Origin of the sequence: Flavobacterium esculini (assembly GCF_048284325.1) — a bacterium.
Lineage (GTDB): Bacteria > Bacteroidota > Bacteroidia > Flavobacteriales > Flavobacteriaceae > Flavobacterium.
In genome coordinates, this window is the sequence record NZ_JBLVPI010000020.1 from 1 (window position 1) to 57,671 (window position 57,671).

The 57,671-nt window shown below is 33.1% G+C and carries 53 protein-coding genes and 1 tRNA gene (1 of these 54 running past the window's edge); 19 read left to right on the top strand and 35 right to left on the bottom strand.

Going from position 1 to position 57,671, the window contains the following annotated elements:
* Window positions 1–143: 143 nt before the first annotated feature.
* Window positions 144–2,552: an alpha/beta hydrolase family protein gene (locus ACNQGG_RS15435; protein ID WP_417965443.1), complete on the bottom strand. Its 2,409-nt coding sequence runs from the start codon at window positions 2,550–2,552 to the stop codon at window positions 144–146.
* A 293-nt stretch (window positions 2,553–2,845) separates the two neighbouring features.
* On the opposite strand from ACNQGG_RS15435, the gene ACNQGG_RS15440 reads away from it, so the two are divergent.
* A complete protein-coding gene (locus ACNQGG_RS15440; RefSeq protein ID WP_417965445.1) occupies window positions 2,846–3,853 on the top strand; it encodes a 3-oxoacyl-ACP synthase III family protein in 1,008 nt (335 codons plus the stop codon).
* Between the two features lie 92 nt (window positions 3,854–3,945).
* Here the strand turns inward: ACNQGG_RS15440 and ACNQGG_RS15445 are convergent, their stop codons facing one another.
* The gene (locus ACNQGG_RS15445) at window positions 3,946–4,440 is read right to left on the bottom strand and encodes an outer membrane beta-barrel protein (protein ID WP_417965546.1); all 495 of its coding nucleotides are present in this window, start codon (window positions 4,438–4,440) and stop codon (window positions 3,946–3,948) included.
* 132 nt (window positions 4,441–4,572) lie between these two features.
* Here ACNQGG_RS15445 and argS point away from each other — a divergent pair, with 132 nt between their 5' ends.
* From argS to ACNQGG_RS15465, 4 genes are all read left to right on the top strand, one after another.
* A complete protein-coding gene (argS, locus tag ACNQGG_RS15450) occupies window positions 4,573–6,351 on the top strand; it encodes an arginine--tRNA ligase (RefSeq protein ID WP_417965447.1) in 1,779 nt (592 codons plus the stop codon).
* Window positions 6,352–6,499: 148 nt separating this feature from the next.
* Window positions 6,500–7,849, top strand: coding sequence for a signal recognition particle protein (gene ffh / locus ACNQGG_RS15455; protein WP_417965449.1), 1,350 nt, complete (start codon window positions 6,500–6,502; stop codon window positions 7,847–7,849).
* A 114-nt stretch (window positions 7,850–7,963) separates the two neighbouring features.
* On the top strand, window positions 7,964–8,851 hold the full coding sequence (locus tag ACNQGG_RS15460; protein ID WP_417965451.1) for a bifunctional 5,10-methylenetetrahydrofolate dehydrogenase/5,10-methenyltetrahydrofolate cyclohydrolase: 888 nt from the start codon (window positions 7,964–7,966) through the stop codon (window positions 8,849–8,851).
* Between the two features lie 36 nt (window positions 8,852–8,887).
* The gene (locus ACNQGG_RS15465; RefSeq protein WP_417965453.1) at window positions 8,888–9,295 is read left to right on the top strand and encodes a DUF1801 domain-containing protein; all 408 of its coding nucleotides are present in this window, start codon (window positions 8,888–8,890) and stop codon (window positions 9,293–9,295) included.
* An 8-nt stretch (window positions 9,296–9,303) separates the two neighbouring features.
* Here ACNQGG_RS15465 and ACNQGG_RS15470 read toward each other — a convergent pair whose 3' ends face one another.
* The 3 genes from ACNQGG_RS15470 to ACNQGG_RS15480 are packed head-to-tail and all read right to left on the bottom strand — an operon-like array spanning window position 9,304 to window position 12,981.
* On the bottom strand, window positions 9,304–10,050 hold the full coding sequence (locus ACNQGG_RS15470; RefSeq protein ID WP_417965455.1) for a sterol desaturase family protein: 747 nt from the start codon (window positions 10,048–10,050) through the stop codon (window positions 9,304–9,306).
* 2 nt (window positions 10,051–10,052) lie between these two features.
* Window positions 10,053–11,297, bottom strand: coding sequence for a radical SAM/SPASM domain-containing protein (locus tag ACNQGG_RS15475; protein ID WP_417965457.1), 1,245 nt, complete (start codon window positions 11,295–11,297; stop codon window positions 10,053–10,055).
* Entirely contained in the window at window positions 11,290–12,981 is a 1,692-nt protein-coding gene (locus ACNQGG_RS15480; protein WP_417965459.1) for a hypothetical protein, read from the bottom strand. Before ACNQGG_RS15480 ends, ACNQGG_RS15475 begins: the two co-directional genes overlap by 8 nt.
* Window positions 12,982–13,277: 296 nt before the next feature.
* On the opposite strand from ACNQGG_RS15480, the gene ACNQGG_RS15485 reads away from it, so the two are divergent.
* Genes ACNQGG_RS15485 through ACNQGG_RS15495 form a run of 3 tightly spaced genes read left to right on the top strand, consistent with a single transcriptional unit; the run spans window position 13,278 to window position 15,627 of the window.
* Entirely contained in the window at window positions 13,278–13,892 is a 615-nt protein-coding gene (locus ACNQGG_RS15485; RefSeq protein ID WP_417965461.1) for a hypothetical protein, read from the top strand.
* A gap of 2 nt (window positions 13,893–13,894) precedes the next feature.
* Entirely contained in the window at window positions 13,895–14,188 is a 294-nt protein-coding gene (locus ACNQGG_RS15490; RefSeq protein ID WP_417965463.1) for a winged helix-turn-helix domain-containing protein, read from the top strand.
* 53 nt (window positions 14,189–14,241) lie between these two features.
* A complete protein-coding gene (locus ACNQGG_RS15495; protein WP_417965465.1) occupies window positions 14,242–15,627 on the top strand; it encodes a DUF4153 domain-containing protein in 1,386 nt (461 codons plus the stop codon).
* 219 nt (window positions 15,628–15,846) lie between these two features.
* Here ACNQGG_RS15495 and ACNQGG_RS15500 read toward each other — a convergent pair whose 3' ends face one another.
* The 5 genes from ACNQGG_RS15500 to ACNQGG_RS15520 all read right to left on the bottom strand — a co-directional run bounded on the left by ACNQGG_RS15500 (window position 15,847) and on the right by ACNQGG_RS15520 (window position 21,974).
* Window positions 15,847–18,096, bottom strand: a complete 2,250-nt coding sequence (locus ACNQGG_RS15500) for a response regulator (protein ID WP_417965467.1) — start codon at window positions 18,094–18,096, stop codon at window positions 15,847–15,849.
* Window positions 18,097–18,297: 201 nt separating this feature from the next.
* Window positions 18,298–19,110, bottom strand: a complete 813-nt coding sequence (rluF, locus tag ACNQGG_RS15505) for a 23S rRNA pseudouridine(2604) synthase RluF (protein ID WP_417965469.1) — start codon at window positions 19,108–19,110, stop codon at window positions 18,298–18,300.
* 101 nt (window positions 19,111–19,211) lie between these two features.
* Window positions 19,212–20,060 carry an alpha/beta fold hydrolase gene (locus ACNQGG_RS15510; RefSeq protein ID WP_417965471.1) on the bottom strand — a complete coding sequence of 283 codons (849 nt, stop codon included), beginning with the start codon at window positions 20,058–20,060 and terminating at the stop codon, window positions 19,212–19,214.
* A 36-nt stretch (window positions 20,061–20,096) separates the two neighbouring features.
* The gene (locus ACNQGG_RS15515) at window positions 20,097–20,876 is read right to left on the bottom strand and encodes a zinc ribbon domain-containing protein (RefSeq protein ID WP_143385849.1); all 780 of its coding nucleotides are present in this window, start codon (window positions 20,874–20,876) and stop codon (window positions 20,097–20,099) included.
* Between the two features lie 3 nt (window positions 20,877–20,879).
* Window positions 20,880–21,974 carry a Nif3-like dinuclear metal center hexameric protein gene (locus tag ACNQGG_RS15520; RefSeq protein ID WP_417965473.1) on the bottom strand — a complete coding sequence of 365 codons (1,095 nt, stop codon included), beginning with the start codon at window positions 21,972–21,974 and terminating at the stop codon, window positions 20,880–20,882.
* Between the two features lie 117 nt (window positions 21,975–22,091).
* Between ACNQGG_RS15520 and lpxK the strand changes: the two genes are divergently transcribed.
* Entirely contained in the window at window positions 22,092–23,117 is a 1,026-nt protein-coding gene (gene lpxK / locus ACNQGG_RS15525; protein ID WP_417965475.1) for a tetraacyldisaccharide 4'-kinase, read from the top strand.
* Window positions 23,089–23,901: a purine-nucleoside phosphorylase gene (locus tag ACNQGG_RS15530; protein ID WP_417965477.1), complete on the top strand. Its 813-nt coding sequence runs from the start codon at window positions 23,089–23,091 to the stop codon at window positions 23,899–23,901. The genes lpxK and ACNQGG_RS15530 overlap by 29 nt, the downstream gene beginning before the upstream one ends.
* A gap of 6 nt (window positions 23,902–23,907) precedes the next feature.
* Here ACNQGG_RS15530 and ACNQGG_RS15535 read toward each other — a convergent pair whose 3' ends face one another.
* The 13 genes from ACNQGG_RS15535 to recF all read right to left on the bottom strand — a co-directional run bounded on the left by ACNQGG_RS15535 (window position 23,908) and on the right by recF (window position 38,340).
* Window positions 23,908–26,064 carry a tetratricopeptide repeat-containing hybrid sensor histidine kinase/response regulator gene (locus ACNQGG_RS15535; protein ID WP_417965479.1) on the bottom strand — a complete coding sequence of 719 codons (2,157 nt, stop codon included), beginning with the start codon at window positions 26,062–26,064 and terminating at the stop codon, window positions 23,908–23,910.
* A 20-nt stretch (window positions 26,065–26,084) separates the two neighbouring features.
* A complete protein-coding gene (gene gap / locus ACNQGG_RS15540) occupies window positions 26,085–27,089 on the bottom strand; it encodes a type I glyceraldehyde-3-phosphate dehydrogenase (RefSeq protein WP_417965481.1) in 1,005 nt (334 codons plus the stop codon).
* A gap of 58 nt (window positions 27,090–27,147) precedes the next feature.
* Window positions 27,148–28,017, bottom strand: coding sequence for a lipoyl synthase (gene lipA / locus ACNQGG_RS15545; protein WP_039110082.1), 870 nt, complete (start codon window positions 28,015–28,017; stop codon window positions 27,148–27,150).
* A 281-nt stretch (window positions 28,018–28,298) separates the two neighbouring features.
* Window positions 28,299–29,114 carry an energy transducer TonB gene (locus tag ACNQGG_RS15550; protein WP_417965483.1) on the bottom strand — a complete coding sequence of 272 codons (816 nt, stop codon included), beginning with the start codon at window positions 29,112–29,114 and terminating at the stop codon, window positions 28,299–28,301.
* A gap of 200 nt (window positions 29,115–29,314) precedes the next feature.
* On the bottom strand, window positions 29,315–29,866 hold the full coding sequence (locus ACNQGG_RS15555; RefSeq protein ID WP_073210103.1) for an RNA polymerase sigma factor: 552 nt from the start codon (window positions 29,864–29,866) through the stop codon (window positions 29,315–29,317).
* Window positions 29,857–30,963 (bottom strand): glycosyltransferase, encoded by a 1,107-nt coding sequence (locus ACNQGG_RS15560; protein WP_417965485.1) that lies wholly within the window; start codon window positions 30,961–30,963, stop codon window positions 29,857–29,859. The genes ACNQGG_RS15555 and ACNQGG_RS15560 overlap by 10 nt, the downstream gene beginning before the upstream one ends.
* Window positions 30,964–31,084: 121 nt before the next feature.
* Window positions 31,085–31,699: an FMN-binding negative transcriptional regulator gene (locus ACNQGG_RS15565; protein ID WP_417965487.1), complete on the bottom strand. Its 615-nt coding sequence runs from the start codon at window positions 31,697–31,699 to the stop codon at window positions 31,085–31,087.
* Between the two features lie 110 nt (window positions 31,700–31,809).
* Window positions 31,810–32,844 carry a UDP-N-acetylmuramate dehydrogenase gene (murB, locus tag ACNQGG_RS15570; protein WP_417965548.1) on the bottom strand — a complete coding sequence of 345 codons (1,035 nt, stop codon included), beginning with the start codon at window positions 32,842–32,844 and terminating at the stop codon, window positions 31,810–31,812.
* A 27-nt stretch (window positions 32,845–32,871) separates the two neighbouring features.
* The gene (gene asnB / locus ACNQGG_RS15575) at window positions 32,872–34,719 is read right to left on the bottom strand and encodes an asparagine synthase (glutamine-hydrolyzing) (protein ID WP_417965489.1); all 1,848 of its coding nucleotides are present in this window, start codon (window positions 34,717–34,719) and stop codon (window positions 32,872–32,874) included.
* Between the two features lie 2 nt (window positions 34,720–34,721).
* Window positions 34,722–35,789 carry a glycosyltransferase gene (locus ACNQGG_RS15580; protein WP_417965491.1) on the bottom strand — a complete coding sequence of 356 codons (1,068 nt, stop codon included), beginning with the start codon at window positions 35,787–35,789 and terminating at the stop codon, window positions 34,722–34,724.
* A gap of 15 nt (window positions 35,790–35,804) precedes the next feature.
* Complete coding sequence (locus tag ACNQGG_RS15585; protein WP_417965493.1) at window positions 35,805–36,476, bottom strand: DUF2461 domain-containing protein; 672 nt, start codon at window positions 36,474–36,476, stop codon at window positions 35,805–35,807.
* Between the two features lie 7 nt (window positions 36,477–36,483).
* A complete protein-coding gene (locus ACNQGG_RS15590) occupies window positions 36,484–37,182 on the bottom strand; it encodes a thioredoxin domain-containing protein (RefSeq protein WP_417965495.1) in 699 nt (232 codons plus the stop codon).
* Between the two features lie 78 nt (window positions 37,183–37,260).
* Window positions 37,261–38,340, bottom strand: coding sequence for a DNA replication/repair protein RecF (recF, locus tag ACNQGG_RS15595; RefSeq protein ID WP_417965497.1), 1,080 nt, complete (start codon window positions 38,338–38,340; stop codon window positions 37,261–37,263).
* Between the two features lie 232 nt (window positions 38,341–38,572).
* Between recF and ACNQGG_RS15600 the strand changes: the two genes are divergently transcribed.
* The 6 genes from ACNQGG_RS15600 to ACNQGG_RS15625 all read left to right on the top strand — a co-directional run bounded on the left by ACNQGG_RS15600 (window position 38,573) and on the right by ACNQGG_RS15625 (window position 44,775).
* Window positions 38,573–39,346 (top strand): tetratricopeptide repeat protein, encoded by a 774-nt coding sequence (locus tag ACNQGG_RS15600; protein WP_417965498.1) that lies wholly within the window; start codon window positions 38,573–38,575, stop codon window positions 39,344–39,346.
* A gap of 106 nt (window positions 39,347–39,452) precedes the next feature.
* The gene (ribH, locus tag ACNQGG_RS15605) at window positions 39,453–40,028 is read left to right on the top strand and encodes a 6,7-dimethyl-8-ribityllumazine synthase (protein ID WP_417965500.1); all 576 of its coding nucleotides are present in this window, start codon (window positions 39,453–39,455) and stop codon (window positions 40,026–40,028) included.
* A gap of 164 nt (window positions 40,029–40,192) precedes the next feature.
* Complete coding sequence (gene mutL / locus ACNQGG_RS15610; RefSeq protein ID WP_417965502.1) at window positions 40,193–42,034, top strand: DNA mismatch repair endonuclease MutL; 1,842 nt, start codon at window positions 40,193–40,195, stop codon at window positions 42,032–42,034.
* A complete protein-coding gene (locus ACNQGG_RS15615) occupies window positions 42,031–42,777 on the top strand; it encodes a rhomboid family intramembrane serine protease (RefSeq protein WP_417965504.1) in 747 nt (248 codons plus the stop codon). The genes mutL and ACNQGG_RS15615 overlap by 4 nt, the downstream gene beginning before the upstream one ends.
* Before the next feature lie 34 nt (window positions 42,778–42,811).
* The gene (locus ACNQGG_RS15620) at window positions 42,812–43,690 is read left to right on the top strand and encodes a rhomboid family intramembrane serine protease (protein ID WP_417965506.1); all 879 of its coding nucleotides are present in this window, start codon (window positions 42,812–42,814) and stop codon (window positions 43,688–43,690) included.
* 32 nt (window positions 43,691–43,722) lie between these two features.
* Complete coding sequence (locus ACNQGG_RS15625) at window positions 43,723–44,775, top strand: endonuclease/exonuclease/phosphatase family protein (RefSeq protein ID WP_417965508.1); 1,053 nt, start codon at window positions 43,723–43,725, stop codon at window positions 44,773–44,775.
* Between the two features lie 14 nt (window positions 44,776–44,789).
* Here ACNQGG_RS15625 and ACNQGG_RS15630 read toward each other — a convergent pair whose 3' ends face one another.
* The 6 genes from ACNQGG_RS15630 to ACNQGG_RS15655 form a co-directional block, all read right to left on the bottom strand.
* Window positions 44,790–45,410, bottom strand: a complete 621-nt coding sequence (locus ACNQGG_RS15630) for a WbqC family protein (RefSeq protein WP_417965510.1) — start codon at window positions 45,408–45,410, stop codon at window positions 44,790–44,792.
* An 87-nt stretch (window positions 45,411–45,497) separates the two neighbouring features.
* Complete coding sequence (gene lepB, locus ACNQGG_RS15635) at window positions 45,498–47,048, bottom strand: signal peptidase I (RefSeq protein ID WP_417965512.1); 1,551 nt, start codon at window positions 47,046–47,048, stop codon at window positions 45,498–45,500.
* A gap of 59 nt (window positions 47,049–47,107) precedes the next feature.
* Window positions 47,108–47,809: a 4-hydroxy-tetrahydrodipicolinate reductase gene (gene dapB / locus ACNQGG_RS15640; RefSeq protein ID WP_417965514.1), complete on the bottom strand. Its 702-nt coding sequence runs from the start codon at window positions 47,807–47,809 to the stop codon at window positions 47,108–47,110.
* A 59-nt stretch (window positions 47,810–47,868) separates the two neighbouring features.
* Window positions 47,869–48,432 (bottom strand): DUF5683 domain-containing protein, encoded by a 564-nt coding sequence (locus tag ACNQGG_RS15645; RefSeq protein WP_417965516.1) that lies wholly within the window; start codon window positions 48,430–48,432, stop codon window positions 47,869–47,871.
* Window positions 48,432–49,331 (bottom strand): ParB/RepB/Spo0J family partition protein, encoded by a 900-nt coding sequence (locus ACNQGG_RS15650; RefSeq protein ID WP_417965518.1) that lies wholly within the window; start codon window positions 49,329–49,331, stop codon window positions 48,432–48,434. Before ACNQGG_RS15650 ends, ACNQGG_RS15645 begins: the two co-directional genes overlap by 1 nt.
* A 4-nt stretch (window positions 49,332–49,335) precedes the next feature.
* Window positions 49,336–50,103 (bottom strand): ParA family protein, encoded by a 768-nt coding sequence (locus ACNQGG_RS15655; protein WP_416837053.1) that lies wholly within the window; start codon window positions 50,101–50,103, stop codon window positions 49,336–49,338.
* 593 nt (window positions 50,104–50,696) lie between these two features.
* On the opposite strand from ACNQGG_RS15655, the gene ACNQGG_RS15660 reads away from it, so the two are divergent.
* Complete coding sequence (locus ACNQGG_RS15660) at window positions 50,697–51,446, top strand: 4-hydroxy-tetrahydrodipicolinate reductase (RefSeq protein WP_417965520.1); 750 nt, start codon at window positions 50,697–50,699, stop codon at window positions 51,444–51,446.
* Between the two features lie 100 nt (window positions 51,447–51,546).
* Here ACNQGG_RS15660 and ACNQGG_RS15665 read toward each other — a convergent pair.
* Window positions 51,547–51,621: transfer RNA gene (locus ACNQGG_RS15665), tRNA-Pro, on the bottom strand.
* Window positions 51,622–51,779: 158 nt separating this feature from the next.
* On the opposite strand from ACNQGG_RS15665, the gene trxB reads away from it, so the two are divergent.
* Window positions 51,780–52,727, top strand: a complete 948-nt coding sequence (gene trxB / locus ACNQGG_RS15670) for a thioredoxin-disulfide reductase (protein ID WP_417965522.1) — start codon at window positions 51,780–51,782, stop codon at window positions 52,725–52,727.
* Between the two features lie 212 nt (window positions 52,728–52,939).
* On the opposite strand, the gene ACNQGG_RS15675 is transcribed toward trxB, so the two are convergent.
* The 5 genes from ACNQGG_RS15675 to ACNQGG_RS15695 form a co-directional block, all read right to left on the bottom strand.
* Entirely contained in the window at window positions 52,940–53,773 is an 834-nt protein-coding gene (locus ACNQGG_RS15675; protein ID WP_417965524.1) for a GIN domain-containing protein, read from the bottom strand.
* Window positions 53,774–53,863: 90 nt separating this feature from the next.
* The gene (locus tag ACNQGG_RS15680; protein ID WP_417965526.1) at window positions 53,864–54,604 is read right to left on the bottom strand and encodes a head GIN domain-containing protein; all 741 of its coding nucleotides are present in this window, start codon (window positions 54,602–54,604) and stop codon (window positions 53,864–53,866) included.
* 2 nt (window positions 54,605–54,606) lie between these two features.
* Window positions 54,607–56,343: a PspC domain-containing protein gene (locus ACNQGG_RS15685; RefSeq protein WP_417965528.1), complete on the bottom strand. Its 1,737-nt coding sequence runs from the start codon at window positions 56,341–56,343 to the stop codon at window positions 54,607–54,609.
* A 2-nt stretch (window positions 56,344–56,345) separates the two neighbouring features.
* Window positions 56,346–56,678: a PadR family transcriptional regulator gene (locus ACNQGG_RS15690; RefSeq protein ID WP_314897111.1), complete on the bottom strand. Its 333-nt coding sequence runs from the start codon at window positions 56,676–56,678 to the stop codon at window positions 56,346–56,348.
* A 239-nt stretch (window positions 56,679–56,917) separates the two neighbouring features.
* Window positions 56,918–57,373, bottom strand: coding sequence for a DUF4870 domain-containing protein (locus tag ACNQGG_RS15695; RefSeq protein WP_417965530.1), 456 nt, complete (start codon window positions 57,371–57,373; stop codon window positions 56,918–56,920).
* 234 nt (window positions 57,374–57,607) lie between these two features.
* Between ACNQGG_RS15695 and ACNQGG_RS15700 the strand changes: the two genes are divergently transcribed.
* Window positions 57,608–57,671, top strand: partial view of a DUF4442 domain-containing protein gene (locus ACNQGG_RS15700; protein WP_417965532.1) — the 5' end (the start) only. 389 nt of this gene lie beyond the right edge of the window; 64 of the gene's 453 nt are visible here — the first part of the coding sequence; its start codon is at window positions 57,608–57,610; its stop codon lies beyond the right edge, outside the window.

The following is a 57,671-nucleotide window of genomic DNA, read 5'->3' on the forward strand; positions in this document are numbered from 1 at the left end:
AAAGCATAATTAACATGAGAACCTATAAAGCAAAAAACAGTAGCAAAAACATTTTTGCTACTGTTTAATATTTAATTTTATCTAATAATCTGTATCGTTTTTTCAGGACGGGACACTGCAAAGCCATTTGAAAATTATCCGAGCTAATTTTTTAAATACTTTTCCAAGAATCGATCTTGTTCCCAAAGCAAATGCAAAATATTTTCTTTTGCCACATAACTGTGGGCTTCTTTTGGTAAAATTACCATTCTTGCTGGTGCTCCTAATCCTTTTAGAGCCTGAAAATAACGTTCAGTTTGCAATGTGAAAGTTCCAGGATTGTTATCTGCTTCACCATGAATTAAAAGCATTGGTGTTTTCATTTTTTCGGCATTCATAAAAGGTGACATTGTATTGTACACTTCTGGAATTTCCCAATAATTGCGTTGCTCACTTTGAAAACCAAATGGAGTTAGGGTTCTGTTGTATGCACCACTTCGGGCAATTCCACAGGCAAAAACATTGGAATGAGTCAGTAAATTAGCTACCATAAAAGCGCCATACGAATGTCCACCAACAGCTACTTTTTTCTTGTTGATATAACCTAAAGCATCTACTGCGTTGATTGCTGCTTCGGCATCATCGACTAATTGCGTAATGAAATTGTCATTAGGCTCTGTGGTTCCTTCTCCAATGATAGGAAACGAAGCATCGTCAAGGACAACATATCCTTTGGTTACCCAATATACAAAAGAACCATAATAAGGAAATGTAAATTCATTTGGATTCTGATTGCTTTGTCCTGCACTGCTTTTATCTTTGAATTCAGCTGGATATGCCCAAATCAATAAAGGTAGTTTCTCTTTTTTGACTTTATCATATCCTGTAGGTAAGTATAAAGTACCGGATAATTCCACACCATCTTTTCGTTTGTATTTGATAACTTCTTTATTAACGTTTTTAATGCTTTCAAATGGATTTTTGAAAGCGGTAATTGGAGTTAGGCCATTTTTTTGTTTAATGTTTCTAAAGTAATAATTTGGATACTCACTTTTAGACTGAATCTGAACTAAAACCTTTCCTTTTTTGAAATCTTCAATCTCCAGTAAATCTTCTTTTTTATCTTTGTAAAGTGAAGTATACAATCTTTTTGATTGTAATGTTTTTAGATTGAATTCATCAATAAATGGAAACTGTCCATCTTTAGTATAACCATCACCTATACGGAAAGCGTTATCATTTTCAATGGCTAAAACATATTTATTATATTGATTTTTTTTGGTTTCGAAAGTTCCGGGATCAGCATAAATATCTTGTGAGTTTCTATCCGTGATTATTTTTGGTTTTTGTGTTAAATCAGATGGATTTATTAAGTAGGTTTTTGTGTTTCGAGTATCATACCATTCATCGGAAACGATTGCAACGGCATCATTTCCCCAAATTATATGACTGTATCTTTGTGGTGTTTTTAGTAACGAAATTGCGTCTGCGCTAAAAGGGGCTTCCCAAAGAAATACTTCATCTCTAAACTGCACTTTGTTTGCTTGATCTCCTTCGTCCAGTGCTACAACATAAGATATTGTTGCGGGCTTGTCATTTCTCCAAGCCATTTCTCTTTTTCCTTTGCGAACCGCCATGAACCCTTTTGGCATGATTTCATTCAAAGGCACTTCATTTACTATTTTTATTGCAACACCATTTTTGTCATAAACGACTGTTTTTAATGGAAAACGACTTAACGGAACGATATATGAAAATGGTTTTTGAATAGTGGTTAACATCAGATAATTACCATCTGGGGAAAAACTTTCTCCTGCATACATGTCGGCATTTTTGAATAAAGTTGTTGCCCCGTTAATGTTTACTTTATACAATTCAGAAGTAATTATGTTTTCGAAATTGATTTCATCATTTTTATTTTTTAACATATCCGGATAGGTTCTGTTTTGTGATTTTGAACCATCAGCATTGGAGATAATTGGACCCGTTGGCATATCTTTTTTAGCATCCAATAGTGCTGTTCTGTTTTTTGGTAACATTTTCACCAAAATAGTTTCGTTGTCATTGAGCCAGTTAAATGGATTGCCAAGATTAGCATTTACGGTGGCTTCGGTCAATTTTTTTGCTTTTGCCGATACTACATCCAAAACCCAAAGTTCAACACCTATATTGATTGTATTAGAAAATAAAATCTTAGAATCATTAGGTGACCAGAGAATATTGCTGATGTGAGGATTTGTTGGTAAACCAGTAACTTGTATCTCATTTTGACTTTGTATTTTTCGTAATTTCAGATTAGTAATATAGGTTACCGTACTCGAAATATTGGTTATTGGATTGATTCTTAAACCGCCTAAACGCAATTCTTCCTGATTTAATTCCTCTAATGTTTTATAGGTATTTCTATAGGACAAAAGCATGTATTCTTTTTTTGTATCCATAGATACAGAAGGTGCTCTTTGATAATTAGCTAAATCCAAAATTGATTTGGAAGGTCTTTGATAGGTTAGGTTTTCTTGTGCGAAACCGAATAGGCTTAGACCTAGAAATAATAAGGTTACTTTTAACTTCATGTATATAAATAGTTTAAATTGATGAAAGATATAATTGTTATGATTTGTCTAAATTAGTTTTATATTGTTACATTTTTGAAAATAAATGTTTATTTTTAATCTGAATCCCTAGCCCTGATGGGAGCGGCATCCTTTTATTCTCGTTTTTTTTACGAGAATAAAAGATACAGTGTACAGCAGGATATAGCTCCTGAAAATTATAATTGCATATTACTAAAAAAGTAGTAATTTGGAACCTGAGATTTAGCATATTGTTAAATATGTATCGTTGATTTTAATGAAATAATAAAACTATGTATCATTCAAAAATAGCAGGATTGGGGTTTTACGTTCCTTCCAATATAGTTACTAATGACGATTTGTCGAAAATTATTGACACAAATGATGAGTGGATTCAGGAGCGTACGGGTATTCAAGAAAGAAGACATATTATTCGCGGGGAAGATACTACAACTACGATGGGAGTAAAAGCGGCTGAAATAGCGATTGAGCGTTCCGGTGTTGCAAAAGGAGACATTGATTTTATTGTTTTTGCTACTTTGAGTCCGGATTACTATTTTCCTGGCCCGGGAGTTTTGGTGCAACGCGATTTAGGTCTTAGAACTATTGGGGCTTTGGATGTAAGGAATCAATGTTCCGGGTTTATTTATGCGTTGTCCGTTGCGGATCAATACATAAAAACGGGAATGTATAAAAATGTTTTGGTAATTGGTTCTGAGGTGCACTCGGCAGGATTGGATATGACGACGCGAGGCAGAGGTGTTTCGGTAATTTTTGGTGATGGAGCAGGAGCAGCAATTTTGAGCAGAGAAGAAGATTTGACCAAAGGAATTTTGTCCACACATTTACATTCTGAAGGACAACATGCCGAAGAATTAATTGTAAAAGCACCAGGAATGGGAGGGCGATGGGTTACTGATATTTTAGCCGATAATGATCCAGATGATGAAAGTTATTTCCCTTATATGAATGGGCAATTTGTCTTTAAAAATGCTGTAGTTCGTTTTAGCGAAGTAATAAATGAAGCGCTGCAGGCTAATAATTTGCAGGTTTCGGATATTGATATGTTGATTCCACATCAGGCAAATTTGAGAATTTCTCAATTTATCCAAAAGAAATTTGGATTGACGGACGACCAAGTATATAACAATATTCAAAAATACGGTAATACAACTGCCGCTTCTATTCCTATTGCTTTGACTGAAGCATGGGAACAAGGGAAAATAAAATCAGGAGATACAGTAGTTTTGGCTGCTTTTGGTAGTGGTTTTACTTGGGGAAGTGCTATTATAAAATGGTGAAAAATCTTTTTTAGTTGTAACGATTTATATCAGAAAACCCGGAGTTGGCATACTCCGGGTTTTCTTTTTGCAACAAACTATTAAAACTTATTTTATAAAAGTCCACCACCACCTTGGGTTTCGTTTTTATCACGTGCTTTTCTTTCAATCGCTTTGTTTTTTCCTGCCTCAAAACGGTAATTGAATCCAATATATGCCGATTGACTTTCCCAGTTGAATTGTCCTTCCAGTTTTTTTGTTTTGGTTCCTTCAAAAGCGAAGCGCATCGTATTGAAAACATCGCTCAATCTTGCTGTAGTGGTTCCGCTTCCTTTTAGAACTGTATAACTGGTTCCTAAATCCATTTTCCATATTGGTTGTCTCAGCATTGTATTCCTAAAATCGCGACCTCTATACATACTTGATAATTGAAAGCGTAAGTTTTTAGAAGCCTTAAATGTATTACTGATACGCGCATTAACGGCTGTTACATTTACTTCAACAAACTCGTCAGCTACCACACCTCTTGTTTTTTTATTGTATGCATCAAATACGAAAAGCCAAAAGTTACCTAATAGACTCTTTAATGGATGAATTGTTACAACTATTTAAAAAAAAATGACACAACTGTAATTAGTAAATATTCAAACAAGATACTTTGACTCGGAAATTATATTGTTTTCCAATTTTCAAATCGATGCATTATAACTATATTTGCAACCTTTAAATAAATACATAAAATGACATTATCACAAATTCTTACACCTTCTATTGAAAAAGCTGTTCAGGCTTTATTTGACATTGCTATTGACAAAGTTGAATTTCAAACCACTCGGAAGGAATTTGAAGGAGATATTACGATGGTTATTTTTCCATTATTGAAAGTTATTAAAAGTAATCCTGTAGAATTGGGAAACAAAATAGGGAACTATTTAGTGGAAAACCTAACAGAAGTGTGTCGTTTTAATGTAGTTTCAGGGTTTTTAAACATTGTTATTTCTGACGAATATTATTTAGATTTCTTCAAAGGAATCAAAGATGATGCAAGGTTTGGTTTCGTTACGCCAAATGCTGAAGATAAAGCTGTCATGGTAGAATACTCTTCTCCTAACACGAATAAACCGTTGCATTTAGGTCACGTTCGTAACAATCTTTTAGGATATTCTGTTGCCGAAATTATCAAAGCTTCGGGTAAAAAAGTATATAAAACGCAGATCATAAACGATAGAGGAATTCATATTTGTAAATCGATGTTGGCTTGGCAAAAATTCGGAAACGGACAAACACCAGAATCAACGGGTTTAAAAGGAGATAAATTAGTTGGAAATTTTTATGTTGCTTTTGATAAAGCGTATAAAGTAGAAATTGCCCAATTAATGAGTGCCGGAAAAACCGAAGAGGAGGCGAAAAAACAAGCGCCTATCATTCTTGAAGCACAAGAAATGTTGCTGAAATGGGAAGCTGGAGACGCTGAGGTAATAAATCTTTGGAAAGCCATGAACCAATGGGTTTATGACGGTTTTGCAGTCACCTATAAAAATTTAGGAGTCGATTTTGATTGTTATTACTATGAAAGTAATACCTATTTACTAGGAAAAGACGTTGTTCAAATTGGTTTGGAGAAAGGTGTTTTCGAAAAAGATCCTGACGGTTCGGTTTGGATTGATTTAACAGATGAAGGTTTAGACCGAAAAATTGTACTTCGTTCAGACGGAACGGCCGTTTATATGACGCAAGATATTGGAACTGCTATTCAACGTGTAAAAGATTACCCAGATGTAGGCGGGATGGTTTATACCGTAGGAAACGAACAGGATTATCATTTCAAAGTATTGTTTCTTATCTTGAAAAAATTAGGTTTTGACTGGTCCGAAAATCTTTTCCATTTATCGTACGGAATGGTAGATTTACCTTCCGGAAAAATGAAAAGCCGTGAAGGAACTGTTGTTGATGCAGATGATTTGATGCAGGAAATGACAGATACAGCACAGAAAATTGCTGAGGATTTGGGAAAACTAGATACCTATTCAGCTGAAGAAAAAACAAAATTATACAATACTATCGGTTTGGGCGCTTTGAAATATTACATTTTGAAAGTAGATCCAAAAAAACGAATCCTTTTCAATCCCGAAGAATCAGTAGATTTTGCAGGAAACACAGGACCATTTATTCAATACACTTATGCCCGAATTCAATCGATTATTCGCAAAGCCAATTTTGACTTTTCCAATACATCCGAAATGGTAACATTGCACGAAAAAGAGAAAGAATTATTAAAACAGTTGGAATTATTTCCTGAGGTAATTCAAAATGCCGCACACAATCATAGTCCGGCTTTACTGGCAAATTTTACGTATGATTTGGTACGTGAATACAATTCATTCTATCAGGCTGTCCCTATTCTTGGTGAAGAAGATTTAGAAAAGAAAATTTTCAGGGTTCAATTGTCTAAAAAAGTGGCTGATACCATTGCGGCTTCTTTTAGTTTGTTAGGAATTAATGTTCCCGAAAGAATGTAATAAAATAAATTATTCAAATACAAAACGACTTCAAATAGAGGTCGTTTTTTTGTTAAAATAAATTGAAATTCGTTTGTCAATTATCCAATTATCTGATTGCCTAATTATCTAATTAGTTTATCTTTGCACTTCAATAAAATAAAAAATCATGTTCGATAATTTAAGCGATAAATTAGATAAAGCCTTTCATATACTAAAAGGGCACGGAAAAATCACCGAAGTAAACGTAGCTGATACATTAAAGGAAGTTCGAAGAGCTTTACTGGATGCCGATGTTAACTTTAAAATCGCAAAAGATTTTACTACCAAAGTAAAAGAAAAAGCAATTGGTCAAGACGTTTTGACGACACTTCAACCAGGACAATTATTGGTTAAGTTAGTTAAAGACGAACTTACTGAATTAATGGGTGGTGATGTTGCCGGAATTAATTTATCAGGAAATCCTACAGTGATTTTGATGTCAGGTTTACAAGGATCAGGGAAAACTACTTTTTCAGGAAAATTGGCAAATTATTTACTTACAAAAAAGAATAAAAAACCACTTTTGGTTGCCTGTGATATTTATCGTCCAGCGGCTATTCAACAATTATATGTCGTAGGGGATTCGATTGGAGTTGAGGTTTACTCTGAACCAGAAAATAAAAATCCAGTTGAAATTGCACAGAATGCAATCAAACACGCAAAAGCTAATGGGTTTAATGTAGTGATTGTGGATACTGCAGGTCGTTTAGCTGTTGATGAAGTAATGATGGATGAAATCGCGCGTGTTCATAAAGCGATTCAACCACAAGAAACTTTATTTGTTGTTGATGCAATGACAGGTCAGGATGCAGTAAATACGGCTAAAGCATTTAATGATATTTTAAATTTTGATGGGGTTATCTTAACAAAATTAGATGGTGATACTCGTGGTGGTGCAGCTTTATCAATTAAAACTATTGTAAACAAACCAATTAAATTTGTAGGTACAGGAGAAAAGATGGATGCAATTGATGTATTCTATCCTATTCGTATGGCCGAACGTATCCTTGGAATGGGTGATGTTGTGTCTTTGGTAGAAAGAGCACAAGAGCAATTTGACGAAGAAGAAGCAAGAAAAATCCAAAAGAAAATTGCTAAAAATGAATTTGGTTTTGATGATTTCTTGTCCCAAATACAGCAAGTTAAGAAAATGGGTAATATGAAAGATTTGGTTGGAATGATACCAGGTGCTTCAAAAGCCATGAAGGATGTAGAAATCGAAGATGATGCTTTCAAGCATATAGAAGCAATTATTCACTCGATGACTCCAATAGAAAGAAGCAAGCCAGCTCTAATTGATGTAAAGAGAAAAGCTAGAATTGCAAAAGGTTCCGGTACAAAAATAGAGCAAGTTAATCAGTTGATGAAACAGTTTGAGCAAATGAGCAAGATGATGAAAATGATGCAAGGACCTGGAGGAAAAAATCTAATGAAAATGATGGGTGGCATGCAAGGTGGTATGCCAGGAATGCGATAAAAAAATCGTGTTCGGTATTCAGTTTTGAAACACATTATATTAATATTTAAGCGTTTTCGTTTTAAGTTTCCAAAACTTTAAACATTAAGCTTTAAACTTTTTAAAAAAGAAGAAATGCAACTACTAGACGGAAAAAAAACATCGGAAGATATTAAACAGGAAATTGCTGCCGAAGTTCAACTGATGAAAAACAATGGGGAAAAAGTGCCTCATTTAGCAGCTGTAATCGTTGGTACTAATGGAGCCAGCTTAACATATGTTGGCAGTAAAGTACGTTCTTGTGAGCAAATTGGTTTCGAATCCACTTTAGTAAGTTTACCAGAAACTATTACTGAAACTGAATTGCTTTCAAAAATCAAAGAACTAAATGAAGATGATAATCTAGATGGTTATATCGTTCAATTGCCTTTGCCAAAACACATTGATGAGCAAAAAATATTAATGGCTATTGATCCTGATAAAGATGTAGATGGTTTTCATCCTGCTAATTTCGGAAAAATGGCTTTAGAAATGGAAACATTTTTACCGGCAACTCCATTTGGAATTATGCAATTGTTAGAACGCTACAAAGTAGAAACAGCAGGAAAACATACCGTTGTTATTGGACGTAGCCATATTGTAGGAAGACCTATGAGTATTTTAATGAGCCGCAAAGGATATCCAGGTGATTCAACAGTAACACTGACTCACAGTAGAACTAAAAACATTGAGGAGTTTACAAAAAATGCTGATATTATCATTACAGCATTAGGAGTTCCTAATTACCTTAAAGCCCATATGGTGAAAGACGGAGTGGTTGTAATTGACGTAGGTATTACCAGAGTAGAAGATGCTTCACACCCAAAAGGATATGTAATCACAGGAGATGTTGATTTTGACGAAGTGAGTAAAAAGTCCTCTTTCATAACTCCCGTTCCGGGTGGAGTAGGACCAATGACGATTGCAATGTTGTTAAAAAACACACTTCTGGCCAGAAAACTGAGAAGTGCTAAAAATAATTAGAACAAGGCCTATTCACAAGAGTAGGCTTTTTTTATTATGGGAAATCTACAAGGAATGCAATTTAAGACAATAGATGAGTTTCTAGATTATCTGCCGGAAGAGGAACTAGAAATCGTTCTTTTTTTGCGTAAAATTATCTTAGAATGTATTCCAAATTGCAAAGAGAAATTGGCTTATAATGTCCCTTTTTATTATTGTCATTCTCGAATTTGCTTTATTTGGCCCGCTTCCATCCCTTGGGGGAAAGTAGAGCAAGGAGTAGCGATTGGTTTTTGTAAAGGCACTTCATTTTTAGATGAGACTTTTGAAACAACAAAGTTTACTTCCAAAATAACGTTTACTTCTGTCGCAGCAATTGATGTTGCTTTTTTGAGAAAGCAAATCTATGAAGCCGTTTTGATTGATGAACAAATTGTAAAAGCGAAGCGGAGAAAAATCCAATAATCTCTTTTTTACTTAAATCTTGAGTCTTTATTTTCTTTGTAAGTTCCCATGATTCGGTCCCAAATGGAGAAATATAATCCATAATTAAAACCTCCTCCAATTTCGTGATGTAAATCATGATTTGTAGTTGTGTTTTTCCATTTCCCTATTAGATGAAAAATCTTTTTTTTAGAAAAAATTTCATAACCTAAATGTATTAAAACATTGTAGATAGTCATGAAAGTTAGGAATAATACAAGTGCTAGCGGATGTATTGGCATAATAAAAATAATCAAAGGAATTATTCCCAAAGAAATTAATGCTTCAGCCGGGTGGAAGGCAAAGGCGGTCCAAGGTGTGGGGTTATGTGATAGATGATGAATTTTATGAAACTTATAGAGCCATTTATAACTGTGCATTAATTTATGTGTCCAATAAAAATAGGTGTCATGAATAAGAATCATTAAGAATATACTGCCTATTAAATAAAATATTCCATAATCAGCTATATCAAGGTATATTTTTGTAATCCCTTTTTGATACCAATACAATACGATTCCACTTGTCCCGCTATAGATAAGTAAGGTGAGGAAAGAAAAAAAAATCTCATTTTTTAGTTGATTTGAAGTAGGGAATTTATCTTGGATTTTTAAATGGGAAAGTTTGTTTTTCTTCCAAATGTAAAAAACAAAATAGGCGATTCCCGCTATAAGGAAATACCTGAAAATTAATATAATGGCTCCTGCCATCCAGCTATATTCGTTGAAGAAAAACATAGTTAATTTTTTAAATTATCTTTTCGAATAAATTGCTGGCATCCAAAACTTTGTAATTCCATTATTGATTGATCGAAATTGGCGTCTAAAACATTTCCTGTTTTTGTTTGGCAAAACGGACAAGCATTAATGTCTCCGTCTGTGTCAACATAAAAACTGCGATTCCCGGCTGCATAACATCCCTGTCGTCTTTGATAATAGCCATGATAACTGATAAGAGGATAATTATTATATTTTGGATTGTAATTCATTTCTAAATAAAAATCTTCCAAAAGACTAATTTGTTCGGTTGATAAAGAAACTTCTTTTCCATGATAATGGCCCACAGCTTTAGGTTCTAATATTTGAATAAAAGAAACACCTAGTTTTTTAGCAAGACTGGCGTACTCCATCAGATTGTCGAGAGTTGTGAAATCTTTCGATGCACAAAGTGATAAAGCGACAACTAATCGATTAGCTATTGCATTTTGCACTCCTTTTTCAACCCAATAATAAGCTTCTTTAAAACCTCTGAAATGATTGTGTTTTTCTGGGTCAAAATGGTCTAAGCTAATTATAACGCCATTTAATCCTGCCGTTTTCAATTTTTTTGCATTCTCTGGAGTTAATTTGTATCCTGAAGTCAGCACCCAAAAATCAGTTTCTTTTTTTGAACTGTTTAAAAGGTCTACTAGTAAATCAACTTTTAAAAGTGGTTCTCCTCCGGAAAAATGAATTTGGCTGACTCCTCGTTCCTGAATTTTTGCAACAATACTTTTTAGCTGATCAGGGGAAAGGGTTTCTTTCTTATTTAGGTTTTCCCATTCATAACAATGTTCGCACTGTAGGGAACACTTCTTTGTTATGGCGACATAGGCATTTATAAAACGGTTTGTTTTTTGTTTTACAGGAATAACATGGTTCATTTCAGCGGCAATAAATCTTTTGAACGGAATTCCGTTCCATCCGGGAGTATAAAGTCCCCAATAGTACCTGTTATCAACATAAGCCAATTTGTTTAAAAAATGTTGACCAAGATTTTTTCTTCTAAGTTTGATTAAAGTTAAAGGTACATAGATCCAGTTCCATGGATTATTATAGCTTTTGATGGCAATACCAATAATTGTCAAACGAAATGATAGCACCGTAAGTTTCTTTCTCCAACCTGAAACTAGCGATTGCCTATTTTGGGTTTGAGAAACTTTAGTCGTATCTTCTTTAATAAAAGAAACCGAAACACTTTGACTGATGTAATTATCGTTATTCATGATTAAATACTATTTCAGTCAGATTAGGAGTTGTTATAAATCGAGCATATTCTTCTTTAGAATATTTTGACAGTGCCCCTTTTTCTCGAAAAGTTTTCAATTTTGCAAAATTTGGGATTCCTTTATAATCTCTTATGTATTCATAATAGCCTCTGTTTTTTAGGAATACACTTTGTTTTTCCCCGCTTTTTGGAGATTTGACATGATACTTGATAACAACTTGATTTCCTATAGTAGGCTGGATTAAATAATTTTTGTCTTCTTTGTCAAGTAATTGAGTTACGTTTTTACCATTTTCATCGATAGCAAAAAAAGGATTGATATAGTGCACTTCAATAGGATTATCTTTGCTGAAATCAATAGCTGCATGATCTACTTCCCAAAACATAAAGCCACACTCGAGTTTTATTTCAATTTTTTTAGTGTTTATTTTCTCTAAGTCAATAGGAATAATTAAATCTCTAAATGCCATTGGTCCAACAGGATTTATTTTTTCAACTAAAATCCATTCATTATTTGATTTAATATAAACGGATAGTGGAATACCTTGTTCATTTCTCCATTGAATATTTTTTTCTGCTGGGACTTTGTGCTGTTGTTTTTGAAATTGGTTAAAATAAGAACCAAACTGTTCATTAAATTTTCCATAAACAAGGTCAAACCAAAGGGAGTTTTTAGCTGATAAAACTAGTTTTGCCTGATTGGATTGATTCGAATTAGAAAAGGTTAAAACAATATTATTCCATTTATTATCTGTAAATGTTTTATCATCAAAAAGATAGGAGAAGCTATCTTTTTCTAAAGCTGGTTTTGTTGCTATGGAATGTTCATCAATACGAACTTGTTCTGGATTTTCTTTTTTAGAAATAGTATGAGGTTTTCCGTTTTGGTCCAACAGCACTTCATTAGATTGGGAATGGTTTAAAACGACAAGTTGCGCCAAATCAGTATACTGAATCTCCAGTAATTCATTGGTGATTTTAAGTTCGTATTCTTCATTTTGTACAATGAAATTAGGTAACGGAAGGTAGTCCGTTCGTTCTAGTGATGGGAGTATCGCTCCGGGATATAATTCTCCTGTAAAAGCATATGAATTACCCTCTTTTATGTAAATGAAAGGACAGGAACTTTTAGTTGCTGCAATGATAACTGCAATTATGGCTAATGTTGCAACGGTAAAACCTGCAATACTGAGCACTTTTTTCGCAGTATCGGGTTCATAAACTTCAATCCTGTTGATATTTGAAAACGGAATAACGACTTGTGAAGAACCAGCTGTATTTATAATTTCATTAGTATAAAAATGAATTTCTAATGTTTTGCTGGATTTTGATTTTTTGTATTGTCGCGATTTTTTATGCTCTTTTAAAGGATACAAGGCATGGTTTTCATTAACCGGTAGAAGAGAAGCAGTCATTTCTTTTTTGTCCTCATTTAAAAATAAATTGTTTAAATGCCATGTTTCATGGCCGGAATGAATGATTACATAACGGTCTCTTTTATTTATGGATTTGTACTGACTGGCAAAGTTGTCTGAATTTGTTTGTATAGGTTTGGATTTGTAATAAGAACAGCCAATACATAGGTTTAAAAAAGCAAAAGTCATTATTATGGAAATAATTTTGCTTTTTTTTCTAATGGATTGTAATAAGGGAAAATTGAACATTCTTTGTTTTTTTTTCATGTTACAAAATTTAAGTTGAATGTAGAATGTTTTTAAAATCAAACATTAGAGAATAGTAAAGTTACATAATTAATTGATTTAGTAATTCTCATGATAAATAATTCTATTGTAAATACAAAACAAGAAGTAAGTATTATCGAAATAAAAAGTTTTTTAAAATTAAGTAAGACCATCTTAGAGCTGAAGATTTAATTTTAAAGAGATGATAACAAAAGCTATTTTTTTTGAATTATAATCAGTTTATATTTTGTTATTCGAAAATATAATATAACTTTGTACTTCAAAGTACTTTAAATATGAATCAAAAACATCAAGAAGATTTATCTCATATTCGTTCCATGATGGAGCGCTCTTCAAGATTTATTTCGCTAAGTGGCCTTTCAGGAGTATTTGCAGGAATAGTTGCATTAGTTGGGGCAATGTATGTATATCTGCTTTTTAAACAGCATGGTATTGAATATTTTGATGGTAAACAAAAGATATATAGTTATAATTTGATAATAGAATTAACTTTCGTCGCTTTGTTAATTTTGATTTTAGCAATGGTATTTGGCATATTTTTCACTCTAAGAAAAAGTAAAAGTGCTAATTTACCTGTGTGGACCAATACTACTAAAAAAATGTTGCTCCATTTAGCGATTCCTTTATTTGTTGGAGGTGTATTTTGTGTGGCGCTTTTATACCATCAATTATTTGCCCTGATTGCACCAACAACTTTATTGTTTTATGGCTTAGCACTTATTAATGCTGAAAAGTATACTTTTTCGGATATTAAATATTTGGGTATTTGTGAAATTTTTTTAGGATGTATTTCCCTTTTTTATCTTGGATATGGACTTGTTTTTTGGGCTATAGGATTTGGAATTTTACATATTCTGTACGGTTTAATTATGTTCAAAAAATATAAATAGAAATGGGAATCATTGATAAATTAAATAAGGATTTCGAAAGTCGAGTCAGACTAGGCATCATGTCTGTTTTGATGGTAAATGACTGGATTGATTTTACCGAAATGAAATCCTTATTAGAGATTACTGATGGTAATTTAGCGAGTCATTCTTCTGCTTTGGAAAAATCGGGCTACATCGAAGTAAAAAAAGAGTTTGTCGGTAAAAAGCCAAAAACGTCGTATCGAGTTACCAATATTGGAAGAACTGCTTTTGTTTCCCACTTAAATAGCCTTGAAAAATTAATTAAATCTAAATAACCCTTTTTTTAACTAAATACTTTGAAATTCAAAGTACTTTTAAATTTTTTATTATGAAAAAACACCATTTAATTTTAGCTTGTAGCATGGTTTTTACATTGCTTTTTTACAAGGAAGCAGTAGGAGTAAATCTGGCGATTTTCGGTTTAGTATTAACTGGAATGATTTGCTATTTCTTTCAGGATCGATTTACAAGTCGTTTGCATTTAGAATTAGTGATCACCTCTATTTTGTCGTGTTTTGCCTTTGCTTGGTATGGCGATTTTGTTTCTTTTTTGGCTTTATTTATGTCTGTTCTTTTTTTACAATTTAAAACTCATGAAGTAAAGCTTAAAATAGTACAGATTTTCCCAATTGTATTTATCAATGGATTTGCTTCACTAGGTCGTATATTGATGTTTAGTCAATGGCTTCCAAAAAAAGAAATCAAAAATGATTTTGCTAAAAAACTCATAGCTTACTTTATTATTCCAGCTCTATTTATAACCGTTTTTTTTACAGTATATGCTTTCGGTAGCAACCATTTTTCAGCTTTATTTACGAATTATACTTTAGATTTGGATGTTTTGGAAATCTTTCTAATTGCTTTGTTGGGTTTCTATATTTCGTTCAGTTTCTGGAATTATTGGGTTCCTGATGTTTGTTATGATTTTAATTCAAAATTAGATAATGATTTTAGTAGTGAGACTAGAATGGAGCATCAACCAACTTTTTCATTTCTTGATTTGGATTTCGAAAGAAAGAGCGGTGAAATTACTTTAGTGCTTTTAAATTGTATGATTTTAATTTTTATTGGTACCTATAATTATGAACAGTTTTTTGAGGAACAAGTAGTGGTGTCTTTGAGTGCCGCAACACATGAAAGAGTAAATGCAGTTATCTTTTCAATAATAATGGCGGTAGGAGTGATGCTATTCTTTTTCAAAAATGGATTTAATTTTGACAAGAAAGCGAGTAATCTCAAATTACTATCCAAAATTTGGATAGCATTGAACATAGTATTAATTATCAGTACGATTATAAAAAATGTTGAGTATGTTGCTGCATTTGGCTTAACCTATAAAAGACTTGGAGTTTTCGCTTTCTTGTTATTAGCAATTGTAGGTTTGTTAATTACTTTTTTGAAGATTTATAAACAAAAAACAAACGCTTATCTTTTCAATAAAATGATTTGGTATTTCTATGGAACAATACTTTTATGCAGTTTTATTAATTGGGGGAATATAATCACGAATTACAATATTTCTGTAAATAAAGGGGTAGAGCCTATATTTTTATCTGGCTTAAATTTTAATGATGAACCTCGTCGAGACTATTTTTTACTAAAGCAATTGGATGAACAATACATTGAACTTACAAGAGAGAAAGAGATTAGTCGAAGACAATCGGATAACTTTTTATCAAAAGCTTTGTATTACGAATTTCTAACTAAGAAATAAAAGTAAAAACCCATTCTAGATGCGAATGGGTTTTTCTATTCTTAATAAATTCTCTTTTCTTACATCTAAGATTGTCTCTTTTGATGAATTTGCCTCATCTTTTTGGTGCTTCTTTTTGGTTAAATTTGCTTCTTTGTTTTATTCCTAAATATACTGGCACAGTTGTAATTTTTGGCATGAGCGAGTTATTGGAACGGCCTATTAAACTTTGTAATCAGTTCAGCAATTTTTATATTGAAAACATTTCAAATGCATTTGTTTGGCTATTATTTCTTCCAGGTTCTTTAAAACAACGGGTTTCGTTATGAAATCATCCATTCCGTTAGAAATGGCTTTTACCTTGTCTTCATCAAATGCGCTTGCAGTTACAGCGATAATAGGTATTGCGTTGATTTGGTATTTTGCAGAGGAATGTATTTTTTCTGTTGCTTCAAACCCGTCCATTTCAGGCATGTGTAAATCCATAAAAATGATGTCATAATCATTTTCATTATACAAAGAAACCGCCTCTTTTCCGTTAATTGCTATATCTGAAGGGATATTAAGCTTATTCAAGAGTTTTTGTAGTACTTTTTGATTGATTAAATTATCTTCAACAATTAATGCTTTAGTAATAATTACATCTTTTAGATTATTGAACTGGGATTCATTGTTGCCTTCAATTGAAAATGCACTGGTATTAATTTCGAAAGGAATGTCAAAACTAAAACTCGATCCGCCAGCTTCTAAAGCTATAATATTTAATTTAGTACCTCCCATTAGTTGCACTAATTGGTTCGAAATTGTCAAACCCAATCCTGTGCCACCATATTTTCGAGTTGTTGTTAAATCGGCTTGTTCAAACGCTAAAAGCATTTGTTCTGTTTTATCAGGGTCAATACCTATACCAGAATCCGTGATTTTAAAATTCAAATACTGTAAATCACCACTTCGATTTAATAAATTAACCTCAAGTTTAACATCTCCATGAGAGGTAAACTTAATGGCGTTGTCAATAAGGTTAATCAGGACTTGTTGTAATCTTAAATTATCGCCAAGTATGCTATTTGAGATGCTTTCATCATAAATAAAATGCAGTTTTATGTTTTCATCATTTATTCGGTATTCAAATAATCGCATCAGTTTTGTGAGCTCTTTTTTAAGATGTATTGGATATTGTTCTATCTTCATTTTACCAGCTTCCATTTTTGAATGATCTAAAATCATATTTACAATACCCAAAAGATGGTCAGCACTGTGTTCCGCTATTTCTATGTATTCGGTTTGTTCGTTATTCAATGCACTTGTTTTGAGCATGTTTAGCATTCCAATAACTCCATTAAGGGGAGAGCGAATTTCGTGACTCATATTGGCAAGAAATTGTGTTTTGAATGCGGCTGTTTTGTTTGCTTGCTCCGTTTTCTTTTCTAAAAAAATAATGTTTTCAGATAGCTTTTCTTTTAATATTCCGTAACTTTTTAATAAAAAATCAACTTCTCTAATGGATGATTTATGATTTAAATTGGATGTCGTTTCTTGGAAATTGGACTTAATATAATTGGAAATATCTAGCGTAAGCAGTTGAATATCTTTCGTGAAATATTTAGAGATATAGATGCATAATAGTAGGGCAATGAGTGCCATGAGCAGTGTTTGGCATAATTGAAAATAGAATAATATTTTTTTTAATTCATCTACTCTTTTTTCATTGCGATGGATAATCTGAACAAATGAATTTTCAATAAACCCATTGATTTGATTTATTTGTCCATATAAACCTTCATTTTGAGAAATTCCTAATTTTGAACTTAATTGCACCAAAGCATCAAAATTGATTTTATATTCAAGAAGAACTTGCTTGGTTGCTGAATCAATATTTTTATCACTTAGCGTAGCAGTATACAAATCCTCAAATTTTTTAATGGAAGTATTGTCAGAACGCAACAAATAGTCTTTTTCATGTCTGCGAAATTGAAGTAAAGTAATTTTGTTTAACGAAGAATATTTTTCTAAAAAATGTGCTTTGTTCCTCATCTCACCTTCAACTCCATAGTCTTTAAACCCTCGAATTAATGCTGTTTTTTTAAATTGATTTACAATATCATAAAGATGATTCATTTCTTTTGAAAGAGTAATCATGGATTGATTGGTTCCAATGTTCAACTCTTTCGATTCTTTGAAAATTAGATCAATTTCCTTTCTTTGGCTTTTTAAGTTGTCTATGTATAGTTTAAGGTCTTTTTGATTATGATTTATGTAAAAGTCTTTTTCCTTATATCCAAACAACAAAAATGTTTGAAAATTTCTTATGTTACCAGTAAACTCTTGTGAAACCCGGTACGATTTGTAAGTGAAGTTATTCAGATGATCCACTTTATGGTCGATATATAGATAAGACATAAACCAAACAACAATCAAAAAGACCATTGAGGAAAAGGATAAAAATAGTTGTGTTCTGAAGTAGCGAAAGTTGTTGAAGGAAAATTTCAAGACTATTTTTTTTTAATACGTACAAATTTAGGGCGTCCATCAAAAAAACAGATTAAAATACTTCAAACAAAAGGTTAAGTAATTGTATCCTAAATTCAAATAATCAGCGTGTATTGCTTGTTGAGGCCTTATTTAGATTTGTGATTTGTATCCAAAAAAAGAATAAAAATAAAGCTATCGTTTTTAATAGTTGATTATGGTTTAATAATCACCTCTTTTCTTAAATCTCGGATCGTCTTTTTTGATGAATTCGGTTCTTCTTTTTGGCGCTTCCGTTTTGGGGAAACTGGCTTCTTCTGTTTTGCTCGAAGGCTCAATCAATTCGTTTAATTCTTTGATTTCAGCATCGGTTAAATCACGGTAGCGACCAACAGGAATATCAAGCGAAATGTTGATTATTCGGATGCGTTTTAGAGCCGTAACATCATACCCTAGATATTCTGTCATTCTACGGATCTGACGGTTTAAACCCTGCGTCAAGATGATTTTGAAGGTGAATTTACTGATTTGTTCCACTTTACATTTTCGGGTAACCGTGTCCAAAATTGGTACTCCATTTCCCATTCTTTCGATGAAACGATCTGTAATAGGTTTGTTTACCGTTACCGTATATTCTTTTTCGTGATTGTTTCTGGCACGCAATATTTTATTTACGATGTCACCATCGTTAGTCATGAAAATCAATCCCTCACTCGCTTTGTCCAATCTTCCGATAGGGAAAATACGTTTAGGATAATTGATGTAATCTACAATGTTATTGCGAACATCTAGGTTTGTGGTACATTCAATTCCTACCGGTTTATAGAAAGCAAGATAAACGGGTTTCTCATTTTTCTCACGGATTAGTTTACCGTCAATACGCACTTCATCATCGGGGGAAACTTTTGTCCCTAATTCCGGAACGACTCCATTGATGGTTACACGACCTTCTTCAATGATTTTATCGGCTTCTCGGCGAGAGCAATACCCAGTTTCTCCTATGAATTTATTGAGGCGTTTTAGATTTTCTTCCATGATGCAAAAGTAGTACTAAATTGTTTAATCGTTTATGCGGTTATTTATTTATTTGATGAATGGAGAAGTCAGTAAAAGATTTTACGTATTTCTTATTTTAGTTATTTTGTTTCAAATAAGAAATGAGCCACCTTTTTGTATAATTCATCGTCGTGCATGCTGTGCCCCAAACCTTTAGTTTCGATAAAAACTGAGTTTTTCCATGCACCTGCAATTTTTTTACCTTCTTCAAATAAAACTACCGTGTCATCAATATCATGAGCAATAAATCCTTTTATGTTTAATTTAGAAGCAAACATTTTACCTGAAAATTGTTCTAAACTGAGTTTGAAATGATTTAAATAATGATCTTCTAATGCTTTTGATATTTTAGAGTTCAGGCTTAATAATGCAATGTAATTATTCAGGATAATATTGAAATCACTTGGTGCCCCCAGAATTACCATTTTTTTGAGTGAATCATTTTGATATACCGATTGATAATACAAACAGGTTTTTCCGCCCATAGAATGACCTATCAGGTATTGTGGTTTGAATTTTTCGACAGCAATATGAATAAATTCGGCATACTGAGGAATACTAAATTGTTTCCCGCTGGATAGGCCATGTGCCGGGGCATCGATGGCAATAATGGTACTTCCTGATTTTTTTAAATAAGGTAAAATGTTCTCCCATCGAGAAGCGTTGCTTTCCCATCCGTGAACCAAAAGAATAATGGTGTCATTTCCTTTCCAGGTATACGTTTGAAAAGAATGTTCTTCTTGATGAAATGTTTCTGATTGTGCTTCTTGTAGGATTTCAGGAAGATTAGTTTTGGATAACTTTCCTTCTCTGGGTTCACTAAAAAAGGCATACGCCAGTTGCGACGCTTTCTTTGGAAATACAAAACTCAAAATGTTAATGTACAATCCAATGGATTTAGTGAAAATAAAAAACAACGATTTCTTCATAATAAAAAAGCCTCCGATTAGGAGGCTTAAATGTAATTAGAATTTAGAAAACAATTGTTCCATTTTCTCTTTTTCTTCGTCGGCTAATGTGCTGTCGACTAATATTCTTCCTGAATGCTCATCAGTGATGATTTTCTTTCTTGAAGCAATTTCTACTTGTGTCTGAGGTGGAATCGTAAAGAATGATCCTGCAGATGCTCCTCTTTCAATAGAAACAACAGCTAATCCATTACGAACACTTGTTCTGATTCTAGTGTAAGCTTTCAATAATCGTTCTTCAATTAAAGCTTGGTATTCAGCTGATTTCTCAGATAAAAAAGCTTCTTCCTTAGCAGTTTCAGACATAATAGCGTCTAATTCTGATTTTTTATGTTTCAAATGATTAGATTTTGCTTCCAATCTTTCTTTTGAATTTGAGATTACTTCTTTCTTATGCTCGATAGAAGCTTTCATTTCTTTAATTTGTTTTTCAGACAATTGAATTTCTAATTCTTGAAATTCAACCTCTTTAGTCAACGAATTAAATTCTCTGTTGTTACGAACAGTTTCTTGTTGTTTCGTATATTTTTTGATAGCCTCTTTGTGCTCATCAATTGCATTCTTTTTTACCTTGATAAGATCTTCGATAACTTCAAGTTCACTTTTCAATTTTTCTGAACGGGTGCTTAAACCTGCAACTTCATCTTCTAAATCCTCTACTTCTAAAGGAAGTTCTCCTCTTACGTTTCTGATTTCGTCAATTCGAGAGTCAATTAGCTGTAAATCGTAAATTGCTCTTAACTTGTCCTCAACACTTAATTCTTTCGTATTCGCCATATTCTATAAGTACTTAACTGGATTTGAATTTTCTTCTGATAAAATAACTGCAAAATTAAGGATTTTTTTCCGAAGATACTCAACAATATAATTTTTTGTATAGCGTTCGCTTTCAAAATGTCCAATATCGGCCAATAAAAGCCTGTTTTCGGCTTCATAAAATTGATGATACTTTAAATCAGCGGTTAAATAAGCATCCGCACCAGCTTGAATCGCATTTTTTATCGCAAAACTTCCGGCTCCACCCAGAACTGCCACTTTTTTTACTTCTTTTCCTAAAAAGTTGGAATGTCGAATGCCATCAGCTTGCATTTTCTCTTTTGCAAAAAGCAAAAAATCTTTCTCCTTCATGGGATTCTCTAATTCGCCAATCATTCCCAAACCAATATTTTGATGCTGGTTTTGCAAGTCATAGATTTCATAGGCCACTTCTTCATAAACATGGCTTCTAAATAATGCTTTTAGAATTTTATTTTCTAAATGTTTTTCGAAAGTGACTTCGATTTTTATTTCGTCTCCTTGAACAAATTCGAATCGCTCGCCAACTTGAGGATTGCTGTGTTCGTTTCCCATATAGGTTCCAATGCCTTTCGAATTAAAACTGCAATTTTCATAATTTCCAATTGTTCCCGCACCGGCATCAAATAATGCATTTCGAACTTCTTCCGCATTTTCAGGAATCGTATACGTTACTAATTTGCAAATAAAATGTTGCTTCGGAATCAGGATTTTAGTGTTAACCAATCCCAAGGCGTCACAAAATATTTTATTGACACCTTCTTGATGATTATCCAAAGCGGTATGAACGGCATAAATGGCAATGTCGTTTTTTATTGCTTTTATAACTGCTCGCTCCACATAGTTTTTACCCGTAATTTTTTTCAACCCCGAAAATAATATGGGATGAAAACAAACTACCAAATTGCATTTTTTAGTAATTGCTTCGTCAATTATATTTTCCAAAGCATCATGGCAAACTAAAATACCTGTCGCTTCCGCTTCTTGATTTCCAACCAATAAACCCACATTGTCAAAATCTTCAGCGTAGGCGAGTGGCGCCATTTCTTCGAGTACGGAAATGATTTCTTTGATTTTCATTAGTTTAAGGTTTAAGGTTTAAAGCTTAAGGTTTAAAGTTTTGTCGAGCAGAACTTTAAACATCAAACAAAAGAAACAAAATTTTAAATCAAAGATAATTTATTCTACTTTCGTAAAATGAATTTACTTCGAAAATTACTGTTTCCTTTTGCCATTTTATATGGTTTGATAACTAGTATTCGGAATTTTCTTTTCGACAAAGGTATTTTAAAATCCTATTTTTTTGATTTACCCATTATTGCTGTTGGGAACCTTAGCGTTGGCGGAACCGGAAAAACACCTCAAATTGAATATTTGATTCGGCTACTTTCGGATGAATATAAAATTGCCACGTTGAGCCGAGGTTATAAAAGGCAATCTGAAGGGTTTATTTTGGCTGATTCCAGTTCAAATGCTGCCATTCTTGGAGACGAGCCTTTTCAGTTTTTTAAAAAATTTGCAAATATTCAAGTTGCAGTTGATGTCAATAGAAAAAATGGAATAGAACAACTACTTTCTCAATTCAATAAACCAGAAATTATTTTGCTAGACGACGCTTTTCAACACCGAAAAGTAAAAGCGGGATTCTATATTTTACTGACTTCTTACGGCGATTTGTATTCGGATGATTTTATGTTGCCAACAGGTAATTTACGCGAAAGCAGTAGCGGCGCTAAAAGAGCGAATATAATTATCATTACAAAATGTCCTTTTGATCTTTCGCTTGACGAGCAAAAGGAGATTAAAAACAAATTAAAACTTTCCATCAATCAAGGATTGTATTTTACGTACATCGATTATGACGATAGTATTTATTCTGAAAATAAAAAGATGGAAGTAAGCAAAATAAAATCGCTTGATAAAGTACTGGTTGCTGGAATTGCAAAGCCCGATCCGTTTTTTGATTATATTAAAAAGACAAATGATCTCTGTTTGTCCTTTCCGGATCATCATCATTTTACCGATAAAGATATTTTAGAAATTAAAAATGTAGCTCAGAACAGTCTTATTATCACTACCGAAAAAGATTATGTACGATTGAAAGGAAGTTTGCCAAGAGAGCAACTTTTTTATCTTCCCATTAAAAGTTCTTTTATTTCAGGAAGTGAAAATTTTGATAAAACGATTTTAAATTATGTGGGAACAAGTACAGCAAACCGTTAGCTTTATTAGGGAAAGGATTTGTTTTACACCAGAATATGGTGTGATTTTAGGGTCAGGTTTAGGTAGTTTTACTGACGAAATGAAAGTAGAATTTATGTTGCCTTATAATGAAATTCCAAATTTTCCTGTGTCAACTGTCCAAGGTCATAAAGGAGCTTTGGTTTTTGGAACAATAGGCAATAAAAAAGTGGTTGCCATGCAAGGACGATTTCATTTTTACGAAGGCTATTCAATGAAAGAAGTGACCTTTCCAGTGCGGGTAATGAAGTTTTTAGGTATTGAAAAATTAATTGTTTCAAATGCATCTGGTGGAGTGAATCCAAAATATAAAGTGGGTTCAATTGTCCTGATTAAGGATCACATTAATATGACACCGGAACATCCTTTGCGGGGTAAAAATGAGGAGCGTTTTGGACCTCGTTTTGTAAATATGAGTGAACCCTATTCCAGAAAAATGATTGCTAAAGCAACTAAATTAGCAGATGAATTAAATATTGAGGTTCACGAAGGAATTTATCTTGGTTTGCAAGGTCCTACTTTTGAAACTTTGGCTGAATATAGAATGGTGAAAATTCTTGGGGCTGATTGCGTAGGTATGTCAACAGTTTCCGAGGTGATTGTGGCGCGTCACATGGATTTAGAAACATTCGGAATTTCTGTAATTACTGATATGGGCAATGCAGAAAGCATAGGAACTATTTCGCACGATGAAGTTTTGAAAGCCGCTAAAAATGCAGAGCCAAAAGTGAGAAATCTAATTAAGGAATTGATTTTGAAATATTAGTATTTGCTATACATTTTTAGCAATTACCGCATAGAATTCTTCTGGTATGAATGGTTTGGTTACAACATCATTCATACCAAACGATAAAAGCATCTCCCGATTTTCATGTAATGAGATAGCAGTGAGTGCAATTATAGGTGTTTTAGTATCAAATTTTCTAATTTCTTCTGTAGCAATAGTTCCGTTGATTCCTGGTAAATGGACATCCATAAGAATTAAATCAAATTTGTTGTTTTTTACTATTTCTATGGCCTCTTCACCATTATCAATAATCTCACATAAAATTCCTTTCTTAAGAAGCATTTTTTCGGTAATCATTTGATTAATTTTATTGTCTTCCACTAAAAGTATTTTTTTGTTTTTTAGGGAAGAGTCCTTGTATGGTTTTGGTTTTTCTTCGATGGTTACTAATTGTAACCCTAATTTAAATTGTAATTCGAATGAAAAAGAAGAGCCTTTTCCTACTACACTATTTAAATTTATCTTTCCTCCCAGAATTTTAATCAATTTTTTTACGATTGTTAAGCCTAAACCAGTTCCACCATATTTACGATTGATTTCTATCGAGCCTTGTGAAAAACTATCAAAAACACTTTGCAATTTGTCTGCCGGAATTCCAATTCCGGTATCAGTTACTTCAAAATATAAAGTTGCTTTTTTATCTTCCAAAGAATGAAGTTTTGCAATTACGGTAACACTACCATTTTTTGTGAATTTAAAGGCATTATTAATCAGATTCATCATTATCTGAGATAATTTAGTTGGGTCACCAATCAAATAATCAGGAATGGAAGAGTCAATTTCGAGATTAAATTTGTTGTTGTTTACACTAGCTAATTCTTTTAAAGAGTTCTGAATGTCTTCTAATAATTGTTTCAAATTAAAGTTGATATATTCTATTTCTAATTTATTAGAATCAATTTTATTAATTTCCAGAATTTCATTTATAAACTTTGTCAGATAATCTCCTGAAAATTTTAATGAATTCAGATAGTTCATCTGAGATTTTTTCGGCTTTTCGTCCAATAATAAATGGGCAATTCCATTGATGGCATTTAATGGTGTTCGAAGTTCATGGCTCACGGTCGATAAAAATTCGGATCGGGCATTGGAGGCTCTTTCTGCTTTCTCTTTTGCGATTTCCAATTCTTTATTTTTTTCTTTCAGCATTAGATTGGACTGCGTTCTAATAATATTATTTTTATACAAAGACAAGCTTAATAAGGTTAATATTGAAATTAATGCTATTGCCAAAAAACTGATTAACTTAGAAAATTTGCTGTTTTTTTGTTGTTGTTTATTCTCTATATCTATCTGTGCGAGTTCTTTTAAACGTTGGGTTTCTTTGAATTTATCATAATCATCGATTCCCAGTCTTTCATTATTTAAAATAGAAATACTTTCTTTTAGATTAAGATGCTGTTTCAAATAGGAATAGGCATTGTTTTTATCTAATATTTTTTCATATACTGAGCTTAATGCCAGTAGAATATTAGATTTTTGTTCTATATTTTCATTTAGTGCTAATGCTTTATTTAGATAATTTAACGCTAAGTTGTATCTGTTTTTTGTAGCTTCAATAACTCCTATTTGATACAGCGCTTCCGCTTTAGAATTTAATATTTCTGGACTGTCAGGTTTTGCAATAATAGTTTTAAAAATTGTCGATGCTAAATCAGAATTTCCTTTTGACTTGCTTATAATCCCTCTTTGAAGTGTTAGTATTTCGGCAGTATCAGTGATTTTCAATTCATCAAAAATTGATTGCGTTTGATTAAAACAAATTTTAGCATCAGCAAAATTTGCTTTTTCGGCATAGCATAGCCCCAGATAATAGTAAGAATAGGCGTATGTGGCTGCGGGATTTAATTTTTTATATAACGTAATGCTTTTGTGAAATTTTTCAATGGCATCAGTATACTTTTTTAAATCAAAATAAATTTTACCTAAGATATAGGTTTGGTTTGCCTGAACCGCTGTATTTCGAATATCCTTAGAATAGTTTATTGCTTTTTGTGTGTAAAAAAGAGCATTTTTGTACTTGTTATTTAGGATGTTTGATTTGCTTAAATTGCTGTAATATGAAATGCTGTCTGTTTTCTCATTGGTTTGAGAATACAGAACCGAATTTAAAAAAAAGATAAAAATGAAAAGGTATTTCATTTATAACTAAATTTTTATTGTTAATTTTTTTTACTTTCTATTAAAAGAATTAAATCAATAATTCTAGATGAGTATCCTATTTCATTATCATACCAACCTACTACTTTCACCATTTTATCTATTACTGAGGTGAGTTGTGCATCAAAAAGACAAGAATTTCTATTTCCGATAATGTCTACCGAAACGATAGGATCTTCTGTATAATCAAGAACCCCTTTTAAGTTGGTTTGTGCTGCAATTTTAAAAGCAGCATTTATTTCATTTATGGTCACAGCACGTTTCACATTGAATGTGATATCCGTTAAAGAACCATCCGGAACCGGGACTCTAATGCCACATCCGCCAATTTTCCCTTGCAATTTAGTGAAAATTTTTGTTAATGCCTTAGCTGCACCAGTAGTTGTAGGAACAATTGATTGACTTGCTCCTCTAGCTCTGCGTAAATCCTTATGTGGTTGATCGTGTAAACTTTGATCTGTTGTGTACGAGTGTATAGTAGTAATATAGGCTTGCTCAATGCCGCAAAGTTCGTCAATTACTTTCATCATTGGCGCTGCATTATTCGTTGTGCAACTGGCGTTGGATATTATGGTTTCAGTGCCGTCAAGAATATTCTCGTTCACACCCAGAACAACCGTTTTTATAGTGTCTACTTCCGAGGGCGCGGAAAGTATTACTTTCTTGGCACCAGCCAAAATATGAGCGTTTATTTCTTCAAAAGTGCGGTACTTGCCAGTCGACTCGATTACGTAATCGATGTCTAAAGTTTTCCAATCCAGATTTGGAATGCTTTTTTCGTGAAAGAATAAAAAATGTTTTCCATCAACAGAAAAACCTTTTTCATCAGGACTTACGGAAAATGGTAAAACACCGTGAATACTGTCGTATTTCACTAAATGTGCCATAGTTTTCGTATCAGCAATATCATTTATGGCAATGACTTCAATTGTAGGATGGTTTAAAAGCAAGCGAAATAAATTCCGACCAATTCTTCCAAAACCATTAATGGCAATTCTTGTTTTCAAATGGCTTCGTTGTTCGTTTATTTGGTTAACCGATTAACGGATTAAACAAATGAACTTTTTATAAAATATGTTTTTGTGCTTTGTAAGATGAACGAACTAATGGTCCGCTTTCTACATGACGAAACCCTAATTCCAAGCCAAATTTCTCATATATTGCAAACTGATCCGGCGTTATGAATTCCTTTACCGGCAAGTGTTTTTTACTGGGTTGTAAGTATTGGCCTATGGTTACAATATCAACATTTGCCTCGCGTAAATCTCGCATCGTTTGAAAAACTTCTTCTTCTTTTTCACCTAGGCCAAGCATAATTCCAGACTTTGTTCTATTGATTCCTTTTTCTTTCAAGTAACGCAATACTTCCAGACTTCGGTCATATTTAGCTTGAATACGGACTTCACGAGTCAATCTGCGAACGGTTTCCACATTATGCGAAACTACTTCAGGATTCGCTTCCACGATTCGGTCAATATTTCTTTCGATACCTTGAAAATCAGGAATTAAAGTTTCTAATGTCGTGTTTGGGTTCATTCTGCGAATGGCTTTTACGGTTTCAATCCAAATAATTGATCCGCCATCTTTCAAATCATCCCGGTCAACGCTGGTAATTACAGCATGTTTGATGTTCATTATTTTGATGGAACGCGCCACTTTTTCCGGCTCATCCCAATCCACAGTTTCTGGTCTTCCAGTTTTCACACCACAAAAACCGCAAGAACGCGTACATACATTTCCTAAAATCATGAATGTAGCGGTCCCTTCACCCCAGCATTCGCCCATATTAGGGCAACTTCCCGAGGTACAAATCGTGTTCAAACTATATTTGTCTACTAAGCCACGAAGCTCTGTATATTTTTGGCCAATTGGGAGTTTTACCTTCAACCATTTCGGTTTTCCTATAGGTAAAGTATTTTCTAAAACAGTTTCCATATATCAATATTCAAAGCACAAAGATAAGGAATGTAGTTTATTTGTGGATTCGTTTATTTGTTTATTTGAAAGAAGAGAAATTGAAGCAGTTGGAGCACAATATTTACGTGTTTTTAAGATAGGATTGTCTCGCTTTTCTTTGTGAATCTGCAATTAAAAGGCAGAGGCGGAACTTTAATCAGGATTGAAAAGGACTGTGGATGTTTTAAGATAAATAGTAAAAAATAAGGACAGTATTAAAGAAAAGCTTCATTAATTTGAAGCTTTTCTGTTTTAAATAACTAATCCATTTGTACCGTAATGGGAAGAGTATAGGCAGTTCGAACCGGTTTTGAACCAATCATTCCCGGAGACCATTTCGTTTTTAAGGATTTCAATACTCTGATGGCTTCTTTTCCTAAACCATAACCAGGATCTCTTTTTACTTGAATGTCAGTCATGCTCCCGTCTTTTTCTATCACAAAAGTTACATAAACTTTCATCGTGCTGCCGCTGTCAATATCTGGTTTTTCAAAATTATTTCCTACATAAGTATAGAACTTATTGATTCCTCCCGGGAATTCAGGCAGTTTGTCCAGACTTGCACTGGCAACAATTGTATTTCCGGGATCAACAGGAGTATCAGTTCCCGTTCCAGAGGAAGAAGTTGGATTTATGCCAACAGTTGCCGTTCCATCTGTAATGCTGTTTGTTGTACTTGTGTTTTCGGTGTTTTTAGCAATATCTTGATTTGCCTGTTGTGCCTGTACAATTACAGGATTCACAAGTTGGTTACTTTGAATTGGTGTTTCTGTATTTTGTTTTTTTACTTCTGGAAGAACTGGTTTCTTTATTTCTTTAATTTGATTGGGTATAATATCGGTTACGTTGACTATGGTATTTGTGAATTCAGGTATCGTTATCTTATTTTCAGAATTAAAATAACTCAGAATCACAGGAATACTCAAAGCAGAAGTTAAAAGTAATATTCCCATGAAAAGTGCCATCACTGAAGTTTTGGTACTTTCTTGGCGCAACTGATAGGCTCCATATTCTTTGTTTTTGTATTGAAAAACAAGGTCAATCCAGCTGGTTTCGTAAATGCTTAATTTTGACATAATTTATGGATTTAAAGGTTAAGTATCAGTTAAATCATAAGCAAGTGTTGTTTTTATTAACAACGTAAATAACAGGAAATTTAGTATGTAAAGTGTGGATTATTTTTTTAGTTTAATTGTTTAACCGTTTATTCGATTAACGATGTCTTAAATATCGATTTAACGAATAATCAAATAGACGAATAAACCCCCATAAAAAACTATCTTTTATTCTGAATGATTTCCGCCAGAAGTTTTTTGGCGCGAAGCAATTTAATTTTGACATTGCTCAATGGTTCGTCAATTTTGTTGGCAATTTCTTGGTAACTCATTTCCTGAAAATAGCGTAATTGGATGACTTCTTGGTAATGTGGTTTTAATTCTTTGATGAATTGTAATAATTGCGAAAGGTTTTGTTCCGTAATTAATTCATCTTCTGCCGATGGAGTAGTGTCGGCAATGTTGTAGGCTTGTTGGTCTTCTTCATCAGTAATTTCGACAAAAAGACTCGATTTCTTTTTTCGCAATAAATCGATGTGTACATTTTTTGCAATAGCGATAAGCCACGTATTAAACTGAAATTCGGAGTTGTAAGTCGCTATTTTGTCAAAAGCTTTTGAGAAAGTTTCGATTGTAATATCTTCTGCATTGGTTTCGTTTTCAGTACGCTTCAGCATAAAGCCATACACTTCGTTCCAATAATAATCCAATAGAAAAGTAAAGGCAACCTGATCGCCTTGCTTTGCTTTTTCTATTTGTTTGTTTATTTCCAATGTACCGGTTTTGAGAATATATTGGTTATAAAGATATTGATTTGTGTCAATATAAGTACTATCTCCACTATAGGGAACCATACTTTAATGTCATTTTCTTTTAATTTTCCTGCAGAAAATCCAACAACAATCCACGCAACCAAATATCGTACTGCAATTAAACTCAAGACGAGTATCCATTGAAATTGAAATGATAATAAGATAATAGGCACAATGATAAATAATAATTGCGAACAATAAAAAGCTCCTAATTGTAATTTATCTAAAGGTTTATAATAATTTGCCGTAGCTACGTGTCTTCTTTTTTGGGTAAACCAGTCTTTAAATGTTGTTTTTGGTTTAGAGAGCGTAAAACTTTCTGGTGTGTAAGCAATAGTCGTGTTTTTTGCATTTGCCGCCTGATTGACAAACAAATCATCATCACCTGAACGAATTTGCATATGCTCTATAAAGCCATTTACATTAAAAAAAGTTTCTTTTTTGTAGGCTAAATTTCGCCCAACGCCCATATAAGGATGTCCTATTTTTGCCCAAGAAAAATACTGAATTGCAGTAAGCAAAGTTTCAAAGCGAATTATTTTATTCAGAAATGAATTAGGGATTTTTTCATATTTACCATAACCCAAAACAATTGTCTTTTGCATCGTAAATTGGGAGCTCATTGCCAGCATCCAATCTTTTGAAGTTGGGTAACAATCTGCATCAGTGAATAGTAAATATTCTTTTTTGGCTGCTTTAATACCTAATGTCAATGCATATTTTTTGTTGCCCCAAAAAGCTTCGTTGTTCTTCACTTTTACCAAACGGACATTAGAATATTGCTTTTCAAATTCTTCAAAAACAGCCAAAGTGTTATCACTTGAAGCATCGTCAATCAAGACAATTTCAAAATCAGGATAGTTTTGTTCAGCAAGTAACGGGATGTAATTTGCTACATTTTCTTCTTCGTTTTTGGCACAAACAATAACCGATATTGGGATTCTTTTTGCCGTTATCTTTTGTGCTTTGGCGAAAGCAAATTTTCCAAAAACACCCAGATAATACGAAATTTGAACAACAACAATAAAAATAAAAAAGTAAAGAATTAGTATAAGCATCTGAGTTTAATGAGTTTTTAATCCCCGATCCCGTCCCGAGGCTTCGGGATCGGGACGGGAAAGTGCAAAGGTATGAATAGATTGTGAATTGATAAGTACAATGTGTGAATTTCGAAATAATTTATCGAGGGCATTTCTTCATTTCATTTGCAACAGCAATCCCTTGGACATCTTCTGTCTTTTCTAATTCGGAAATGATGTTTTGATAATTTTTATCATCTCGGTTTTGCGATAATTTTCTCGTGGCTTGGATTTCTGTAATTTCGATTTCAAATGCTACGATACCTCGGGTTTGCATCATGGTTTTCTTAGATAAATCTGCTACACGAACTGGGTTTTTAGAATTCTGTTCGTATTTATCAACCAATTTTTTTAGGGATTCTATTACTGCTTCTCCTTCGATGATTTTAATTTTTCCGTAAACATGAATAGCAATATAGTTCCATGTTGGCACATTTTCATGATCGTACCAAGAAGAAGAAATATAAGAATGTGGTCCGGAGAAAACGGCTAAAATTTGGTCGTTAGCAGTAAAACCTTTCCATTGGGGGTTTTCTTTAGAAATATGGCCACATAAAATTTGATTTCCATCTTTATTAGTATCCAGTTCTAATGGAATATGTGTTGCGCACAATTTTCCATCCGTTTGATTGATTAGAATACCAAAGCTGTTCTCTTGAAGAAATTTTTTGATTTCTTCTCGATTCTCGTTTTTATAAATATCTGGAATAAACATCTTTAATTTAAGAATTAGGATTTTTGAAATACTATTTTGTATTGACTATCTGAAATCAATCTATATTCCGATTTCTACTAGAACTAAACACTGCGACTGAATACTTAAACCTATATCACATTTACCTCGGCTTCAATATGAATGCCAAATGTTTTAAAAATCGTTTCCTGAATATCTTTTGAAACATTCAAAATTTCCTGTCCGGTCGCATTACCATAATTCACTAGAACCAAAGCTTGGTTTTTATGGATTCCGGCATCCCCAAAACGTTTTCCTTTGAAACCTGCTTGCTCAATTAGCCATCCAGCAGGAACTTTTACTTCGGTTTCAGAAACGTCATAATATTTCATTTCTGGAAATTGCTGGTGGATTTTCTCAAAATCAGATTTTAATACGATAGGATTTTTAAAAAAACTACCACTGTTTCCTAGTTCTTTTGGATCCGGTAATTTGCTTTGTCGGATGGCAATTACGGCATTACTGACGTCTTTTAAAGTAGGATTGGTGATGTTATTTTTTTCTAATTCTGACGTAATATCACCGTAAGAAGTATTGATTTTATGATTGCGTTTTGTCAATTTAAAAACAACCGAAGTAATGATATATTGGTCTTTTGCTTCATTTTTAAAAACACTTTCTCGGTATCCAAAATGACATTCGTCTTTAGTAAAAGTTTTAATTTCCTGATTTTCTCTGGTCATCGCCTCACAGGAAATGAAAGTGTCTTTAATCTCAGCACCATAAGCGCCAATATTTTGTACTGGAGTGGTTCCCACATTTCCAGGAATTAGCGACATGTTTTCTAAACCGCCAAAATTTTGGTCTATGGTCCACAGTACAAATTCATGCCAACTTTCACCAGCCTGACTTTCTACCCAAACAAAATCATCATTTTCTTCAATAATTTTCTTGCCTTTCAAATCAATATGAATGACCAGCGCATCAATATCTTTTGTCAAAAGCATATTGCTTCCGCCACCTAAAATAAATTTATTTTGAGATTTATTTTCTTGTAAAATAGTTTTCAAATCTTCGCTTGAATGAACTGCAACGAACTGTTTTGCTTTGGCTTCAATGCCAAAAGTATTGTGTTTTTTTAAAGAGAAATTATGTAGTATTTCCATAAAAGAAAGTGCTTTTTGAATTGTTTTATCCCGCACCAAAAGTAAGAATTAAAATTTAGTTGCATACGTTTTCATCCAGATATGCATCATAAACAGCGGCATAATGTATGAAGTCATGCGGGTGTCTCCTTTTTGTAAATTCTGAACGAGTTTTTGGATGTTTATGTGTTCAAAATAAGGAATTTGAAATAAATCACTTTTAGAAAAAGATTCTAATTCTTCTTTAAAGGCAGGACTTTTTGTGATGTAATCCCCCCATGGAGCACTCAATCCTACTTTTCTGAATTTTAGAATTTCTTCAGGTAAGCGTTCTTGCATTGATGATTTCAGGATAAATTTCCACTTTTTTCCTGAAAACAACCATTTGTCTTCCAAAGAGCCTAACCCAACAATTAATCTTGGGTCCAAAAACGGCTCTCTACATTCAATGGAAGCACCCATTGTACAGCGATCGTTTCTGTCCAGAAGCGAACATAAATAAGTATGTTGGTCAAAATAGAGTGCTTGTCGGCGTAAATTGTCCGGATATAGAGATTTTGCTTCTTTGTAAATTTGTCTCCTATATTCGTTTTTAGGAGGTGAGTTAATTCCAAAAGTTTCCGAAATATCATTGGGATAAATATTGGAACCGTTGTAAATAACTAAATCAGATTTTTTAATGATTTGGGCATAACGCGTTAACTTTTCGTAACGTGGTTTTTTTGTAAAAACATCTAAATTACTAATAGTGGCTATAGAATTCAATAATGATGGATATTGTAAGGCCTTGTATCGCACATAACCACCCATCAATTCATCAGCGCCTTCACCGGAAAGTAATACTTTTACTGACGGTTTTGCCATTTGTGAAACTGCAAGAAGATGTGGTTCGCTCAAATGCATAATAGGTTCGTCTTGAAAATAAGTAGAAGTTAATAGTTTATCAAAAAGGCTTTTATCTTCTAATTGCATCGTATGAAAACCGTAATCGAATTTATCTGCTACTATTTTAGCCAAATGCGCTTCATTATGTTCTTTCTCTTTGAAACCAATATTAAATGTTTCAATGTCTTTGTATTTTTGATGGTGCAAGGAAGCTAAAACGGAAGAAGAATCCAGTCCGCCACTCAATAAAACACCGACAGGAACGTCACTTACCATTCGTAGTTTTAGGGAATCATCAAAAGTTTCACGAAACCATTCCACCGGATTTTTTATTTCGGGTTGATTTTGAATTTCCTTTTTTAAATTCCACCATTTTTGGGTAGTGGTTTTTCCTCCTTCATGAATGGTCATGCTATGACCGGTTAATACTTTTTTTACATTTTGGTACAAAGTGTTTTCGCCGGCAACAAATCGGTTAAAAATATATTCTTCCAGCCCGTCTTGTGCCATTTTGAAAGGAACTCCAGCTGTGAAAAGTGCTTTTTGTTCGGATGCAAAATAAAAAGCCTCGTTGTAAAAAGAATAATATAGCGGCTTCACCCCCATTCTGTCACGAACAACAGTTAACTTTTTTTCTATTTTATCCCAAATAGCAAAAGCAAACATTCCGTTGAGACGATTGAGCATTTTTAAGCCATGCAATTGAAATAATTTCATCAAAATTTCGGTATCCGAAGTGGTTCTAATGTCAAATCCATTGCTTTTCAACTCGGGATAAAATTCTTTGAAATTGTAGATTTCGCCATTATAAACCAGCACATATCTTCCATCTTCTGACAGGAAAGGTTGGTGACCGGCTAAGGAAATGTCCAGAATTGAAAGTCTTCTGTGTCCAAGGCCAAGATTGTTTTCTATAAATAATCCTTTATCATCAGGGCCGCGATGTTCCAGCGAATCGCGCATCTTTGTCAGAATCCGTTCGTCAACTTTTTTTTGTAATTGTAAATGCAAGATTCCATTAATTCCACACATAGTTAGTTGGGGCTATTTGTGTTGATTAATTCGTGGTATTTGTTGGCAATAATTCTCATATTTATATTGTAATCTGCGTTTTGTTCTACAAACGTTCTGTTTTTTAAAACAGATTCGTTCCGATGTTTATTGTTTTCAAATGCCCAGATTAATTCTTCTGCCAGCATTTCGAAATCATCAACGGGAACTAATTGTCCATTTTCTCTATGTTTAATCCAACTTTGATTTCCTGCAATATCGGTTACAATTGGATAACAATTCGTAGCCATCGCTTCAAATAAAGAGGACGAAACCCCTTCAGTTATTGGCATACTAATATAAATATTAGATTGCTGCAATAGCTTTGGTAATGCTGTATTTGGAATTCTTCCGGTAAAGTTGACTTTGTTTTCAATACCTAAATCTTTTGCTAAATCTTTCAATTTTGAAAGTTGTGTTCCGTCACCTATAATTGTAAGTGTGAAATCCATTCCTTTTTGGTTTAAAAGGGCAAAGGATTTTAAAATAATATCATGACGGTATTCCGGCAATAAGGAACGAGTGACGATTGCACAAATTTTTTCGGGATTGGCATTGTTGGTATTACTAAATTTTTCCAAATCAATTCCCTTTGGTAAAACCAAAACTTTATTCATGTCGACATTGGCTTCAATCATAGAAATAGTCATCACTGGACCCCAAGCATGAATTAAATCTGCTTTTTTGAAAGCGTAATTTTGAATGAGTTTTTTAAAGGGTAATGAAATTGATTTTTCAGGCCATAAATCCGTTCTGCCTTGTTGCGCAATTGCAACAGGTTTTACACCAGATAATGCAGCCAGAAAGCCATAACTTGTGGTTCTCTCCGCAATTACCATATCCGGCTGTTGGGCTTTTATTATTTGCCTAATTTTAAAAATAGCTAATTCAAATTCGAAAATCCTTAAAATTCGGTTATGAATAGAATTACTGGGGGTTTTTAATTCCCAAGTAATAATTTCAAAATCACCAAATTTATTTAAGCCGTTCATCCAAGTGATGGCATCAGCTCTATAGGATTCTCCCAGAAAAAGTATTTTCTTTTTTTGCATCGGTATAAATTAGAATTACTCAGAAGTTAAAGCGCGATTTATAAAGTCATTCAGCGGTTTGAGGGTAATTAATTTTTTACTGATTGTAGTGACAAAATCTTTTTTTGTCACTGCTGAAATGTCAATTCTCTGAGAAGATTCGAAACTTTTTAATTTTAAAAAGTCAATGGCCGGATGGTCTTTCTCGTACCCTCGCGGTGGGTTTTTTAGGGTGTTTTTTTCATTTCGATCAAAATCCATAAACTCTTTTTTGAAATTTTTATTCTCAAGAATTGCTTCTAAATCATCATGGAAATAAGCAATTTCCATGCGCATTTTTTTTAAATCCGCTGCTTCGGGACAATACAATCCACCGGCAATGAAACTGGCTCCTTTTTCTAAATGAATATAATATCCAGAACGATTTATACCTTTTGCACCGGAAGAAAGCCAAACACCTAAGTGTGATTTATAAGGAGTTTTGTCCTTAGAAAACCGAATGTCACGATTGATTCTAAAAGTACAATTTTTTACTTCCAACATTTCCAGCGAAGGATCCATTGGTTTCATCACGTCAAGTAAATCAGCCACTAATTGCTGATACTCTTTCTTAACCCCTTCGTAGCGTTTTTTATTTTCCAAAAACCAATCTCTATTGTTGTTGGCCTTTAAATCATCCAGAAATTGTAGTGTATCTTTTGAAAGCATATAGAAACTATTGTAATTGTTTTTTTAAATCATCTTCGTTAATAAAACCAGAATGCTTCCACTTTACTGCTGCTTTTTCATACAATAATACCGTAGGAAGTTCACTGATTTTCAATTCAGCCATCAATGTTTTATTTTCATCGGCATTCAATCTAATGATGGTCACTTTATTTGCTAAATTTTTTTGCATTTGCAAAATATAGGGAGTCATTTTTTTGCAAGGAGCGCACCATTCGGCATAGAAATTAATCAATACTTTTTTATCTGAATTTAGTAATTCGGCATATTCCTGACTGCACATTCCAATGATTTTATCGCTTGGTTTCGATAATCCGGCTGCATTCCATTTTAGAATTCCTCCGTCTAATTGGTAAATTGTTGTGAAGCCTAATTCGCTTAATTTTTCAGCAGCTTTCTGACTTCTTCCTCCGCTTTTGCAATACACAAAAACTGGTCTTGATTTGTCGAATTTTTCTGCGTCAGAAACAAAAGTATTTTCAAGCCAATTTACATTTTTAGCATTGTCAATATAATCTGATGCAAATTCTTCAGGAGTTCTTACATCGAGAATTTGAGGATTTGGAGTCTCCTTTATTTTTTCTGCAAAAGCTTTGGCTTCAATAGTTTTTACGGTTTTTGTAGTTTGACCCTTGCAGGATAAAACTACGAAAGATAAGATTATGAGGTAAATAGAATGAAATTTCATTTTAATTTAAATTTAAATTGAATAGGCTAAATTAGGTAAATTTTCATTTTTGTAACCTTAATAAACTATTAAATAAAATTATAAGTTGAAAATTTTATACGTCTGATGTGTCGATTTTACAATCGTTTCCGTGCGTTCCGGATGTGTATCCGAAATAAAGAGCTGTCCAAAAGTATCGCTGTTGACCATTTCAATAATTTTAGATACCCGACTTTCGTCTAGTTTATCAAAGATATCATCAAATAATAGAATTGGTTTTACGCCACTTTGTTTTTTTAGAAATTCAAACTGCGCTAGTTTTAAAGCAATTAGAAATGATTTCTGTTGCCCTTGAGATCCAAATTTCTTGATGGGATGTTCGTCTATTTCAAATGATAAATCATCTTTATGGGTTCCCACGCTAGTATAATGTAATGCTCTGTCTTTATTGATATTTTCTTGTAAAAGTGTCAGTAAATTTTTCTCGAATAAATGACTTTCATACACTAGTTGAACGGTTTCTTGTGAACCCGTTATGGATTGATGGTGTGTGTTGAAAATAGGAATAAACTGGTCGATAAATTCTTTTCTTTTTTCGAAAATATAATTTCCAAAACTGTTGAGCTGCTCATTATATATAGAGAGTGTATCGTTTTCAAAAACATGATTCAGCGCGAAATATTTCAACAAAGCATTACGCTGGCTCATTACTTTCTGGTATTGAATCAGTTGCTGTAAATAATGGGAATCTAACTGTGAAATTACGCTATCCATAAATTTTCTTCGAGTTTCACTGCCTTCCACAATCAAATCCCTGTCGGCAGGAGAAATGATTACCAAAGGGATAAAACCAATATGATCTGAAAATTTATCGTATGCTTTCCCGTTGCGTTTCAATATTTTTTTTTGGCCTTTCTTTAGACTGCAAAGGATTTGTTCGTTTCTTTCGTTTTTTTCAAATTCAGCATCAATTACAAAAAATTCTTCACCGTGTTTTATATTTTGAACGGCTAATGGGTTGAAATAGCTTTTTCCATAAGACAAATGGTAGATTGCATCGAGTACATTTGTCTTTCCAATACCGTTTTTACCTACGAAACAATTTATTTTGCTGTCAAAATCGAAATTTGCTTCCGAAAAATTCTTGTAATTGAATAATGAAATCTTTTTTAAATACATCTTTAAGGCTTGCTGGTATTGAGAACTTTGATGTTTTTGAATAGGTTTTTCAAAGCGGGTGCAAATTATTGAAAAATATCGATAAAAATGGCTTTTAGATTTTTTCTATGGGAATTATTTTTGCTTTGGAAAGAAAGAACCTCTTATGATATTTTTTTTGAATATAAAAGCATATTTTTTATGTCGGTTTGAATAAAAATTTTATTTTTGCGACTCACTAAATTAAAATTAAATGGCTACTTACAGTAAAAGAGGATATAAAGCACCAAAAGAAAAAGAAGTAAATGATGTGGTTGAAGAGGTTAAAATTGATGAAAAAGACAGCACAACAGCTGGTGTTTTTTCAACATTAGACGAAACAGCTTCAAGAACTGAGGATTGGGTAGCTAGAAATCAAAAAGTCATTATAGGATTAGTTGCAGGTGTTGCTTTGTTCACTGTAGGTTATTTAGCGTATCAAAAATTTATTGCTACGCCAAAACAAGATGAAGCAGCTAACGAAATGTTTGTTGCACAAGAAAATTTTCAAAAGGCCACTGACGGAGTTGCGAGTGATTCATTATATAAGTTGTCTTTGAATGGTTCAGAAGGGAAATTTGGATTTTTAAAAATTGCTGATGAATATTCTGGAACAGATGCAGGGAACTTAGCTAATTATTATGCAGGATTAGCTTATTTGAATACAGGAAAATATAATGAAGCTATCGAATATTTAGGGAAATTTAAATCTGAAGATATTGTTTTAGGTGCTTTGGCAAAAGGAGCGATAGGAGATGCTTATTCTCAAAAAAATCAACCAAAAGAAGCTTTAGAAAATTACGTGAAAGCAGCTGAATCAAATAAAAATGACTTTACTACACCACGTTTCTTGTTGAAAGCTGGAAAAGCAGCTTTGGCATTAGGGAATAAAGCGGATGCTTTGAAATATTTTACAGATATAAAAGAAAATTTTGATGCAACTCCAGAAGCTGCTTCAGTTGACGTTTTGATAGGATTGGCACAATAGTAAAAATGATTTAAGATTCCTGATTGAAGATTGAAGATTTTTGTTTTCAAAATACTATCTTTAATATCAGAAATCAAAAATTCTATAATCAAAATTCTATAATCAAATGGCTACCGTAAATAAAAACTTATCCGAGTACGATAAAAATTCAATCCCAAATGCGAAAGATTTTCGCTTTGGGATTGTTGTTTCAGAATGGAATGATTCTATAACTGAAGGACTTTATAAAGGTGCTATAGAAGCCCTTTTAGAAAACCAAGTTCCGGCCCGGCATATTATTCGCTGGAATGTTCCGGGAAGCTTTGAGCTTATTTATGGCTCTAAGAAAATGTTGCAAACGCAGAATGTTGATGCTGTTATCGCTATTGGATGTGTTATTCAAGGGCAAACCAAGCATTTTGATTTTGTATGCGAAGGAGTAACGCAAGGAATTAAAGACTTGAATGTTCAAACTGATATTCCTGTTATTTTTTGTGTTTTAACTGATAATACCATGCAACAATCCATTGATAGAAGTGGAGGAATTCACGGGAACAAAGGTACAGAAGCGGCTATTGCGGCTATAAAAATGGCATATATTCGTCAACAAGCTTCGTTGTCACATCAAATAGATAATCAACATTTATTGTCTGCAGGAGCAATTCAAATAGAAGAAGGTTCGCCTTTAGAGTTGAAGGAATAAACAATAAAAATACTAATTATTAAAACCTATACTGTTTCATAAATAGTATAGGTTTTTTGTTTTTTTTATGATTAAATAAGCTACCATTCCCAATAGAAATTCATTAAATTTGTACTTCTTGGTTTTGAAAACCTAAACCTTAAACTTTAAACCTAAATTTTTTAATGTCGAGTATTATTCAATTACTTCCTGATCACGTTGCCAATCAAATTGCTGCTGGTGAAGTTGTCCAAAGACCAGCTTCGGTGGTTAAAGAATTGCTTGAAAATGCAGTAGATGCCAGAGCAACGGACATCAAGTTAATTATTAAAGATGCAGGAAAGGCATTAGTACAAGTAATTGATAATGGTTTAGGAATGAGCGTAACCGATGCACGTTTGTGCTTTGAACGTCACGCCACTTCCAAAATTCGTCAAGCCGAAGATTTATTTTCGTTGCATACCAAAGGATTTCGTGGAGAAGCATTGGCTTCTATTGCGGCGATTGCCCATGTTGAAATGAAAACCAAGCAAGACCAGGAAGAACTTGGGACGCATATTATAATTGAAGGTAGTAAGTTTGTATCTCAGGACGTTGCTGTTTTGCCAAAAGGCACTTCTTTTGCAGTCAAAAATTTATTCTTTAATATTCCGGCGCGACGTAATTTCCTGAAGTCGGATACGGTAGAATACCGCCATATTATTGATGAATTTCAACGAGTGGCTTTGGCACACCCCAAAATACATTTTACCTTTTATCATAACGGTAGTGAAATGTTTAATTTACCGCCATCTACTTTGCGACAACGAATTGTTACTATTTTTTCGGGTAAAACCAATGAGAAATTAGTTCCGGTTCAGGAAGAAACAGAAATAGTGGCTATTCAAGGATTTGTAAGCAAACCAGAATTTGCCAAGAAAAACCGTGGAGAACAGTTTTTCTTCGTGAATGACCGTTTTATAAAAAGTGGTTATTTGCATCATGCTGTTATGGCTGCTTATGACGGGATTTTGAAAGATGGTGCGCAACCTAGTTATTTTTTATATTTATCAGTACCGCCTAATACGATTGATATTAATATTCATCCCACTAAAACGGAAATTAAATTTGATGACGAACACGCTTTATATGCGATTTTGAGAGCTTCAATAAAACATAGTTTGGGACAATTTAATGTGGCTCCAGTTTTGGATTTTGATCGGGATTCTAATTTGGACACACCCTATCATTACAAAGATTTAGAAGGTGCTACGCCAATGATTCAGGTTGATGGAAATTTCAATCCGTTCTCTGAAGAAAAACCCAGCAAGCAATTTTCTAGTTATAGAAAACCGGAACCAACAGCAAATTGGGAAAGTTTGTATGTAGGCTTAAAACAAGATACAGATGAAATTGGTCATATTACTTTCGAAAATGAAGAAGTGACTTCGTCTTTATTTAATGATGAAGAAGTGGAGCATGCGGTTCATAAAACGTATCAAATTCATAAAAAATACATTGTTTCATCCATCAAATCAGGAATGGTTATTGTGGATCAGCAGCGGGCACATCAGCGTGTTTTGTACGAACAATTTCTGGTTAGTATGACAGTTAATCAAGCGTCAAGTCAACAGTTGTTATTTCCATTAAACTTATTTTTTTCGTCAAGCGAAATGGAGCTTATCGCTGAATTACAACTGTCATTAATGAACACCGGATTTGTTTTCGAAGAAAATAATCCAGACCATATTGTCATTTCGGGAATACCCGTGAATGTGACAGAGAGTGAAGTTTCAATAGTTTTGGAACAATTATTAAGTGATTTACAGGATGGAATTCCAGAAAGCAGTTTTAGCCAGAATGATACCATTGCCAAATCCATGGCGAAAAGTTTAGCGGTAAAAACAGGAACACTCCTTACAGAAAAGGAACAGGAAAACTTGGTGAACGGGCTTTTTGCCTGTAAAGATCCCAATGTTTCCCCATTTCATAAACCCACTTTCATCACCATGCGTGTGGAAGATTTAGATAAAAAGTTTGCACTATGAGAAACGTAACAGAAACGGTTAAGCAATTAATCATTATTAATGTTTTATTTTTTGTTGGGACGCTTGCGTTAGGTGATCCCGCTTATAAAATGCTTTCGATGTATTTCCCTGAAAATCCAAATTTCCAAGTTTGGCAGCCTATTTCGCACATGTTTATGCATGGCGGATTTATGCATATTTTCTTCAACATGTTTGCGTTATATTCTTTTGGATCTGCATTAGAAAGTATTTGGGGAAGCAAAAAATTTCTCTTTTTCTATATTTCCTGTGGCTTAGGTGCAGCATTGCTTCATACAGGAATCAATTATTATTACTATCAGGATGGATTAAATGTTTTGATGGAACAAGGATTTTCTAAAACGGAAATTTTAGCTGTTTTAAATGGAAAAGGAAATGATCAGATTGTTCCGCTTTTAAATAGTGCTAGTTTTCAAAATTTTGTAAGTGCCTATTTTGGAACTGTTGTTGGAGCTTCTGGAGCTATATATGGTGTAATTGTTGCTTTTGCTTTTATGTTCCCTAATGCTGAATTGGCTTTGATGTTTATTCCAGTGCCAATAAAGGCAAAATATTTTGTACCAGGTTTAGTTTTAGTAGATTTGTATTTAGGAATATCAGGGAAATCAATATTTGGTGGCGGTGGCGGAATCGCTCATTTTGCACACGTAGGAGGCGCTTTATTTGGTTTCCTAATTATGTGGTATTGGAAGAAAGATCAGTTTAATAGTAATCGTTGGAATTAATCGCAAAAAAGAATCGAATACAAAATAGCGGCTTATGAGTATAATTGAAGATTTAAAATTGCAAGTTAAAATTGGCGGTGTTGTTACAAAATTAATTTTTTGGAATATTTTGCTCTTCGCAATTCCGACTATTGTTTTTGGACTATTACATTTGTTTGCTATCGATGTCAATTTTTTGTATTACATCAGCTTGTCTTCGAATCTGGGAGATTTGTTATGGAAGCCGTGGTCCGTTATTTCATATGCTTTTTTTCATTCTGATATTTTCCATATTCTGTTCAATCTTTTGATGCTCAACTTTAGCGGAAGATTGTTTTTAACTTTTTTTACTCAAAAGCAATTGCTGAGTTTGTATTTTGTAGGAGCTATTTTTGCGGGTATTATATATTTATTGGGGTATCAATTGTTCCCCAGTTTAACTAATGCAAATACGTCTTTGATTGGTGCATCGGCTTCGGTTATGGCCATTCTTTTTGCAACAGTTGCTTATGCTCCTTTTATGGAGATTCGATTGCTTATTTTCGGACAGGTAAAACTCTGGCATATTGCTTTGGTTCTAGTTATTGTTGACTTAGTTCAATTGCCTATGAGTAATACCGGCGGGCATTTGTCACATTTGGGAGGTGCGATTTTTGGTTGTATTTACATTCAACAACTAAAAAAGGGTCGAGATATTTGTGCTTGGTTTTCGACTATTGTAGATGTTCTTTTTAATTTGGGTAGCAAAAAAGCAACGCCATTCAAGAAAGTACACAAAAATTATAGCAAGCCAGTTGAAAAAAGTACCTCGAGAATAATAGCAAAAGATAAAGCTCAGCAACAAATTGATGAAATTTTGGATAAAATAAGTCAATCAGGTTATGATAGTTTAACTAAAGAAGAGAAAGAATTTTTGTTCAAAGCAGGTAAATAAATTAGCAGTTTTAGTTAGAGAAAATAAAAAAAATGAAAAACCTTTCATGGTTCAATAAAGTAATGTTTGTATTTAATATAGCGCTCGCTGTAATGACTTTCATTGCTTATGTTTTTCCTTTTTTAGCACCAAAATCGTACCCTCTTCTATCAGTGTTAACGCTTTTTATGCCTCTTTTCTTTATTATAAATGGATTGTTTTTTGTTTATTGGGCTCTCCAATTCAAAAAGCGAATGATTGTCTCTGGTCTTGTACTTTTAATTGGAATTACTTTTATCAATAAATTCTATAAATTTTCTGCTGTCGAATTACCCAAAGGAGAAAATGATTTTACTATAATGAGCTACAATGTTCATTTATTCAATGTGTTTAAGTGGATTGATAGAGATGATGTTCCTTCTGAAATTTTAACCTTTATTAATGATAAAAATCCTGATGTATTGTGTATTCAGGAGTACTCTTCTTCAGCCGATATTGATTTTAAAGTGTATCCGCACCGCTATATTTTTACAGATGGAAATAATATTAAAAGTGGGCAGGCTATTTTTTCTAAATTTCCCATTATTAATCAAGGAAATATTGTTTTTGCGAACACAACTAACAATATTGTTTTTGCTGATATTAAAAAAGGAAAGGATATCATCAGAGTGTACAATATGCATTTGCAATCATTGAAAATATCTCCCGATGTTAATGAAATTGATGAAAATATTGATGTGATTAATCAGAAGAAATCAAAAAAGATGCTGATGAGAATTAGTGAAGGTTTCAAAGAGCAACAAGAACAAGCTGAGAAGCTAAAAGAACATGTTAAAGGTTGTGAATATCCAATTATCATTTGTGGGGATATGAATAATAGCGCTTTTTCGTATGTTTATAGAGGTATAAAAGGAAAGCTAAAAGATAGTTTTGAAGAAGCAGGTAAAGGTTTTGGAGAAACATATAAGTTTCGGTATTACCCAGCACGAATTGATTATATCTTTGCCGATGAAAAAATTACGGTCAAGAAGTTTGAAAACTTTCCCGAATTTATTAATTCAGATCATTTTCCTATTATGGCTAGATTATCTTTCGAACAGGAATAATTATAAATGCTATTTTATAAAAGTCTTTGTTTCTTCAAATACTCCACGGCATATTTTCCTTCATTAAATAATAAATCCAGAACACTTAGATTGTTAATAAATCCATGTTTATCATCGAAAACCTGAGTATAAGGTTCAAATATGGATTTGTCATTTTTTCCGTCTACTAAACCTCTAAAGTCATTTATTACAGTTGTTTCAACTTCATGAAAATATTCAGTTGTAGTTGAATATTCGATTTTAAAACGCAAACATTTAGATAGAATAGCTAAAGTTTCAAAATTTAAATCCAATAAAAAGGTATGCTTTTTTTCGAAAATTGGACGTAAATCATCTTCAAAAAATTCAAAAAAAGGAGAACTTCTATACGCTGCTTCCAATGATTTAAAATGCTGTTTTTGCCAGTCAAAATCAGTTTCTATTTTTATATCTTTTGTCTTTTGATGACTTTCTTTCGAATGCTTTACAGGAATATTCAATAACTGAATTCCATTTGGACTGTAAATATAAGTGCGATTGCGATTGGTTTGTTTCTGGAAATTATCTTCAATTTCAAACGTAATACTTTCAGCCTGAGCCATGGCCACAAAATTACTAATTGATGGAAAATAGGTTGGATTCAATAAAGTGTTCATCTTTGAAAGTATTTTAAAAACAAAAGTCATAAAAACATTTTATTGAAATTATGACTTATGAAATTTTCGGATTAACCAATCCTTAAGTTAATCTTTTTTCTCTTTTCTTTTTTTCCAAAAATATTCTCCAACAAAGAAGGCTACTAAGGCAAGAAGGAATAATTTAAAGTACGATTGCGGTTGGCCTTCACCGCTAACAGTTGTGAAAACTCTATCCCAACGAACTTTATTGAGTCCTTTTCCATGAGGGTCGATACTCAGCCATATGAAAATTGGTTTTCCTACGATGTGATCTTCAGGAACATATCCCCAATACCGGCTATCTTCAGAGTTATGACGGTTGTCTCCCATCATCCAATAATAATTTTGGTCGAAAGTGTAGCTATCCACTACTTTACCGTCTATTCTAATTTCGCTCCCATTAACTTTTAAATCTTTCTTCTCATATTCAGAGATAATCATTCTGTAAAATGGAAGTGTTTCAGTAGTTAATGAAACTGTTTTTCCTTTTTGTGGAATGTAAATCGGACCAAAATTATCGCGGTTCCATTTGTTGATATGTGGGAATATACCGCCTTCTATACCTTTTGAGATTTGTCTTGTTACGGATACAACTCCGGGAACATTTTTTAATCTTTCTGCTCCGGCTGCGGTAAGTGCTTTTAAGAACAAAGTATCTCTTAAATCAGTTTTAAACCCTGCATCATCTGTAATATCTAACTCTTTTAATAAAGATTCAAAATCGATTGATGTTTTTCCGTCTAGTGCAACTGCATATGAAAATTGCGGTTTAGCCCTTTCCGGTAATTGTAATATTTTGCCGTTGATGTAAACTATTCCGTCTTTTATAGACAAGCTATCTCCAGGAATACCAACACATCTTTTTACGTAATTCGATTTTTTATCTACTGGTTTGTAAGCTCTTCTTTTTGATGTGTCAAAAAATTTATAAACAGTGTCTACAGGCCAGTTGAAAACCACTATATCAGTTCGATTTATGTTTTGAATACCAGGTAGTCTTAAATAAGGCAATTGCGGCCAAGTAAGATAAGATTTACTTTTAGTCAAAGGAATTGAATCATGTACCATTGGCAAAGCCACAGTAGTCATAGGCACTCTAGCGCCATAATTCATTTTGCTTACAAATAAAAAATCGCCAATTAATAATGATTTCTCCAGTGATGATGTAGGAATAGTATACGGCTGAATAAAATAGGTATGAACTACAGTAGCTACGATAACTGCAAAAAGTAACGAGCTAATGGTATCTGCCGTTTTATTTTCAGGTTGTAAACTTCTGTCTGAGATGTAATCTAATTTTTGGGTATAGTTGACATAATAGATATAGAATCCAAAAGTTACAATACCTAAAAAAGTATCTAACGAAGATTTTTTTCCAAAACTCCTTAAGGTTTCAACCCAAATTACAGGAAACATAATTAGGTTAATAATTGGGATAAAAAGTAAAACGGTCCACCAAGTAGGACGACCAATTATTTTCATTAACACAATTGCATTATAAACAGGAATAGCTGCTTCCCAACGCTTTCTACCTGCACTTTCGTATAATTTCCAAGTTCCTAAAAAGTGAACTACCTGCATGATTAGAAAAAACACAAACCATTGATATGCTGTCATAATTTTTTATTTATAGTTTAAAGTAGTTTCATTCGAAACTAGCTTAGATTAAAACAAGTTTATTTTAAATTTAAAACGTCTTTCATTGTAAAAACACCTTGTTTGCCTATAATCCATTCTGCTGCAATAACCGCTCCGAGGGCAAAACCTTCGCGGTTGTGTGCGGTATGTTTTATTTCGATGGCATCAACAACCGAGTTATAAGTTACCGTATGAGTTCCGGGAACAGTACCAGTTCTTTTGGTATCAATATAAATTTGATTCGCTTCAGGATTTTCTAATGTCCAATTGGTGTATTTACTATTTTCAATTACTCCTTTTGCCAATGAAATTGCAGTTCCACTTGGTGCATCCAGTTTTTGAGTATGATGAATTTCTTCCATTTCAACAGTATAATTGTCAAATTTTGACATTATTTTAGCCAAATACTCATTGAGTTCAAAGAAAATATTTACGCCTAAACTGAAGTTTGAACTGGAAATGAATGCACCGTTTTTGTCTGCGCACAAAGCTAGCATTTCATTATAATGTTCTAACCAGCCTGTAGTTCCTGAGATTACAGGTACATTAGCATGAAAACAACTTGAAATATTGGGTACAGCGGCTGTTGGAACACTGAAATCAATGGCTACATCTGCATTTGAAAGCCCTTCATAAGTGTTGAATTCATCCTTTTTCAAAACGATTTCATGACCTCTTTCAAGAGCAATTCTTTCTATTACCTGACCCATTTTTCCATATCCTAAAAGCGCAATTTTCATTTGTTTTATTTTTTTAAATTTAAATAAACAGTAACCTGACGAGTCGTATCGACCTGTGGTTAAAAGTTATAGTTAAGAGTTAGTCCGAAGTTTGTTTTGAATGTTACATCATTGGGATAAATATTTGGTCTTACGGATAAATTTTCATCCACATTGAACTGTATTAATGCAGCGTCAACATTAGCATCCACAATATTTAAAACATAAAAACCTAAAGTTATCAATGCCGACAAATCCCTATTTCTCTGATAAAATTTTTGGCCTGCAATCAATCGTGTTTTATCTAAATAAGCGTAATTGTCATCCGTGTAACCCTCGAGCCTGCGTTTATAGGCATCTCGGTATTGATGGTATTTTTTATTGCTATCAATATAATAATAAAGACTAGTCCCCATAGCACCATAAACGATGGGTATTTTCCAATATTTTTTGTTGTAAGCTTGTCCAAGTCCTGGTAAAATTGCCGAATAAAAGGCTGCTTTTGCAGGTGTCAAGGGATCAATATCATTTGATTTCAAAGTGTCTTTTGCTATCAGAACCGCATCCTTAGTTTTCGATTGTGCAAAAACAGTTGCGTTTCCTGTTATAAAGAGGAATAGACCTATGAAAATGATTTTACGCACTACTCGTTTATTAATTTAATAATTCGGTTGAAGTCTTCTTCAGAGTGAAATGGAATAGTGATTTTCCCTTTACCGTTTCCGGCTACTTTTACATCCACTTTGGTTCCAAAATAATTTGTAAAAGTACTTTTGTGAGCAGCTGCAATTTCAAAGGAAGCCGCTTTAGGTTTACCGGCAGGTTTTGGTTTTAAACTTTCCTGATAGTTTTTTACCAAAGCTTCCGTGTCACGAACCGAAAGGTTTTGACTAACGATTTTTTGATAAATATCAGTTTGAATGTCTTGGTCTTCAATATTGATTATCGCACGACCATGACCCATACTGATAAAACCATCACGAATCCCAGTTTGGATTATCGGGTCTAATTTTAAAAGTCTCAAATAATTGGCAATTGTAGAACGTTTTTTCCCCACACGCTCACTCATTTGTTCTTGAGTCAATTGAATTTCATCAATCAAACGTTGGTATGAAAGTGCAATCTCAATTGGATCTAAATCATGACGTTGAATATTTTCAACCAAGGCCATAACTAGTGATTCATTATCGTTTGCAATACGAATATAAGCAGGAACGGTAGTCAATCCCACAAGAGTTGACGCCCGAAGACGGCGTTCACCCGAAATCAATTGGTATTTATTGAAGTCTAATTTACGTACGGTAATGGGCTGAATAACGCCTAATTCTTTGATAGAAGTCGCTAGTTCTCTCAGAGATTCCTCATTGAAATTACTTCTGGGCTGAAACGGATTTATTTCTATCGCATCAATTTCAAGCTCAATAATATTCCCTACAACTTTATCGGCATTTTTATCGTTTACGGATTTTATATCGTTTTCCGGATCTTTCAATAACGCAGATAATCCTCTTCCTAAGGCTTGTTTTTTTAGTGCTTTTGCCATAAAACTATTTACTGTTTTTCTTTATAACTTCTTGAGCAAGATGTAAGTAATTGGTAGCTCCTTTGCTTGTCGCATCGTAGTTTATTATACTTTCTCCAAAGCTTGGTGCTTCGCTCAGTTTTACATTTCTTTGAATAATGGTGTCAAAAACCATGTCGTTGAAATGTTTTTGAACCTCTTCAACTACTTGGTTTGATAAACGCAATCTCGAGTCAAACATGGTCAATAATAACCCTTCAATGTCTAAATCGGGATTGTGAATTTTTTGGATACTTTTTATGGTATTCAATAATTTGCCTAAACCTTCTAATGCAAAATATTCACATTGAATAGGAATAATTACGGAATCAGCTGCAGTCAAAGCGTTCAAGGTAAGTAATCCAAGAGATGGCGCACAATCTATAATAATATAATCATACTCGTCTTTGACACTTTCCAATGCTTTTTTAAGCATATACTCCCTGTTTTCTTTATCGACTAATTCGATTTCAATAGCAACAAGATCAATATGAGATGGAATCACATCTACATTTGGAGCGGAACATTTTATAATTGCCTCTTTCGGCGTATGACTATGCTCCAGAATTTGATATGTACCAATTTCAACAGATTCAACATCAATACCCAATCCTGATGAGGCATTTGCCTGGGGGTCAGCATCAATAAGTAATACTTTCTTTTCTAAAACACCCAGTGAAGCAGCCAGATTTACAGACGTTGTAGTCTTTCCAACTCCACCTTTTTGATTAGCAATCGCGATGATTTTGCCCATTTATTTTTCTAAATTTTGAACCGTAAAAATACAATTATTTATGGTTTCTAAAAATCTATTTTGTTAACATTTGTTAAAGGTTGATTAGTCGCTATTTGACAGATTCGAATTTTTAAGACGGATATGATTTTCGGGAGCTATTCCTGCGGTTCGTTTCTATCCCGATGTTTTTTGCCACCGATAGCTAGAGACGAGATTTTAATATTTATTTATCTAAAAACGAAGAATTTCAAGTATTTAAATTAATTGGTATAATAAAAGATATCCTGTGGCTGTACCTAGATTGAAATGTCTATGTTTACATTAACAGCTATAAATAGTAGGAGTTTATTTTTAGATTGCAATGCCTCGATTTGTTTTCTCTTAATCGAGGGTTTGTTGCTGAACCTTATTGTCGGTTTTTATTTGAAATTTGAATACTTATCAATCTTTACAATTAGATTTTTATAAAAAAAGCAATTAGCGCCATTTCAAAAAAATAATGTTTCAAAAATATCTGGCAAGGGTAAAAAATAGAAATAAAATTATTTCAGTAGTACTTTAATTATTCAAATTAATATGCTTCTTTATTTTAATAAAATAAAAACAATAACATGAAAATTGGATTAATAGGATTTGGAAAAACAGGTAAAGCCGTAGCTTCGGTAATTCTTCAAAATAAAGAATTTTGTTTGGAATGGGTGTTAAGGCAAAGTACACTTTTAGAACATAGATCAGTTCCTGAATTCTTAGGGGTACATTCTGATGAACCAGGATTAATATATTCCAGTTCTAAGATTTCAATGGAAGAACTTTTAGATAAACACCCGGTGGATATTATCATTGATTTTTCTTCAGATCAAGGGATTTATACGTATGGATCGATAGCAGCCGAGCGGGAGATTAAAATTATTTCGGCTATATCGCATTATAAAGAAAAGGAAATAGAATTACTGAAACAATTAGCACTGAAAACCACTGTGTTTTGGTCTCCCAATATTACTTTAGGGGTTAATTATTTATTATTTGCAGCTAAATTTTTAAAAAAAATTGCACCATGGGTAGATGTTGAAATCAATGAGGAGCATTTTAAATTAAAAGAGGGAACTTCGGGTACTGCAATTAAAATTGCGGAAGCATTGGATGTTGAAAAAGAGAATATAAATTCGGTTAGGGCAGGGGGTATTGTGGGGAAACATGAGATAATTTTTGGATTTCCATTTCAAACGGTTCGACTGATTCACGAATCCATTTCAAGAGAAGCTTTTGGTAGCGGAGTGATTTTTGTTGCCGAAAATTTAAAAAATAAAAGTAAAGGTTTGTATAATTTTGAAGATATTTTACAACCTTATTTTTCGACTTAGGTTATAAAGGTCAATTCTTCGGACCTTTCGGCTTCGCTTTTTCGGGATGCCATAATGATTTTATCATACAAAAAAGTCGAACATTTCTGTTCGACTTTTGTCGGGGTGGCAGGATTCGAACCTGCGGCCTCCTGCTCCCAAAGCAGGCGCGATAACCGAGCTACGCTACACCCCGTAATTCTGGTGCAAAGATAGAATTATTTTTTATTTGACCAAACCAAAAAACAAAATAGGGGAATATTATTTCGGAATAGGTAAAAATGATCTTTTTATCGCCATATTTTTTTATTAAAAAACTACATTTGCAACTTCAAAAATGTAATAAAAAACAACATGTCTGATACAATCGAAAAAATAAAATGTCTTATTATAGGGTCTGGCCCTGCGGGTTATACAGCAGCTATATATGCCGCCAGAGCAAATATGAACCCGGTTTTATATCAGGGAATTCAACCTGGGGGTCAATTAACAACAACCAATGAAGTAGAGAACTTTCCGGGTTATGTTGATGGTGTTACAGGTCCCGAGATGATGGTTCAATTGCAAGCGCAAGCACAACGTTTTGGTACTGATGTGCGTGACGGTTGGGCAACTAAAGTAGATTTTTCAGGGGATATTCATAAAGTTTGGATCAATGGCACTAAAGAATTGCATTGTGAAACCGTAATTATTTCGACAGGTGCATCTGCTAAATATTTAGGTTTACCTTCAGAGCAGCACTATTTAAAAATGGGTGGTGGCGTTTCTGCATGTGCTGTTTGTGATGGTTTTTTCTATAGAAATCAAGAAGTAGTAATCGTTGGAGCAGGAGATTCAGCTTGTGAAGAAGCACACTATTTGTCTAAGCTTTGTAAAAAAGTAACAATGTTGGTGCGAAGTGAAAAATTCAGAGCTTCTAAAATTATGGAAGAACGCGTTCGTAAAACGGAGAACATAACGATATTAATGAATCACGATACTGTTGAAGTATTAGGAGACGAGCAAGTTGTTGAAGGGGTAAAAGCTTTAAATAAAACTACGGGGGAGATTTTTGATATTCCTGCTACCGGTTTCTTTGTGGCTATTGGGCACAAACCAAATACGGATATTTTCAATGAGTTTATTACATTAGACGAAACAGGATATATTATCAATACTCCAGGAACTTCAAAAACAAATGTTGATGGCGTTTTCGTAGCTGGTGATGCTGCGGATCATGTATATCGTCAAGCAATAACAGCTGCTGGAACAGGTTGTATGGCTGCTCTTGATGCCGAGAGATATTTGGCTTCTAAAGAATAATCAGATTTCTATTTTTTTAGATAAAAGATAATAGACGGATAGATAAAAGATTTGTTAGGAAATTTTCTATCGCGTTAGCTTTTCAAAATGAAAAAAGTCCCATTTGCCTTAGCAAGTGGGACTTTTTGTTGGTGATTTATGGGGTAAGTTTAAATACAATGGTATTACATCTCTTTTTCTCCCCTCCTTCGGAGGGGTTGGGGGAAGATTCTCTATTTCAATTTTTTAAACAATTTAGCTTCATCGGCAAATTTTCGTATTTCGATTTTTGGTGTTCCCAAAAGCTGAATTTCTGATTTTTCGGCAGCATCTATAATAACTGTTACAGTTGCGTTTAAACTGCAATTGGAATAACTTTCGGTGGTTACATCGGCATTTTTTACGGTAAGTTTACTGGCTGTTAATGCTGAATTGTTATCCAATCGGATACTTGCATTGGTCGCGTCACCCTCAATAGTCGCGGTTGATTTTTGGTACATATCCACTTTCAAATCAACAGTAGTAGCTAATGCTTTTAGAGATGCATTTTTACTTAATTCGATAATTGCGTTTTCGGATTTCAAATTAAGTTCTGTTTTTGATTTGTCATCAGCCTGTAGTATAAAATTCTTGGCATTGACATTCAAATAAAGTTGGGAAAAATCATAAGCTTTAAATGTTAAATTGTCCAATTGAATTTCTTGTATTGCATTTACAGTCGATTCGTTTTTTGAAATTATCAAGTTTAAATCTTTAGTATAGGTAACTCTTACAATTATTTTTTTGGAGCTTACTGCTTCCTTAGTGGTATAAATGCGCAGTATTTTGTCTCTTAAATCAACTGAAATAATATCATGTAAATTATCGTCAGCTTCAACTTTCAGTTCCGTTTTTTCTCCTCTTTCCAAATGAACTTCAATATTATCTTCTACTTCAAGGGATTCAAAATTACCAACTTCTCTTTGTTCAACGGTAACTGTTTTCGAACCTTTTATTTTATCTTTTTTCTGTGCAAAGGTCAATGTAGTTGATAAAAGGAGCAGAAGTATTACTGTATGTTTTTTCATTTTCATTTTGAATTAGGATCTATACAAATATAAAAAAATCATCCACTTTTGATGGATGATTTGTCTAATTTTTGATTAAAAAAGGAATTCTTATTCCTGATGAATACTTCCTCCTGAATGAGCTTCTTTCCGAATCGATTTTGGAATAATATTATAGTTTATGCTTGCTCCGCTAGATGCTGTAGCATCCAAGCTCACGATTGGATGTACATTAATAGTAGAACCACTTGAGGCGTGAGCTTTGATCTCATTTACCAATAAATCTTTGGCATCTATAGTACTTCCACTTGACGCTGTTGCTTCAAGTTTAAGTGCTTTACCATTGATGGCAATAGTACTTCCGCTACTGGATTCATTGTAAATAGCATCGGATTCAATATTTAAATTTATTGAAGCTGCACTGGATGCTTCGAGTCTGATACTTTCCCCTTTTATTATATTTATGCTTTTGATTGTAGCAGCTCCAGAAGCTTCTAACTGATCAATAATAGGTATTTTTACGGTTACTTTTTTTGATTTTATATTGTTGAAAGAATTGTAATTACAAGCAATAATAAGAACGCCGTTTTCTACTTTTGTTGTGATTTCTTTTTGCAAATTATCATCAGCTTCAACAATAATTTCTATTTTGTCTGATTGTTCAATGACAAGATCAATAGCATTACTGACTTCAATGCTTTTAAAATCGCCTTTTACAATTCGCTTTTCGGTTGTGACATGGCCACTTCCTTCTATTGATTTTATGTTTATCATGTGATTACATGATGCAAACAATAATGCAACCAAAGTGACAATAATAAATTTTGTGATTAATGTGATGATTTTTATCATGGCTATTTGGTTTTAATGATAATGCCGTCTTTATTAATTTTTAATTCTTGAATATTATTTTTTGAATCAATGATAGTATCATTTTTTACAGAAACTCCATTTTTATTAATTGTAACCGATGTTTGAGTGCTGTCATCGTCCATGTCGTTTTCTACGTCATCATATTCATTTTCATCAGCAGGACAATTCAAACATTTTATTTGTGAATTTTCTACTTTATAAATATAGTTGTCAGAACTATAATGCAAGTTGAAGAACGAATCATCAGAACTGTCATAATCCTGAACTGAAGAATCTGGTTTCAATAAAGTCCCTTCAGGTAAGTATAAAAAGATTTCCACTTCCTGATCACGGAATTTATTAGTTACCTCAGTCAATAAATAATTGTCTAAAATTAAATGATTTCCTTCAATTTTAATAGTGTATTTTATTTTTTCGGCTCTTTTTTTGGCATCTTGAAATGATTTCCCTCTTGCCATTTTCTCAATCTGAATGAATGGTAATTTCTCATCCGTATGTAAAATTTGAAACCTCACATTGTTGGAATAAATTAATTCAGTATTTGCAGAATCCTGTACAAATTTGAAGTTTTCTCTTTCATTAATACTTTTTGTATAATAATCATTGTATCTAAATTTTACATATAAAGTGTCCGTTGGCATCAGATTAATAGTTTCTTTTTGAACAGTTTTTCCTTCGTATGCCACTTCAGATGCTTGTTTTATTCCAATTGAAATTAGGATTGCTATGGCAATTATCCAAAGTGCCAACAGCGTATATTTTGCAATATTTCCTATTGACTTTATATTTGGAGACAATAATTTAAAACCTAATAGTGTCAAGAAAAAGAATGGAATCCCTACAGCAAAGAACATCAATAGTCCAAAAGACCATATTGGATAATCAGTAAAATTCCCCGCTTCAATGAAACTTTGCCAAGGCACATCAATAAAATTTGAAGAACCTAAAGTAAAAACGGCTATCAGTAAACAAATTAAAGTTGCAATTCCGGTTATAATCAAAATCACACCCAGAAATTTTGCAAAAACCTTAAAAACAGTCATGATAAAATCACCAAATGAGTTTCCTATTCTATTGGCACCCGTTTTTATTTGATTGCCATATTTGTCGTAATCAACATTTTTTATTTTTCCTGAAACGCTTTCAAACTCTTCTCTAACTTTTTTTTCGATATTCGAAATGTTAACTGGTTCTCCAGTCATTTCTAGCTTTTCTGATGTTGTAATGGCTTCTGGTGTTACAACCCAAAGAATGATGTAAGCAAGAATACCAGTTCCAAATCCAGCAAAAACTAATAGTAATAAAACAATTCTGATCCAAACAGCATCGATTCCAAAATAGTGCCCTAATCCTGCAGCAACACCACCAATCATTCCTTTTTCTTTATCTCTGTACAGTTTTTTTGATCTTCTATTAGTGTTGTCACTATACGTTTGAGAACCTTTCAATTCATCTTCAATGATGTAATCTTCAGGTTGTCCCATTACGGTAATTACCTCATCTACATCTTTTAATCCTACAACGTGTTTGTCACTTTTTTGTTTCTCGTTCAATAATTCCGAAACACGCATTTCGATATCTTTTATAATCTCATCATGTCCTGATGAATTCGATAAAGAACGTTTTATAGCATCAAAGTATCGTGTTAATTTTTGGTATGCATCTTCATCTATATGAAAGAACATTCCGCCTAAGTTTATATTTACAGTTTTGTTCATGACTATTGTTTTTGGTTGGTTATAAGGTTTACGGCATCAGATAATTCAGTCCAAGTACCACTAAGTTCGTTTAAAAAAGCTTGTCCTATTTCGGTCAGACCATAGTATTTTCTTGGTGGTCCTGATGTTGATTCTTCCCAACGGTAGTTGAGTAATCCATCGTTTTTCAATCTTGTGAGTAATGGATAAATGGTTCCCTCCACGACTAATAATTTTGCGTTTTTCAAAGTGTCTAATATTTCCGATGTGTAGGCATCTTTTTCTTTCAATACGGATAAGATGCAAAACTCGAGAACACCTTTACGCATCTGGGCTTTTGTGTTTTCAATGTTCATAATTTCTTTTTTTTGATTTTTGGTTGATTAAACTATTCATTTTTTGATTGATGATTGATTATGTCATTGTGAGGAACGAAGCAATCTCTCATTGCTTAGCACTCTTTCTTTCTGGAGCTTATTCCTGCTTTCCACTTTATCTTTACTTGCTTAAAGAAAGCAAGTAAAGGATGTCGTTTCAATCAGGGCTATTTAGTTCACTTTAGATATTTCTATTCTCTTTTAATCTATTCTGTGTCCTATTTAAGAAACGGAATCGTAATTGGGTAGTTGTATTTTTCACCATTTGATGTTTTTATGGAAGCATAAATGATTAAAAAGAATTCAACCACTTTCAAAAGGCCAAAAATTAAAACAGCTACTAAACCTACTGTTAACATTCCGATGTTTCCTTCAAAACTAAAATTTCTTAAAACAACATCGTGATCATTTATTAGCGCTTCAAAAGGAATATTCTTTAAGAAAGTAATTAGAAAGATAGGAACAGCGATCATAATAAGTACTAAAGAATACAGTAATAAACTTAACTGGAAATTCAGCACTTGTTTTCCGTGGTAATCCACAAATTCCGATTTGTCTTTTTTTGAAGACCAAATTAATATTGGAAAAATATAATTCCCAAAAGGAATAAAGTATTGAGTTAAAGCACTCAAATGAGTAAATGTAGCGGTGTTTTTTTCGGTAGTTGTTTCCATGATTAAAAGTATATAGTAATTTCTTATGCAAATATATGGCTAAAAGACAGTATCTTGTTTCACATAGTACCAAATATTAACAAAATATTAACAAATTATTTTAATATGTACGCATAGTATTTTTTTGTATTTTAGCAAAAAAATCAATAATAATAAACTCGCCATGATTCAAAATCGCAAAAACAATGAAGAATGGCAACCCCTATTTCTATAAAAACCAAATAGTAGCTACATATGAAACTTACCGTGTCAAAACTTAATAAATTTCTATTGTTTAAATTACCATCGGCATTTATCT

What these genes read in the sequence shown, in the direction of transcription:
- ACNQGG_RS15435 (WP_417965443.1), bottom strand. Translation starts at nt 2,552, where the DNA reads ATGAAGTTAAAAGTAACCTTATTATTTCTAGGTCTAAGCCTATTCGGT.
- ACNQGG_RS15440 (WP_417965445.1), top strand. Translation starts at nt 2,846, where the DNA reads ATGTATCATTCAAAAATAGCAGGATTGGGGTTTTACGTTCCTTCCAAT.
- argS (WP_417965447.1), top strand. Translation starts at nt 4,573, where the DNA reads ATGACATTATCACAAATTCTTACACCTTCTATTGAAAAAGCTGTTCAG.
- ffh (WP_417965449.1), top strand. Translation starts at nt 6,500, where the DNA reads ATGTTCGATAATTTAAGCGATAAATTAGATAAAGCCTTTCATATACTA.
- ACNQGG_RS15460 (WP_417965451.1), top strand. Translation starts at nt 7,964, where the DNA reads ATGCAACTACTAGACGGAAAAAAAACATCGGAAGATATTAAACAGGAA.
- ACNQGG_RS15465 (WP_417965453.1), top strand. Translation starts at nt 8,888, where the DNA reads ATGGGAAATCTACAAGGAATGCAATTTAAGACAATAGATGAGTTTCTA.
- ACNQGG_RS15470 (WP_417965455.1), bottom strand. Translation starts at nt 10,050, where the DNA reads ATGTTTTTCTTCAACGAATATAGCTGGATGGCAGGAGCCATTATATTA.
- ACNQGG_RS15475 (WP_417965457.1), bottom strand. Translation starts at nt 11,297, where the DNA reads ATGAATAACGATAATTACATCAGTCAAAGTGTTTCGGTTTCTTTTATT.
- ACNQGG_RS15480 (WP_417965459.1), bottom strand. Translation starts at nt 12,981, where the DNA reads ATGAAAAAAAAACAAAGAATGTTCAATTTTCCCTTATTACAATCCATT.
- ACNQGG_RS15485 (WP_417965461.1), top strand. Translation starts at nt 13,278, where the DNA reads ATGAATCAAAAACATCAAGAAGATTTATCTCATATTCGTTCCATGATG.
- ACNQGG_RS15490 (WP_417965463.1), top strand. Translation starts at nt 13,895, where the DNA reads ATGGGAATCATTGATAAATTAAATAAGGATTTCGAAAGTCGAGTCAGA.
- ACNQGG_RS15495 (WP_417965465.1), top strand. Translation starts at nt 14,242, where the DNA reads ATGAAAAAACACCATTTAATTTTAGCTTGTAGCATGGTTTTTACATTG.
- rluF (WP_417965469.1), bottom strand. Translation starts at nt 19,110, where the DNA reads ATGGAAGAAAATCTAAAACGCCTCAATAAATTCATAGGAGAAACTGGG.
- ACNQGG_RS15510 (WP_417965471.1), bottom strand. Translation starts at nt 20,060, where the DNA reads ATGAAGAAATCGTTGTTTTTTATTTTCACTAAATCCATTGGATTGTAC.
- ACNQGG_RS15515 (WP_143385849.1), bottom strand. Translation starts at nt 20,876, where the DNA reads ATGGCGAATACGAAAGAATTAAGTGTTGAGGACAAGTTAAGAGCAATT.
- ACNQGG_RS15520 (WP_417965473.1), bottom strand. Translation starts at nt 21,974, where the DNA reads ATGAAAATCAAAGAAATCATTTCCGTACTCGAAGAAATGGCGCCACTC.
- lpxK (WP_417965475.1), top strand. Translation starts at nt 22,092, where the DNA reads ATGAATTTACTTCGAAAATTACTGTTTCCTTTTGCCATTTTATATGGT.
- ACNQGG_RS15530 (WP_417965477.1), top strand. Translation starts at nt 23,089, where the DNA reads ATGTGGGAACAAGTACAGCAAACCGTTAGCTTTATTAGGGAAAGGATT.
- ACNQGG_RS15535 (WP_417965479.1), bottom strand. Translation starts at nt 26,064, where the DNA reads ATGAAATACCTTTTCATTTTTATCTTTTTTTTAAATTCGGTTCTGTAT.
- lipA (WP_039110082.1), bottom strand. Translation starts at nt 28,017, where the DNA reads ATGGAAACTGTTTTAGAAAATACTTTACCTATAGGAAAACCGAAATGG.
- ACNQGG_RS15550 (WP_417965483.1), bottom strand. Translation starts at nt 29,114, where the DNA reads ATGTCAAAATTAAGCATTTACGAAACCAGCTGGATTGACCTTGTTTTT.
- ACNQGG_RS15560 (WP_417965485.1), bottom strand. Translation starts at nt 30,963, where the DNA reads ATGCTTATACTAATTCTTTACTTTTTTATTTTTATTGTTGTTGTTCAA.
- ACNQGG_RS15565 (WP_417965487.1), bottom strand. Translation starts at nt 31,699, where the DNA reads ATGTTTATTCCAGATATTTATAAAAACGAGAATCGAGAAGAAATCAAA.
- asnB (WP_417965489.1), bottom strand. Translation starts at nt 34,719, where the DNA reads ATGTGTGGAATTAATGGAATCTTGCATTTACAATTACAAAAAAAAGTT.
- ACNQGG_RS15580 (WP_417965491.1), bottom strand. Translation starts at nt 35,789, where the DNA reads ATGCAAAAAAAGAAAATACTTTTTCTGGGAGAATCCTATAGAGCTGAT.
- ACNQGG_RS15585 (WP_417965493.1), bottom strand. Translation starts at nt 36,476, where the DNA reads ATGCTTTCAAAAGATACACTACAATTTCTGGATGATTTAAAGGCCAAC.
- ACNQGG_RS15590 (WP_417965495.1), bottom strand. Translation starts at nt 37,182, where the DNA reads ATGAAATTTCATTCTATTTACCTCATAATCTTATCTTTCGTAGTTTTA.
- recF (WP_417965497.1), bottom strand. Translation starts at nt 38,340, where the DNA reads ATGTATTTAAAAAAGATTTCATTATTCAATTACAAGAATTTTTCGGAA.
- ACNQGG_RS15600 (WP_417965498.1), top strand. Translation starts at nt 38,573, where the DNA reads ATGGCTACTTACAGTAAAAGAGGATATAAAGCACCAAAAGAAAAAGAA.
- ribH (WP_417965500.1), top strand. Translation starts at nt 39,453, where the DNA reads ATGGCTACCGTAAATAAAAACTTATCCGAGTACGATAAAAATTCAATC.
- mutL (WP_417965502.1), top strand. Translation starts at nt 40,193, where the DNA reads ATGTCGAGTATTATTCAATTACTTCCTGATCACGTTGCCAATCAAATT.
- ACNQGG_RS15615 (WP_417965504.1), top strand. Translation starts at nt 42,031, where the DNA reads ATGAGAAACGTAACAGAAACGGTTAAGCAATTAATCATTATTAATGTT.
- ACNQGG_RS15620 (WP_417965506.1), top strand. Translation starts at nt 42,812, where the DNA reads ATGAGTATAATTGAAGATTTAAAATTGCAAGTTAAAATTGGCGGTGTT.
- ACNQGG_RS15625 (WP_417965508.1), top strand. Translation starts at nt 43,723, where the DNA reads ATGAAAAACCTTTCATGGTTCAATAAAGTAATGTTTGTATTTAATATA.
- ACNQGG_RS15630 (WP_417965510.1), bottom strand. Translation starts at nt 45,410, where the DNA reads ATGAACACTTTATTGAATCCAACCTATTTTCCATCAATTAGTAATTTT.
- lepB (WP_417965512.1), bottom strand. Translation starts at nt 47,048, where the DNA reads ATGACAGCATATCAATGGTTTGTGTTTTTTCTAATCATGCAGGTAGTT.
- dapB (WP_417965514.1), bottom strand. Translation starts at nt 47,809, where the DNA reads ATGAAAATTGCGCTTTTAGGATATGGAAAAATGGGTCAGGTAATAGAA.
- ACNQGG_RS15650 (WP_417965518.1), bottom strand. Translation starts at nt 49,331, where the DNA reads ATGGCAAAAGCACTAAAAAAACAAGCCTTAGGAAGAGGATTATCTGCG.
- ACNQGG_RS15655 (WP_416837053.1), bottom strand. Translation starts at nt 50,103, where the DNA reads ATGGGCAAAATCATCGCGATTGCTAATCAAAAAGGTGGAGTTGGAAAG.
- ACNQGG_RS15660 (WP_417965520.1), top strand. Translation starts at nt 50,697, where the DNA reads ATGAAAATTGGATTAATAGGATTTGGAAAAACAGGTAAAGCCGTAGCT.
- trxB (WP_417965522.1), top strand. Translation starts at nt 51,780, where the DNA reads ATGTCTGATACAATCGAAAAAATAAAATGTCTTATTATAGGGTCTGGC.
- ACNQGG_RS15675 (WP_417965524.1), bottom strand. Translation starts at nt 53,773, where the DNA reads ATGAAAAAACATACAGTAATACTTCTGCTCCTTTTATCAACTACATTG.
- ACNQGG_RS15680 (WP_417965526.1), bottom strand. Translation starts at nt 54,604, where the DNA reads ATGATAAAAATCATCACATTAATCACAAAATTTATTATTGTCACTTTG.
- ACNQGG_RS15685 (WP_417965528.1), bottom strand. Translation starts at nt 56,343, where the DNA reads ATGAACAAAACTGTAAATATAAACTTAGGCGGAATGTTCTTTCATATA.
- ACNQGG_RS15690 (WP_314897111.1), bottom strand. Translation starts at nt 56,678, where the DNA reads ATGAACATTGAAAACACAAAAGCCCAGATGCGTAAAGGTGTTCTCGAG.
- ACNQGG_RS15695 (WP_417965530.1), bottom strand. Translation starts at nt 57,373, where the DNA reads ATGGAAACAACTACCGAAAAAAACACCGCTACATTTACTCATTTGAGT.